This is a genomic window from Streptomyces sp. NPDC090025 (assembly GCF_044748125.1).
Lineage (GTDB): Bacteria > Actinomycetota > Actinomycetes > Streptomycetales > Streptomycetaceae > Streptomyces.
In genome coordinates this window covers 57,672-115,342 of sequence record NZ_JBIVFL010000018.1, presented here as the reverse complement: position 1 = coordinate 115,342, position 57,671 = coordinate 57,672, and the positions used below count along the sequence as shown (strand labels likewise).

The 57,671-nt window shown below is 71.1% G+C and carries 44 protein-coding genes, 3 pseudogenes and 2 riboswitches (1 of these 49 only partly in view); of the genes and pseudogenes, 18 read left to right on the top strand and 29 right to left on the bottom strand.

The features are described from left to right. The first annotated feature begins 565 nt into the window (after positions 1-565). Positions 566-1,732: a methyltransferase gene (locus ACIPXM_RS31275; protein ID WP_401662476.1), complete on the top strand. Its 1,167-nt coding sequence runs from the start codon at positions 566-568 to the stop codon at positions 1,730-1,732. On the opposite strand, the pseudogene ACIPXM_RS31270 reads toward ACIPXM_RS31275, so the two are convergent. Further along, positions 1,713-2,004 (bottom strand): annotated as a pseudogene (locus tag ACIPXM_RS31270) (ABC transporter permease); the annotation flags it as partial. The gene ACIPXM_RS31275 and the pseudogene ACIPXM_RS31270 sit on opposite strands and share 20 nt — an antisense overlap. Before the next feature lie 278 nt (positions 2,005-2,282). On the opposite strand from ACIPXM_RS31270, the pseudogene ACIPXM_RS31265 reads away from it, so the two are divergent. Then, positions 2,283-2,776: pseudogene (locus tag ACIPXM_RS31265) on the top strand (cation transporter); the annotation flags it as partial. A gap of 181 nt (positions 2,777-2,957) precedes the next feature. Next, the gene (locus ACIPXM_RS31260; RefSeq protein ID WP_401662474.1) at positions 2,958-3,806 is read left to right on the top strand and encodes a transporter; all 849 of its coding nucleotides are present in this window, start codon (positions 2,958-2,960) and stop codon (positions 3,804-3,806) included. A gap of 15 nt (positions 3,807-3,821) precedes the next feature. Here ACIPXM_RS31260 and ACIPXM_RS31255 read toward each other — a convergent pair whose 3' ends face one another. The 17 genes and pseudogenes from ACIPXM_RS31255 to ACIPXM_RS31175 form a co-directional block, all read right to left on the bottom strand. Then, positions 3,822-5,117 (bottom strand): DUF317 domain-containing protein, encoded by a 1,296-nt coding sequence (locus ACIPXM_RS31255; RefSeq protein ID WP_401662472.1) that lies wholly within the window; start codon positions 5,115-5,117, stop codon positions 3,822-3,824. Positions 5,118-5,131: 14 nt separating this feature from the next. Further along, entirely contained in the window at positions 5,132-6,274 is a 1,143-nt protein-coding gene (locus ACIPXM_RS31250) for a DnaB-like helicase N-terminal domain-containing protein (RefSeq protein WP_401662470.1), read from the bottom strand. Next, entirely contained in the window at positions 6,274-7,575 is a 1,302-nt protein-coding gene (locus ACIPXM_RS31245; RefSeq protein ID WP_401662468.1) for a DNA cytosine methyltransferase, read from the bottom strand. The genes ACIPXM_RS31250 and ACIPXM_RS31245 overlap by 1 nt, the downstream gene beginning before the upstream one ends. Then, the gene (locus ACIPXM_RS31240; RefSeq protein ID WP_401662556.1) at positions 7,572-8,480 is read right to left on the bottom strand and encodes a hypothetical protein; all 909 of its coding nucleotides are present in this window, start codon (positions 8,478-8,480) and stop codon (positions 7,572-7,574) included. The genes ACIPXM_RS31245 and ACIPXM_RS31240 overlap by 4 nt, the downstream gene beginning before the upstream one ends. Before the next feature lie 268 nt (positions 8,481-8,748). Further along, positions 8,749-9,195 (bottom strand): hypothetical protein, encoded by a 447-nt coding sequence (locus tag ACIPXM_RS31235; RefSeq protein ID WP_401662466.1) that lies wholly within the window; start codon positions 9,193-9,195, stop codon positions 8,749-8,751. Positions 9,196-9,257: 62 nt separating this feature from the next. Continuing rightward, entirely contained in the window at positions 9,258-10,211 is a 954-nt protein-coding gene (locus ACIPXM_RS31230) for an IS481 family transposase (RefSeq protein ID WP_401662464.1), read from the bottom strand. A 23-nt stretch (positions 10,212-10,234) separates the two neighbouring features. Next, positions 10,235-10,564 carry a hypothetical protein gene (locus ACIPXM_RS31225; RefSeq protein ID WP_401662462.1) on the bottom strand — a complete coding sequence of 110 codons (330 nt, stop codon included), beginning with the start codon at positions 10,562-10,564 and terminating at the stop codon, positions 10,235-10,237. 268 nt (positions 10,565-10,832) lie between these two features. Beyond that, positions 10,833-11,306 carry a hypothetical protein gene (locus tag ACIPXM_RS31220; protein ID WP_401662460.1) on the bottom strand — a complete coding sequence of 158 codons (474 nt, stop codon included), beginning with the start codon at positions 11,304-11,306 and terminating at the stop codon, positions 10,833-10,835. A 135-nt stretch (positions 11,307-11,441) separates the two neighbouring features. Further along, positions 11,442-13,195: pseudogene (locus ACIPXM_RS31215) on the bottom strand (type IV secretory system conjugative DNA transfer family protein). A gap of 84 nt (positions 13,196-13,279) precedes the next feature. Then, positions 13,280-13,993 carry a DUF317 domain-containing protein gene (locus ACIPXM_RS31210; RefSeq protein ID WP_401662458.1) on the bottom strand — a complete coding sequence of 238 codons (714 nt, stop codon included), beginning with the start codon at positions 13,991-13,993 and terminating at the stop codon, positions 13,280-13,282. Between the two features lie 31 nt (positions 13,994-14,024). Beyond that, entirely contained in the window at positions 14,025-14,537 is a 513-nt protein-coding gene (locus tag ACIPXM_RS31205; RefSeq protein WP_401662456.1) for a topology modulation protein, read from the bottom strand. 96 nt (positions 14,538-14,633) lie between these two features. Beyond that, positions 14,634-15,686: a hypothetical protein gene (locus ACIPXM_RS31200; RefSeq protein WP_401662454.1), complete on the bottom strand. Its 1,053-nt coding sequence runs from the start codon at positions 15,684-15,686 to the stop codon at positions 14,634-14,636. Further along, positions 15,683-17,401, bottom strand: coding sequence for a carbamoyltransferase (locus ACIPXM_RS31195; protein ID WP_401662452.1), 1,719 nt, complete (start codon positions 17,399-17,401; stop codon positions 15,683-15,685). The genes ACIPXM_RS31200 and ACIPXM_RS31195 overlap by 4 nt, the downstream gene beginning before the upstream one ends. A gap of 8 nt (positions 17,402-17,409) precedes the next feature. Continuing rightward, positions 17,410-18,366: a thymidylate synthase gene (locus tag ACIPXM_RS31190; RefSeq protein ID WP_401662450.1), complete on the bottom strand. Its 957-nt coding sequence runs from the start codon at positions 18,364-18,366 to the stop codon at positions 17,410-17,412. Further along, positions 18,363-20,174 (bottom strand): hypothetical protein, encoded by a 1,812-nt coding sequence (locus ACIPXM_RS31185; RefSeq protein ID WP_401662448.1) that lies wholly within the window; start codon positions 20,172-20,174, stop codon positions 18,363-18,365. Before ACIPXM_RS31185 ends, ACIPXM_RS31190 begins: the two co-directional genes overlap by 4 nt. Further along, positions 20,171-20,839, bottom strand: coding sequence for an HAD family hydrolase (locus ACIPXM_RS31180; RefSeq protein ID WP_401662446.1), 669 nt, complete (start codon positions 20,837-20,839; stop codon positions 20,171-20,173). Before ACIPXM_RS31180 ends, ACIPXM_RS31185 begins: the two co-directional genes overlap by 4 nt. A 22-nt stretch (positions 20,840-20,861) precedes the next feature. Continuing rightward, complete coding sequence (locus tag ACIPXM_RS31175; protein WP_401662444.1) at positions 20,862-21,383, bottom strand: ATP-binding protein; 522 nt, start codon at positions 21,381-21,383, stop codon at positions 20,862-20,864. A 541-nt stretch (positions 21,384-21,924) separates the two neighbouring features. Between ACIPXM_RS31175 and ACIPXM_RS31170 the strand changes: the two genes are divergently transcribed. The 4 genes from ACIPXM_RS31170 to ACIPXM_RS31155 all read left to right on the top strand — a co-directional run bounded on the left by ACIPXM_RS31170 (position 21,925) and on the right by ACIPXM_RS31155 (position 26,976). Further along, the gene (locus ACIPXM_RS31170) at positions 21,925-23,037 is read left to right on the top strand and encodes a hypothetical protein (protein ID WP_363291635.1); all 1,113 of its coding nucleotides are present in this window, start codon (positions 21,925-21,927) and stop codon (positions 23,035-23,037) included. A gap of 16 nt (positions 23,038-23,053) precedes the next feature. Further along, the gene (locus ACIPXM_RS31165; protein WP_401662442.1) at positions 23,054-23,722 is read left to right on the top strand and encodes a YdcF family protein; all 669 of its coding nucleotides are present in this window, start codon (positions 23,054-23,056) and stop codon (positions 23,720-23,722) included. An 18-nt stretch (positions 23,723-23,740) separates the two neighbouring features. After that, positions 23,741-24,454 (top strand): WbqC family protein, encoded by a 714-nt coding sequence (locus tag ACIPXM_RS31160; protein ID WP_401662440.1) that lies wholly within the window; start codon positions 23,741-23,743, stop codon positions 24,452-24,454. A gap of 563 nt (positions 24,455-25,017) precedes the next feature. After that, positions 25,018-26,976, top strand: coding sequence for a hypothetical protein (locus ACIPXM_RS31155; RefSeq protein WP_401662438.1), 1,959 nt, complete (start codon positions 25,018-25,020; stop codon positions 26,974-26,976). A gap of 537 nt (positions 26,977-27,513) precedes the next feature. On the opposite strand, the gene ACIPXM_RS31150 is transcribed toward ACIPXM_RS31155, so the two are convergent. Next, positions 27,514-28,194, bottom strand: a complete 681-nt coding sequence (locus ACIPXM_RS31150; protein ID WP_401662436.1) for a DUF4230 domain-containing protein — start codon at positions 28,192-28,194, stop codon at positions 27,514-27,516. Positions 28,195-28,463: 269 nt separating this feature from the next. Between ACIPXM_RS31150 and ACIPXM_RS31145 the strand changes: the two genes are divergently transcribed. Continuing rightward, positions 28,464-29,096, top strand: a complete 633-nt coding sequence (locus ACIPXM_RS31145) for a VanZ family protein (RefSeq protein ID WP_401662434.1) — start codon at positions 28,464-28,466, stop codon at positions 29,094-29,096. A gap of 101 nt (positions 29,097-29,197) precedes the next feature. On the opposite strand, the gene ACIPXM_RS31140 is transcribed toward ACIPXM_RS31145, so the two are convergent. From ACIPXM_RS31140 to ACIPXM_RS31115, 6 genes are read right to left on the bottom strand one after another with little or no spacing between them, the layout of a single operon-like run. Further along, the gene (locus tag ACIPXM_RS31140; RefSeq protein WP_401662432.1) at positions 29,198-29,686 is read right to left on the bottom strand and encodes a DUF4430 domain-containing protein; all 489 of its coding nucleotides are present in this window, start codon (positions 29,684-29,686) and stop codon (positions 29,198-29,200) included. A gap of 56 nt (positions 29,687-29,742) precedes the next feature. Continuing rightward, positions 29,743-30,561, bottom strand: coding sequence for an ECF transporter S component (locus ACIPXM_RS31135; RefSeq protein ID WP_401662554.1), 819 nt, complete (start codon positions 30,559-30,561; stop codon positions 29,743-29,745). A gap of 29 nt (positions 30,562-30,590) precedes the next feature. Further along, positions 30,591-32,294 carry an ABC transporter ATP-binding protein gene (locus ACIPXM_RS31130; protein WP_401662430.1) on the bottom strand — a complete coding sequence of 568 codons (1,704 nt, stop codon included), beginning with the start codon at positions 32,292-32,294 and terminating at the stop codon, positions 30,591-30,593. Then, positions 32,291-33,553 (bottom strand): energy-coupling factor transporter transmembrane component T, encoded by a 1,263-nt coding sequence (locus tag ACIPXM_RS31125; protein WP_401662428.1) that lies wholly within the window; start codon positions 33,551-33,553, stop codon positions 32,291-32,293. Before ACIPXM_RS31125 ends, ACIPXM_RS31130 begins: the two co-directional genes overlap by 4 nt. Positions 33,554-33,557: 4 nt before the next feature. After that, positions 33,558-34,514: a hypothetical protein gene (locus tag ACIPXM_RS31120; RefSeq protein ID WP_401662425.1), complete on the bottom strand. Its 957-nt coding sequence runs from the start codon at positions 34,512-34,514 to the stop codon at positions 33,558-33,560. Further along, the gene (locus tag ACIPXM_RS31115; protein WP_401662423.1) at positions 34,511-37,312 is read right to left on the bottom strand and encodes a prenyltransferase/squalene oxidase repeat-containing protein; all 2,802 of its coding nucleotides are present in this window, start codon (positions 37,310-37,312) and stop codon (positions 34,511-34,513) included. Before ACIPXM_RS31115 ends, ACIPXM_RS31120 begins: the two co-directional genes overlap by 4 nt. A 189-nt stretch (positions 37,313-37,501) precedes the next feature. Next, a riboswitch (cobalamin riboswitch) is annotated at positions 37,502-37,636 on the bottom strand. Positions 37,637-37,756: 120 nt separating this feature from the next. Then, positions 37,757-37,834: riboswitch (cobalamin riboswitch) on the top strand. Between the two features lie 138 nt (positions 37,835-37,972). Here ACIPXM_RS31115 and ACIPXM_RS31110 point away from each other — a divergent pair. The 7 genes from ACIPXM_RS31110 (at position 37,973) to ACIPXM_RS31080 (ending at position 47,434) form a co-directional block, all read left to right on the top strand. After that, positions 37,973-39,412: a hypothetical protein gene (locus tag ACIPXM_RS31110; RefSeq protein WP_401662421.1), complete on the top strand. Its 1,440-nt coding sequence runs from the start codon at positions 37,973-37,975 to the stop codon at positions 39,410-39,412. A gap of 167 nt (positions 39,413-39,579) precedes the next feature. Then, positions 39,580-40,359 (top strand): precorrin-6A synthase (deacetylating), encoded by a 780-nt coding sequence (gene cobF / locus ACIPXM_RS31105; RefSeq protein WP_401662419.1) that lies wholly within the window; start codon positions 39,580-39,582, stop codon positions 40,357-40,359. Between the two features lie 126 nt (positions 40,360-40,485). Continuing rightward, positions 40,486-41,310 carry a hypothetical protein gene (locus tag ACIPXM_RS31100; protein ID WP_401662417.1) on the top strand — a complete coding sequence of 275 codons (825 nt, stop codon included), beginning with the start codon at positions 40,486-40,488 and terminating at the stop codon, positions 41,308-41,310. A gap of 319 nt (positions 41,311-41,629) precedes the next feature. Next, complete coding sequence (gene malX / locus ACIPXM_RS31095; RefSeq protein WP_401662415.1) at positions 41,630-43,246, top strand: maltose/glucose-specific PTS transporter subunit IIBC; 1,617 nt, start codon at positions 41,630-41,632, stop codon at positions 43,244-43,246. A 3-nt stretch (positions 43,247-43,249) separates the two neighbouring features. Next, entirely contained in the window at positions 43,250-44,515 is a 1,266-nt protein-coding gene (locus tag ACIPXM_RS31090) for a MalY/PatB family protein (RefSeq protein WP_401662413.1), read from the top strand. 139 nt (positions 44,516-44,654) lie between these two features. Next, positions 44,655-45,077: a hypothetical protein gene (locus ACIPXM_RS31085; RefSeq protein ID WP_401662411.1), complete on the top strand. Its 423-nt coding sequence runs from the start codon at positions 44,655-44,657 to the stop codon at positions 45,075-45,077. A gap of 14 nt (positions 45,078-45,091) precedes the next feature. Beyond that, on the top strand, positions 45,092-47,434 hold the full coding sequence (locus ACIPXM_RS31080; RefSeq protein ID WP_401662409.1) for a hypothetical protein: 2,343 nt from the start codon (positions 45,092-45,094) through the stop codon (positions 47,432-47,434). A 54-nt stretch (positions 47,435-47,488) separates the two neighbouring features. On the opposite strand, the gene ACIPXM_RS31075 is transcribed toward ACIPXM_RS31080, so the two are convergent. The 4 genes from ACIPXM_RS31075 to ACIPXM_RS31060 all read right to left on the bottom strand — a co-directional run bounded on the left by ACIPXM_RS31075 (position 47,489) and on the right by ACIPXM_RS31060 (position 53,567). Further along, positions 47,489-48,694: a cytochrome P450 gene (locus ACIPXM_RS31075; RefSeq protein ID WP_401662407.1), complete on the bottom strand. Its 1,206-nt coding sequence runs from the start codon at positions 48,692-48,694 to the stop codon at positions 47,489-47,491. Between the two features lie 153 nt (positions 48,695-48,847). Then, the gene (locus ACIPXM_RS31070) at positions 48,848-49,684 is read right to left on the bottom strand and encodes a DUF4097 family beta strand repeat-containing protein (RefSeq protein WP_401662405.1); all 837 of its coding nucleotides are present in this window, start codon (positions 49,682-49,684) and stop codon (positions 48,848-48,850) included. Positions 49,685-49,756: 72 nt separating this feature from the next. Beyond that, positions 49,757-50,326, bottom strand: a complete 570-nt coding sequence (locus ACIPXM_RS31065) for a hypothetical protein (protein ID WP_401662403.1) — start codon at positions 50,324-50,326, stop codon at positions 49,757-49,759. A 118-nt stretch (positions 50,327-50,444) separates the two neighbouring features. Then, positions 50,445-53,567, bottom strand: a complete 3,123-nt coding sequence (locus ACIPXM_RS31060) for an ABC transporter substrate-binding protein (protein WP_401662401.1) — start codon at positions 53,565-53,567, stop codon at positions 50,445-50,447. Between the two features lie 525 nt (positions 53,568-54,092). Here ACIPXM_RS31060 and ACIPXM_RS31055 point away from each other — a divergent pair. The 3 genes from ACIPXM_RS31055 to ACIPXM_RS31045 all read left to right on the top strand — a co-directional run. Further along, positions 54,093-55,508: a family 2B encapsulin nanocompartment shell protein gene (locus ACIPXM_RS31055; RefSeq protein WP_401662399.1), complete on the top strand. Its 1,416-nt coding sequence runs from the start codon at positions 54,093-54,095 to the stop codon at positions 55,506-55,508. Between the two features lie 89 nt (positions 55,509-55,597). Further along, positions 55,598-56,995 (top strand): family 2 encapsulin nanocompartment cargo protein terpene cyclase, encoded by a 1,398-nt coding sequence (locus ACIPXM_RS31050; protein ID WP_401662396.1) that lies wholly within the window; start codon positions 55,598-55,600, stop codon positions 56,993-56,995. A 17-nt stretch (positions 56,996-57,012) separates the two neighbouring features. Next, positions 57,013-57,671, top strand: the 5' portion of a protein-coding gene (locus ACIPXM_RS31045) for a geranyl diphosphate 2-C-methyltransferase (RefSeq protein WP_401662394.1). 229 nt of this gene lie beyond the right edge of the window; only the first 659 of its 888 coding nucleotides appear in the window; the start codon lies at positions 57,013-57,015; its stop codon lies beyond the right edge, outside the window.

Sequence of the window (57,671 nt, the reverse complement as noted above, 5' to 3'; positions counted from 1 at the left end):
TACGGAAAGCCCGTGAGGTACCCGGAGGGCTCAGGCGTCCATCCCGGAGGCTCTGAAGACGGCTTTGGCCCTCTCTCCATCGACCCTGCTGGACAGACGCCGCAGGGCGACGGTCCCGTACTCCAGTGTTCCGCGTTCCTGTGAGACACGAGCGCCGGCGTCCAGCAGATGCCACAGACACGGATTGTCGACCAGGACACGGGGATCGAGAGGGACGAGCCCGCCGTCGCTGTCCTTGAGCACCAGCCTCTACGCGACCCCGTCGGACCACACGACGGAGATCAGCCGGTCTGTCCGGACCTTCCGGGCCCGGAACAAATCGCGCGTGGCGAGCCACCCGGGGCCGGCGGTCACCCTGGCGGGCAGCAGGATCAGGAACAGCGTCACAGCCAGGACCGCCCACAAGCCGGAGCGCACGGTGCTGAGCGTCCCGTATGCATCGCGTAAGGCAGTGGCCGACACACGTCAGGAGGGCGTGAATGTTCCGTTCCGGAACGCTCGGAGCGCTCAGAAGGCATCGAAGATCGTCCCTCATGAGAATTGAGGTTCGGTGACGGCACAGGTCATGGCGTGGACGTTGGAAGGCCGCCTGGAGGGCATGGCCCACTGGTACTCGGCCAACGGCACTCCACACCCGCAGCACATCGTCAGCGTCGCTGACACCATGAGCGTCGCCGCGGCGCACCGCCTGATGGCCGAGGGCACTGCCCTGCTCTGGACCGGCGACTACCCGTCCGCGCGCCGGCTCCTGGCAGCCGTCGGCCGCCGCGCCGAACGAGCGTCCCAGCCCCGGGCTCAGAGCCCGACCGAGGCATTCCGCATCCACCGCCGCGAACAGGCGCGCCGCGCACGACTGCTGGGCATGCTCCTCATCCCGTACGACGACGACTGGACGATCCCCCTGCGCCGAGCGCCCCGGGTCCAGGAGGCGTGCCTCCACGCGCACGGACCGAGCGCGGGGCCCGGCGTGGGCTCGCTGCGGGAACTGCTCGGGGTGATCGGCGCACACGAGTGGCGCACGAAGGGTGTGGAGATCCCGGCGCTCGGGGGCGACCGCATCCACCCGCACTACGGCGTCTTCTCACCCGTGCGTGGCGAGTACGTCGACCTGGTCGCCGAGGCGGAACTTCCGCCGGGGGCCACGGCCTTCGACATCGGCACCGGCACCGGCGTGCTGTCCGTCGTCCTTGCCCGCCGTGGCCTGCGCCATATCGTCGCGACCGACCACGACGTACGCGCGGTGCACTGCGCCCGGGACAACGTCGCCCGTCTCGGACTGGCGACCAGGATCGCCGTACGGCACGCAGACCTCTTCCCGGCCGGCCGGGCCCACCTGATCGTCTGCAACCCACCCTGGCTCCCGGGCCGCCCCCGCACACCTCTCGACCAGGCGGTCTACGACCCCGACAGCCGGACGCTGCGCCGCTTCCTGACGGGTCTCCCGCACCACCTGGAGCCGGGCGGCGAGGGCTGGCTCATCCTCTCGGACCTGGCCGAACGGCTCGGACTCCGCGGCCGTACGGAACTCACGGACGCGATCGCGGCCGCAGGCCTGCGCGTGCTGTCCCGCACGGTCACGAAGCCCCGCCACCCACGCGCGACGGACCCGTCGGACCCCTTGCACCGAGCCCGCTCGGGCGAGACCACGTCGCTGTGGCGCCTCGGCACGGCTGGGACGCGTGGCGGGAGGATGGCCGGCGTGGTCGTCTCGACTACTTCGGGTCGCGGTTGAACCGCGCCGTCGACCAGCGGTAGCCGAGCGCGATGAGGGCGACGCACCAGGCGATCGCGATCCAGCCGTTGTTGCCGATCTCGGTGCCCAGGAGCAGACCGCGGAGGGTTTCGATGGCGGGAGTGAAGGGCTGGTACTCGGCGATCGGCTGGAACCAGCCGGGCATGGTGTCGGCAGGGATGAAGGCGGCTGGAGATGAGGGGGAGGAGGATCAGCGGCATGGCCATGTTGCTGGCCGCCTCGTGGTTGGGGCTGGCCAGGCCCATGCCGACCCCTGCGACGTGGACCTTGGTCCTCTGCTGTTCGGAGGGGACCTCACCGCCAAGGACAAGACCGCAGCCAACTCCCTCACCTGCGCTCCCTCCATCACCTCCGGCGCCTCACCCGGTGACCCGGCGGGCATCCGGCGACGGTTGCGCTCGCGGCGCTCCAGGCGCGGTCGGCGTGTGGACCCGCGCCTCGGTCACGCCCTGGACGACCTGTGCACCGTGGTCGTGGCCGTGGTGGCCGACCGAACCTGCCCGGACGTTGCTATGAAGGGCTGCTGCTGATGACCGCGGGCATGTCCGTAACCCTGGGCCCGTTGTCGGCCCGGCGCGACGCGCTCAACCGCCGCATACGCCTCCTTGCCGCCGCGACCATCACCTACAACGTCATCGAGGCGATCGTCGCCCTTACTGCAGGCGTGATCGCCTCCTCCACCGCCCTGACGGCTTCAGCCTGTACTCGGTCATCGAGGTCTTCTCCGCCGCCGCGGTTACCTGGCAGTTCTCCGCCCGCGACCACGCCATCCGCGAAGCACGCGAAAAGACGACCCTGCGGATCATCGCCGTCTCCTTCTTCGCCGTCGCCGCCTACGTCGCCGTCGAGTCCGTACGGTCCCTGACCGGCACCAGCGAGGCCGAACACCCCACTGTCGGTGTCGTCCTGGCAGCCCTCTCCCTGACCGTGATGCCGTTCTTCTCCGTCGCCCAGCGCCGCGCGGGCCGCGAACTCGGGTCCGCCTCCGTGGTCACGGACTCCAAGCAGACCCTGCTGTGTACGTAAACTGCTCGGCGGCACGCTCACCACCGACCCCCCCCGCAAGGCGGCTGCAAGACCGAACTGCGCGCCCCCGCCGGGCCCGGAGACTTTTGGAAATAGTTCCATCCCTGGAGGCGTTGTAGCTCGGCGTTCGCTGAGTGGGAGGGGGCTGGACCTGAAACTGTTCGACACGAAGAACGGCGTGGCCGAGGTCACGCCGTGGCTGGCTGAGGCTGAGGCCGATGTGCAGGCGCTCGTTGAGAGTGCGATGGAGCCCATGCTCGGGGTTCGCTTCCTGGCCAGTGAGTACAGCACCGGTCCTGTCCATGGCGGGCGCATCGATTCGCTCGGGGTGGACGAGAACGGTTCGCCGGTGATCGTCGAGTACAAGCGGGCGACCGACCCGGGTGTTCTGTCGCAGGGCCTGTTCTACGTGGCCTGGCTGATGGACCACCGGGAGGAGTTCGAGGCCTTGGTCTGCGAGCGGCTCGGGGCGGCGGCAGCCGCCGGAGTTCTGTGGAGCACACCGCGGTTGATCTGCGTCGCCGGCGGCTTCACGCGCTACGACCTCCATGCGGTACGCGAGCACCGTCGATCCATCGACCTCGTGCGCTACACCATGCTGGGCAAGCACCACATCGCGCTGGAGACGGTCGCGTCGGTCGCCCCCCAGGGCGGCGGGACGCGCCGCCAGCGCCTCCGCGGCGGCCGGGAGGCGTCACCGCGCCGGCGGACCGACGCCATGGCGGAGCTGTCGGCCGTGGTCGACGAGACGCTGCTGGGGCTGGGCGAGGGCGTGACGAAGGTCGAGCGCAAGCAGTATGACGCGTACCAGCGGCTGCGGAACTTCGCCTGCGTCACCGGGCGGCAGGACAAGCTGCTGGTGTACCTCAAGGTCGCGCCGGACACGGTTGAGCTCGTGCCGGGCTTCACCCGGGACGTGACGGGGCTGGGCCATCACGGCACGGGCGACCTGGAGGTCCAGCTGCGTTCGGAGAAGGACGTGGAGCGGGCGCTGGAGCTCTTCCGGCTGTCGTACGCCGCGGCGTAGCGGTCGGCGGCCCGGTTACCGGCTGCGGGCGCCACGGGCAGGCGCGGCTGCGGGGAGCCGGGGGATGGGCGTCGGGAGCGGGCTCGGGGTCGGCCGTGTGGGGGACGGAACGAGGTCGGCGGCGGTACCGGCGAGCTGGGCCAGGAGAGTGTGGGGAACGCCGGCGGAGAGGCGGATGGTCCACGCCGCTCGGTCGAGGTCTTCCCCGCCGTACAGCAGCCATCGGTCCGCCACGACGTGCGGGATGGACTCGAAGATGACGCTCCAGTCCGGTGCCGACCACGTGGTGCGTGCGGGGTGGCTCGCCGGGTGCCAGGCAGCGTTGTGGAGGACGTCGTCCGGGCCGTCGGCGGTTGTGAGGGGCGGGGCGTCGAGGTACTGGAGTATCGCGCGGATGAGGGGCACGAGGGTGCCGGCGGTGAGGGTGGCGTGCCAGAGGCGCTCGCCCACCGGGCCGTCGTACTCGGCGATGGTCCAGGCGACGTCGGTGCGGTGTCGGGCTTCGTGGTCGAACTCGGCCCGCACGGTGAGGGATTCGTGGGAGGCGATGGTCGTCTCGTCGAAGGGGCGGTACTTCTCCCACTGGCGATCCTCGTCGAACAGGGCCGCGAGGAACGCTTCGTGCTCGCCGGGCTCTGCGACCGGCGGCTCGGCCGAGGGCGTGGAGGTCTGCTCGGTGGTGGCCGGAGGCGTACCCGCGAGGAGCTGGCGGAGGGCTTGTTCGAGGTCGGTGAGCGGGGCGGGGCCGGGGCGGACGGCGACGGTGTAGAGACTGTGGAACTCGGCGACGGCCTCCGCTTCCGTGTCGAACGCGGTGTCGGTCTCCTGCCGCAGGTGGTTCTCGCCGTGGAGGTGCACGTGCCGGCGCACGCCGGTGGCGTAGGAGCCGACGGCCACGGTGTTCTGGCCGTCGTCGGCGTGCAGGTGGATGATCAGCCGGCCTGCGGCGATGTCGTCGTGGATGCGCTGGGCCTCGGCGCCGACCTCGCGGATCTCGTCGCGGGTGCACCAGGGCATGGGGTAGTTCGCCCAGGTCCACTCGGTGTCGATCTCCTCCTGGAGGGCGGGGTCGATCTCGGTGGTGAAGCCGTACTGCCGGAGTTGTTCGGCGGCCTTGGCGGTGTAGTAGGGCTCCTCGCGGTCGATGCGGGCCAGGACCATCGTGGTCGGGCCGGTGCTGCGGAAGCCGAGGTCGTGCAGGTGGGAGCGGGCGGCGTCGCTCGTCGGCCCGGACGTGGTGGCGATGACGGCGGGATGGTGGTCCGGGTGCAGGGTGAAGCGGATGTGGGCGTCGGCGGGTGCGTACGGCATCGGGAGTCCTTCGGTTACGGGGTTCGGCCGGCGGCGGCCCGTACGGCGGCGGGGGGCGCGGGCGGGTGCGAGACGGCGGGGGCGCGGCTGGGCGGGCCGGCGCGTGAGGTGGCGGGTGTGTCCGGTTCGGCGAGCGGGCGGGTGGCCTGCTGCCAGCGGCGGCGGACCGTGGTGAGGTCGGCCAGGGCCCTGCGTCCGCCCGTGATCAGCTGGTGGACGGTGTTCGCCGTGTCCTCGGTGTAGGCGGTGATCCGGCCGGCGGTGTGCCGGGCCCGGGCGAGCAGGGCGCGTTCGACGATCTGGATGCCCCAGTGCTCCGGGGGAAGAGCGGCGGTCGACAGCAGGGCGGCCAGATCGGCCGCGGTGACGCCGGTCGCAAGGAGACCGCGGTGCTGCGCCTCCCACATGACGGTGACCGGATCGAGCGGCTCGCCGCGGTGGGCGAGCGCGGACACGCACTGCCACAGCCCCGCGTGCAGCGGCTCGGTGAAGTCCTCCGGTGCGAGCCAGCGCATTTGGCCTACGGGCGTCGGAGTGGACACGGCGCTGGCCAGCAGCATCCGTTCCTGGTCCTCGGCTTCGTCGTCCTGCGGTGACACGAGCGGGGGCGGCAGGGGCGTGCGGGGCAGTGAGCCGGGGTGGGTGGGAACGCTACGGGAGAGGGTGTCGAGGTGGCGGGCGAGCGCGTCGGCCGCGGCGAGGACGTGCACCGGCCGGTCGGGCACGGTGACGTCCTGGGCGGCCTGGGCGAGGGCGTCGGCATGGAGTCGGATGGAGCGCCGTGCGTGCCCGGAGCGCACCATCGCCGCGTACGCGCTGGCGTGCTCGGGGCGGGGGCAGGCGGAGATCAGCAGGTGGAGGTGGGCGGCGGTCAGGGCCGGCGCCTCCTGGCGGGCTTCTTCCAGGACGGCCCGCAGCCAGTCCAGGCCGTCCGGCGGACTTGGGAGCCCCGGCGCCCGCACGGTCCGCATGGCGGCGAAGAGCGCTCCGTGCGCCGGCTGGGAGAAGGCGTCGCCCTCCAACCCGTCCGCCTGGGAGAGGCGTTCGGGCCGCAGGAGCAGGGCGCCGAGGAGCGCCTGCTCGGCGTAGTACACCGGCTCGCGTTCGTCCGGCTCGTACGGCGGTTCCTCGTCGGAGAGGTCGGAAGCGTGGGGCATCAGGCAGCCAGGGTGAAGTCGTCAGCGCAGAGGGTGCGGTCGAGGTGCGGGGCGAGGAGGTGCGCGGCGAGACGCGGGGGGACGGCGTTGCCGATCTGGGAGAACTGCTGACCCTTGTTCCCGGCCCACGGGTAGTCGGCGGGGAAGGTCTGCAGAATGCCGGCCTCGGCGGCGGTGATCCGGATCGGATCCGGCGGCGGACTCTCCTGGTCCTGCGCGACGGCGGTCGGCCGGGTGACCCAGGTGCACTCGTTCGCGCGGTGCCCGAAGAACAGCGTGCCCGCGGGCTCGGTGAGCGACCGAACGGTGGCGTTGGTCTGGTTATTGCTGCGCAGGGCCCATGTCCATTGGGTCGCCTTGCTGGTGAACGTCGGGGCGGGCCCGGAGGCCGGGTTGTCACCGCGCGTGCCGTGCCGGGCGCTCCAGCCCGCCCCGCGGGTCTGGGGCTTGAGGACGAGGCCCTCGACTACCGGCGCAGCCGCCCAGGTTCCGCGCCCGCGGGCGTCGGCCAAAGTCTTACGGGCGCCGGACGGGAAAGGCTCGGGCCCGCCGCCGGGCCCGCCGCCGGGGCCGCCGCCGGCGCAGACCGTCGGCACGGGCCGGTCGGTCGCGCCCCAGCCGAGCGCCTCGGCCATCGACACCCACCTCGCGCGGCCCGGCCCGAACAGCGACTCGGGCTCGGCAACGCGGGCGTGCGTCGGCGCCGGAGGCACGGCCGTTCGTACGCGGGAGGCGAGCAGGATCGCCCGGCGGCGGGTCTGCGGGACGCCGTAGTCGGCCGCGTTGAGGATGCCCGTCCACACGGAGAACCCCCAGCCGCGCAGGATCGCCGCGTACTGGCCCCACAACGGCAGGACGTCGGGGACTTCCTCCATCGCCACCCAGTCCGGTTCACCCACGGTGTTCAGGGCATGGAGGTAGCGCATCGGCTCGGCCGCGAGCAGGGAACGCTCGTCGCGGCAGGCGGTCAGGAGCTTCCTGCGGGTGTCGAGGCCGGCGGCGAGGTCGGCGACCGCCTGGTGGACGAGCGGCTGGTCGACCAGGCCGAGGCGCTTGCCGGCCCTGCTCCACGCCTGGCAGGGCGGGGAGGCGATGAAGCCGCGCGTGCGGCCGGCGAAGACCCGGCACGGATACATCGCTACGTCCGTGCGGATGGTCAGCAGCCCGGCCGCCGCTCTCGTCTTGCAGGCCCATTCGTCCCACTCCAGTCCCACGTCCCGGATGCCGACGCGGTGCAGGGGGACACTCCAGCCGCCCGGGCCCGCGAAAAGGTCGACTACGAGGTCGCGGCCCGTGATCACGCCGTCAGTCCGAACGTGTGCTGCACCGCCTCGACTTCGCTCCGGCAGGCCCAGGGAGAGCAGCCGTTGACGACGCCGTCCTCCAGCTCGGCTGCGGCGTCCTCGCCGAGCGCGGCGCGCTCGGCGGCGGTGACGTGGTCGATGGGGGCCTGGTCGAGGGGGACGCGCGAGCGGTGGAGGAAGGCTTCGCCGAGCAGTGCGTTCCCCGTGGCGTTGGCGCGAGCGTTCCCCTTGCGGAGGGCCGCATCGAATTCCACGACGTCCTCCCATTCGGCAGGGGAGGTGTCACGTATGTGCCGCCACTTGGCATTCCCGTGGAAAGGACATCCAAGGCAACTGGACTTCGGGGTGTCGGCAAGACCGAGGGATGTTAGATAGTCGACACAATCGGAGCGTGACCAGTTCATCTCGATCAAGGGATGAACGTTCCGCATGTACTGGACGTCGGCATCCTTGGCGCGATGGAATTCGTCGGTGGATATGCCGATCCACTGCTCGACGAAAACGCCTTTCGGGACCCGGGTTGGATAAGGAAACCCGAGGAGGTTCCGAACCTGCTTCTTGATCGGTTTCACCTTATATTCACCGGTGCACTGGCGTCGCGTCATCCCAGTTCGGCCGTCCTTGTTGAGGATGTAGAGCGGCATGGACGCAAAGCGGTGATCAGGGCTCAGGGCATCATCGCGGATGTTTCCTGAGGAAACCCGGAGGACGGGCATGCCCGCCGGTATCGCAATTTCACGTTCAAGTCGGTCGAGATGGTCGTAGACGGATTTGGGCTCCCATCCTGTGTCGGCGAATATCGCGTAGTCGACTTTCGGGAGAATTCCTTCCGCAGAGAGGGCGAGAAGAGCGCTGGACTGAACTCCAGCACCGAGGGAGAGTGCGCGGAACTGAGGGGCGATGTGCGTGGAGATGAGAATTCCTTGGACGGGGGGTGGAGGCGTTTCTGGGTGCAGGCGAGCGGAGAGGCCGGGGCGGCGGAAGCAGTCAGACGAGGCTGCGGGAGGCCGCCGCATGGGGGCGTCGCCCTCGGTACCAGAGGCACGTGACGCGGGAGACCCCCCTGGGCCGGGCGGCTGACTGGGAGGGTTGCCCGTACGCAGGTGGCAGGGAGGGCTGGGGCGGAGATGCGGTTGGTCCCGGAGGCGAGGAACTGCTCTGCGAAGGTCCTCACCGTGCTCTCCGTGCCGGAGCGGAGAGCACGGCGGGTGCTGCCGTGGCGGCCGGCTGGTGGTCGTCCTGACGGAGTTCCGGCCGGCTCAGGGTGGCCGCCAGAACGAGTCGGCCCATCGAGGTGGACGCGACGCGTATTTCGTCGGCCCAGGAGGCGGACGGCTCCGCCGTGATCAGGCCCTGCTGGTCGAGGTAGCGGAGCACGCTCGCACGCACGGCGTCCTTGTTCATACCCACCCACGTGTGGCCGTCCTCGTCGACCAAGACCGCGCCCGCGGTGACGAGCCTGAGGACTTCGAGCCGCTCCGTTGTGAGGCTGACGTTGGCACCGACCTCCGGTATCGAGTAGGAGTTGCGGTAGCGGTGCATCTCGGCGGCGACGCGCTCGGCGCAGCCGATGAGGTCGGTGGCGGCGGTGGCGAGCAGGTCCCGGGCAGCCTGCACGCTGGTCAGCCTCGTCTCAAGAGAGCTGGCCGAGGTGGCATCGAAACCGTCGACCGCACGGGCTAGCTGTATTGGCCCGCAGGGTTGTTGACACGGCTGATGGGTGGGTGTCCGTTGAGTGCGGTGTGGCTGCGGTGGTGGTTGTAGGTGTGGAGGAAGTCTGCCAGTGCGGCTGTTCGCTCCTGGTTTGAGGTGTAGGGCCGCAGGTAGGCCCATTCCTCGAGGAGGGTGCGGTTGAAGCGTTCGACTTTGCCGTTTGTCTGCGGCCGGTAGGGCCTGGTGAGCTTGCCCGTGGCGCCGAGGTCGGCAAGGACGTTCTTCCAGGCCAGGCCCTTGCGGTAGGCCCAGGCGTTGTCGGTCAGGACCCGTTCGATCCGGTCGATGCCGCAGGCGTGGAAGAACACCGCCGCGCGGGCCAGGAAGCCGGCGCAGGTGGCGACCTTCTCATCCGGGTGGATCTCGCTGTAGGCGAGGCGGGAGTGGTCGTCGACGGCGGAGTGGACGTAGTCGAAGCCCATGCCGCGGACCGGGCGGCCGGCCTGGCGGCCGTTGGTTCTGTGGCCGCCGCCGTCGGGAATCCGGCCGAGTTTCTTCACATCCACGTGAATGAGTTCGCCTGGGCGGTCGCGTTCGTAGCGGCGGATCACGGTCCCGGTCGGGCGGTCGAGCCAGGCCAGGCGGTTGAGCCGGTGGCGGGTCAGTATCCGGTGCACGGTCGAGGCGGGCAGGCCCACGATCGGGCCGATCCGGGCAGGGCCGAGCTTGCGGGCCTGCCGCAGGCCGCAGACATCGTCTTCCACGGCCGCCGGGGTCCGGTGCGGCGTCGTGTGGGGCCGACTCGACCGGTCGCGCAGCCCCTCCTCGCCCTCCGTCCGCCACCTGCGGATCCACTTGTGAGCCGTGGCCCGGGAGATGCCCATCTCGGCGGCCACATGCGCGACCGGACGGCCCGAGCAGACACGTTCGACCAGCAGCCGCCTACCAAAGACGGTCAGCCGGGCATTACGGTGGGCCACGAAGACCTCCGTGAGGTGAGTTCCTAGACAGCTCCCACCACACCGGAGGTCTTCGCCATGTTCAAGACCAGACCAGTGTCAACAACGCTCGTGATCAATACAGCTAGCGCTTCGGCCGCCGCGGTCGTTACGACCTCCAGCTGGGCCATCCTGGAGCCGACCACGGGGTCGTTGCGATCAATGAGAGACATCGGCAGTTCCTGGTGTGCCGTGCCTACGGCCGCCGCATCTTGGAAGAGCGACTTGACGGTCACGAGCTGCCGGCCGATCCGTTCGCTCGCCGTCGGCGCGCTGAGGGTGCGGTCGTCGAGCACGTCGAAGTACCGTGCGTACCGGGCCGCGAGCGTCAGCATCTGCAAGCAGACTCTGAAGTGGGGTGCGATGGGCTGCTGTTCGGACGTCAGCGGGGTCTCCTGGGCTTCTCATCGGGGGTGCGGCGGCTTCAACGGAGGAAGGGGCCGGACGCGGTAGAGAGCGGTGTGCGCGCCGGAGGGCCAGGGCGTGGGCCGCGCCCCGGGCGTCGGACACGGCGGCGGTGTAGTGGGGCAGGACTCGGTCGGTGATCCGCCAGGTAGCGCGGCGAAACCAGAAACAGGTCCTGCTCGTCGAATTCCATGGCCTTCACCTCGCCCGTCCTGTGGGAACGGCTGCTCGCGAGGCCGGCGCCCGCCCGGTTGCCGGGGCGGCCGGACGGGGCTGGGCGAGGTCGCGGACGATCGCGCCGGCGCCATAGGTGCAGCAGGTGGCGGCGAGATCGAGGTCGGCCATGGCTTCGGCCAGACAATCCGCGATGTCGTTCTGGGCGTCGGCCTGGCGGGCCTGGCGGATGGCGTCCTCGTCGACCGCCGGACCGGGGTGGCTCATGCCGTCGAGGGGGTTGAGGGCTATGGCTTGGGCTAGGTGAGTCGAGGCGAGGCTCGCGGTGCTGACGGCACCGGCGAGGGTGTCCAAGGTGCTGCGACTGCCCGCCACGGCCGTATAGCTACTCGTGCTGAGGAGGGACAGCGCTGAGACGAGCTGCCTGGTGAGCTGCTGGGATTCGAGCAGGAGGGGCGTGGCCTTCGTGAGGAAGGCCGGGCCGGGCGCCGTGTCCAAGGCGGCGACGCGATGGCCCAGTTCGTCGAAGCTACCGGCGAGGTTCCTAAACGGGGTGGCGATGTCCGCGGCGGGTGAAGTGATGGGAGCTTCCTTCCAGGTGAGAGGGTCTCGTCAGCGTCGGGGCCGCCGAGGTCAGGCGGCAGAGCCGTAGTCGGTCTGCCGAGGTGTGCTCTTGGCGAGAGCCCGGTCGGTGATGGCCTTCGAGGCGCGGGCGGAGGCGGCGGCGAGTTCGTCGGCGCCGGGCTCGGCGTACCAGGGGCGCAAGGTCAACATCGCGACGCGCATGCCGGTGGCCAGGCACAGTGCGGAGCCCTTGGGCAGGGCACGGATGGCGTCGGCGGGCAGGATCCGCTCCTGACGCATGCTGATCGAGGTGGACGTGCCGGAGTCGGAGACCGAGGTGCTGGTGGTCTCGACGTCGTGATCGCCGATCATCCGGCTCAGCTTGTCGGCGAAGTCGGGGTCGTCGATGCCGGAGCCGATGACCTTCACGGTGGCCGCGGACCACATCGCGTCCATGCCCGCGTCGCCCCAGACCTTCTGGCCCTGGCGGTAGGACTGCAGGATGGTGATCGGGATGATCCCGCGGGAGCCGAGGTGGGAGTACAGGTCGGGCAGGTCAGAGATCTTGCAGACGTTGGCGGCCTCGTCGAGGATCGCGAGCATCGGCGGGTCGAGCCTGCCGCCGGCGCGCTCGGCCTGGGCGGTCGCCGCACGCATCACGGAGTCCGCGCAGGCCGCGATCAGGGCCGAGGCACCGCCTCCGCCGTCTTTCGACAGCAGGAACAGGGAGTCGCAGGAGGTCACGAAGTCGGCCGGCCGGAACTCGGGCACGTCCTTCTGCGGGGTCACCCAGGCGGCGATTTCCGAGTTCAGCAGGGCGGAGGCGTACTGGCGGGCGGTCTCGTAGATACCGTCCCTCGTTTCCGGCGGTCCCTCGACGGTGCCCTTCAACTGGGAGGCGACGGAGGTGAATCCGTGGGCGCGCAGGATGTCGAGCGGGCGCCGGTCGGAGGGGAAGGCGAGCCACCGCATGACGTCGGTGATCGGCCGCTCGTCGAGCGCCGCCGCCAGGAACAGCTGGCTGAGGATGTTGCTGCCGGCCTTGGACCAGAAGTCGCCTTGCTGGTTCGCATCGACGGAGGCAGCGAGGAAGTGCCCGGCTAGCCGGTTGGCGCCGTCGAGGTCCGCGCGTCGGCGAGAGGGTTCCACCACATCTCGCGGGCGGCATGGGCGATCTGCTGCGGGTCCATCGACCACACCCGTCCAACTCGGCCGCGGGCGTCCAAGGCTGTCGTGTACGCGTCGCCCGCGGCCTTGTTGGACGTCAGCAGCACCGGTCCGGGCGCGGCGAGGATGGAGGGGATCGCGAGCGAGGTGGTCTTGCCGGACCGAGGTGCCATGATGGCGACGGCGACGTCCTCGAAGCCCATGCGCACCTCCTGCTTGGTGCCCTGGAGGTTGCCGAGGAGGATGCCGGTGTCGCGCGGCTCGATATGCCGGGCAGTCTTCAGGCTCGGGCGCAGCGAGCGGGCTTTGGCCTCGATCGCCTTGGCGAGCAGCGGCTCGATGTCGTGGGCGCTCGCCATGCCCTTGACCTTCTTCTTCCGGCTGCCTGCCCGGCTCTTGTACCGACCCCAGATGCCTGCGGCGCCGGCGGCGATCAGGAGCGTCAGCAGGACGGGCACGATGCGGGTGACGACCAGCAGGGTCGTTTCTCCGGCGCGGGGCCACAGCTGTTCGGGGTGGAGGAGAGCGTCGGCCGGCCGGTAGGGGAGCCACGGGCCAGTCCCGGTCGCCCATGCGGCGAGGTTCCCGGACAGCCAGGCGAAGGAGGCGAGAGGGAAGCCGATCGCGAGGGCGCCGCCGCCGATCTTCAGGGCCATGTCGTAGCCGTCGGGGCTGGTGGAGGGGGAGTTGGGCAAGGGAGGGTTCCTTGGGGACGCCGGGGTCGGCGGGCGGTGTGAGGGTCAGCGGGTACGGCGGGGCGCAGGCCGGGGCGGCGGGGGCGGGGGAGTGCCGGTACGGCGGGCGGCGAGGCGTTCGACGCGGTCGGGGAGCGCGGAGGCGACGCTCACGGCTGTGGCCTGCTGCCAGTGGAGGTTGATGCCTTGCCGGCTGAGGCCGCGGGTCTGCTCGTGGGTGCGCCGCAGCGGTTCGCGATCGGCGAGCGCCTGTGTGAAGGCCGTCACGATGCCGGCGGGGGTGCGGCTGTCGAAGCGCGCCTGCCACAGCACGTGGTCCTCGTCGAATGCGGCGGTGATGAACCAGCCGTTCGAGCCGGAGTAGGTGATCCGCTCGCCCTTGACGATGCCGTCCGGGGAGCGGAACTCGCCCGACGGTGCCGTCTCCCATCCCTGCCGTCGCAGCGGCCGGATGGGATCTGCGGCGGCCCGCTCGTTGTGAGCGGGATCGGTGAGGGTGTCGGTGACCGCGGCGATCAGCTCGACGGGGGTTCGGCCGCCGAAGGACGCGGACCAGCTGTTGGAAGGGCTGCCGCCGTTGTGGCTGATCCGCCACCACTGGTCGCTGGGAGCCGGTTCGAGCCGCAGGAGCGTCTTCTGGTCCGGGCTGGAGAGGATGACCCGGGGCAGCAGCGGCTCGTGTCCGTGGGCCAGCCGAGAGGCGTGCCCGTACAGCTCCGCCTGGCGCGTCGGGTCCAGGAAGGGGTTGATGCCGCTCATGCCGCGCCCTCCTGTCGAGGGCGCGGGAGACTCAGCGGTGCTCGGCGGCGACCCTTCGCAGCCAGCGGCGCGTCTGCCGTCGGCTGGACAGCAGCACCACCTCGGCACGACCTGAGGCGAATTGCTCGATCTTGGCCATGACCCGCGGGCGCATCCTGCGACGGTACGTCGCCACGTACTTGACCACGCCCCAGTGGATGCGGTTGTGCACCCCGTTGCCCTTGTGCCCGGCCCCGTGCCGGATCTGCCGGGAGAAGATCCCGTACAGAGCGGCCACGGTCGAGACGTCCATCATGACCACGGTGTCGCAGGCTTCGAGTCGGGTCTGCAGGGTCGAGTTGTAGTTCCCGTCGATCACCCACCTCGGCTGCGCGACCAGCTCCCGCTGCAGGTCGGCGAACTTCTCCATGGGCAGCTCGTTCCACTCGTCGTCGTAGAACGCGGCGTCCAGGTGCGTCACCGGGGCGTCGAGAATCCTGCCCAGCTCCCGCGCCAGGTACGACTTGCCGCTGCCTCCGCAGCCGACGATGGCGACCTTCTTCATGATGCTCCAGCGTAGAGGTGCTCGGATGCCGGGTCGGACCGGACACCTGGGCACGTTCGGATGATCCAGACGCGGTGGCGTGGCTGCTTAGCTGCATCAGGCCGCTCCGCGTTCGATCGCGAGGGGGCCGAGGGCCGTGTCCAGGACGGCTTCCAGCACGTCGACCTGTCGGCTCAGCCGGAACAGGTCCAGGCGGTCCAGACAGGCCGCGATCAAGTCCGCGTGCCGCTGGGTGCCGGCGATCTGCTGGAGATGGGTCAGCCGCTCGATCACCTTGCTGCCGGAGCTGACGATCAGCTCCTCGGGCACGAAGTGGTCGGCATGCACGATGTCGGCAGGGACGAGCGGGAGGCAGCCGGCGAGCACGGCCTCGAAGATCCGCTGCGTCATCTGCCCGACGGCGGCGTAGGTCTCGGGCAGCATGAGGATGGTCGCCAGCGACCTGCCGTAGATGCCACGGACCGCCTCGAAGGGGAGCCTGCCGAGGAACCGGACGTGCGGCCAGCGGCCGGTCTTGGTCCACTTGCCTCCGACCAGGTGGTCGAAGCACGCCGCGGCCGGTGCGAAGAAGCGGTCGAAGTGCTCGTCGCGGGCGTACTGGTTGCCGACGTACCCGAGGACGAGGTCACGAGGCCTCTTGGCGAGCGCGACCGGATCGGCCTCGGCGAGCGGACGGTCGTCGACGGGGAAGAGCAGGCGCTTCGCCCCGGGCGTCGGTTCGAGGGCGGCCTCGCAGATGGTGACATGGGGGACGCGCCGCCACACGCTTTCGCCCCGGAGCTTGCGGTCCTTGTCCCAGATCACCGTTGGCGTCTTCCTGCGCACGGTGTATCGGGTGACCAGTTCGGCCTGGCGATGCAGGTCGCACGTATGGCCTTCGGCGCCGCACGGTGTGGTGTTGCGTCCGTCGATCGCCCAGCGCCACTCCAGGAACAGGGCGTCGATGTCCGGGCTGCCGCTGTGGAAGGTATAGGCATCGCCCAGGTCGTCGCCGGCCTCGATCAGGTCGCGGTTGGCTTGGAGGAACACGATCTCGTGGCCGCGGTCGAGGAGGGCGTCGATCAAGGGGCGGCGGTGGCTGCGGCCCCCGTCCGGTGTGTCGGTGATCCCGTTGCCGAGGAAGCCCCAGAAGCTGTATCCGATCCTCACTTGGTGATCCACCGCCCTTCCAGCAGCAGGGCGTCCAACCCCGAGTTGGCCAGGCACTCGAGCGCCATCTCCGGTGTCCCGCAGATCGGCTTGCCCTTGACGTTGAGCGAGGTGTTGATCAGCACCGGAACCCCCGTGCGCTTGGCGAAGGCGCTGAGGACCTCGTGCATGAACGGGTTCTGCGAGCGAGTGACGGTCTGGAGACGGGAGGTGCCGTTGGCGTGCACGATGGCCGGCACCAATTCCCGCGCCTTGTCGGTCACGCCGGAGGCCATCGACATGTACGGAGCCTCCTGGCCGAGGGTGAAGAACTCCGAAGCGCGCTCGGCGAGCACCATCGGGGCGAAGGGACGGAACGGCTCCCGGAACTTCACGGAGTCGTTCAGCCGCTTGATGACGCCCGGCTCCCGAGGAGAGGCGAGGATCGAGCGGTTGCCGAGGGCACGGGGGCCGGCCTCGACGCGGCCCTGGAAGAGCCCGACGATCAGACCATTGGCGAGCCGCTCCGCGAGGAACTCGACGGCCTCGGCACCCAGCGCCTTCTCATGAAGGCCTGGCCACGGCGCGAGGTCGAGAGACGTGCCCTGGAAGGAAGGGCCGAGGTAGCAGGCCCTGGTGACGCCGGACACGGGCTGTGGGGCGCGGCTGTCGTGATGTACGGCGATGGCGGCGCCGATCGCGGTGCCGGCATCGCCAGGGGCGGGCGGCACGAAGACCTCGTCGAACACGCCGGCCTCGATGATGCGGCCGATGCTCACGCAGTTCGTGGCGACGCCGCCTCCGACGCACAGACGTCGGGAGCCGGTGACGGTCCGCGCTCGGCGAGCGAGATGCAGCATCACCTGCTCCGTGCGCTCCTGGAGGGCTGCGGCCAGGTCCCGGTGCACGTCGCTCAGCGGCTCGCTCGGGTGGCGTTCGGGGCACGTCTCGTCGATGAACAGGCGAGTCGTCCTCGGATAGCCCGAAGTCAGCACCCGCGGGGGAAAGTAGAGCGGGTCGACGACGAAGCCCGTGGGGGTGATGCGGACAGCGCGGGCGAAGAGTTTCCGGAATCGCCCGGGGTCACCGAGCGCGGCGAGCGCCATCACGGTGCCCTCCTCGTCACCACGACGCCATCCGAGGTGCTCGGTCACCGCGCCGTACACGTACCCGAGAGAAGCGGGATCGTGGATCGCCTCCAAGGTACGAGTACGGGGACGGAGCGCGTCGTGCCCCTGGGCGATGGTCGTTGTCTGCCTCTCGCCGAGGCTGTCGACGACGAGGACAGCCGACTCACTCCACCCCGAGGCGGCGAAGGCCGCCAGCTGATGGGCCCTGTGATGCAGGACGGGGGAGACGCCTGCGGCGGGGAACCGCCGGCCGATGTCGCGGACACGGAGCTGGGTGCGCATCGATACCTTGGCGAAGCCACGGGCTCTCGGCACCGCCCGGTCACGTGTGGTCGGTGACAGCGCCAGACGCAGTGCGGCCGGGGATTCGAGCAGGTAGCGGGCGGGCTGAAAGTTGTAGGCCACGGCGTCGACGTCGGTGGCGGCCAGCCCGGCCTCGCCGAGCAGCCACTCGACGGCGTGGCGCGGGTAGTCCTTGGTGTGCTTCCTCTGAGACAGCCGCTCCTCCTCGACGAAGCCGACGAGCTGCCCGTCGACGAGGAGCGCGGCGGCGGAGTCATGCGTGTACGAGCACAGACCGAGGATGACCGAGGGCGTCCGGTCCATGGCCGCTGTCACTGTGCACCAGCTGAGGCATGCACAGATGAGCTCGTGGAGCGACGGTTCAGCTCGTCGTACCAGGCGACCATGGCCTGGCCGATGGGCCCGTCGATCTTGCCGGCCAGGGCCGTCGCGTGCTCCCGTCGGCCGCCCTTCCAGAGCTGGTAGCTGCGCAGGGTCTCGGACATGCCGTCCCAGCTGGCGTGCCCGGTCAAGTCCCCCGTCTTGACCTGATGGAGGAGGGCGTCGAATCCCTCCCACGGGGTGGTGAGGTCCGGCATGTCGACACTCGCGACGATCGAGTTCAACTCATCCGCCTGGACGAGGTGGTTCTCGTAGATGTGCAGGGAGCCGACGTGGTGGTGGAAGTCGCCCAGCTCGGCGCCGATCCAGCCGGCCACCAGCTCGTGCAGGACCGTGTAGAAGAACAGGTCGTACGGCATGCCGATCCACACGTCCTGGCCGCGCATCGTCGTCGACATGTGCAGGCGACCGTGACGCAGGTAGAAGCGGAAGCCGAGTGTGCAGGGCACGTCCTTGTGGCCGGCGGCGTCCCGGGCCGGGTCGTAGAGCTGGATCAGCGCTCGGCGGGAGTCCGGGTCCTTCTTGAGGATCTCCACGACGCGGGCCAGCTGGTCCACCGTGCCCGCCCAGTTCCGCATCCGCGGGCCGTAGGCGCCGCGCAGTACTCCGTCGTCGGCGTACTGCCGGAGCTTCGCGTTGTAGTCGAAGATCCAGGGCTCGTCCGAGCCGGAGAGGATCCAGACGGTCTCGGCCACCGCGAACGCGGGGTTCAGGATCCTGCTCGGTGGCGCGTGCAGCAGGCGGGCCCGCGGACGGGTGAGCCGCATGTGGACGTCGAGGACCTCACGAGTCGCCATGCCGCGCGGGCTGACGCTCTCGCCGGACTTGGCCAGGGTGACGGCACCGACGAAGAGCTCGGCGATGCTGCCGGCGGTCAGGGAAGTCATCGGGCGGAGACTCCTTCGTTTCGGAGGTGTTCGAGCGGGTTGCCAGACGCGCGGCTGACGATGAGTTGCGCGACCAGGGCGGCGCTGTCGCCGCTCCAGCGGCACACCGCGTCCGTCGAGGCGGGTTCGGCAGCCGTGTGTGCCTTGGGGAGTGTGGAGAGCGCGTCGGCGACGTCCGCGGGGGTGGTGCAGCGTCGCGCGAGGCCATGAGCAGCAAGCCCGAGCGTGCGTTCTTCGGCGGTGCCGAACTCCAGGACCGGCACGCCCAAGAGGGCGGCCTCGATGCCACAGGTCGAATAGGCGCTCGCCACGACGTCGGCGCCGGCGAGACAACCCCGTGCCCCTACCTGCGGATCGGCGACTGCAACGAGCGGCCTTCCGTCCCGCTGCATGAGCGAGGCGAAGACCTCCGGGCTCTGCGCCGGGTGCGGGGCGATGACCAGGCCCCATTCGCCCTGGGCCTTCCACATCCCGTCCAGGAGGAGGTCGGCGTGGGCCTTGAGCCGGTCGGGACCGAAGGGCTGGCAGGCCCAGACCATGATCCGGTCGGGGCTCCGCCCGGATCCGGGGCCCAGCAGCTTCTCGAGGTACTGCCTCTGGTCGTCCCGCCCGAGGCCGGCGAGGACGTCGAAGCGGGGCTGCCCCAGCACGTGGACCTCGGCGTCCGGGTGCCGCGCCCACGACTTGGCGAGCGGGGCGTCTCGATCGCCCATGACGATGATGTCCCGGCTGTGCAGCGCGGGCCACGCAACTGACTCCGCAGTCCAGGCCCCGTGCTGCACATGGACCGTGTTCACAGCGTGGAGATCTGCCAGGTGGACGGCGAGGGCGCCGACGGGGCTGGTGTCGTTGCTGACGAGCAGCGTGTGCGGGCGAGACGCGTCCAGGACACCGCTCAGCCACGTCTCCAGACGGACCATCGAGCGCCAGGACGGCTGGGTGCATCCTCCGCTCGTCTCCAACAAGACGGCCAGGAGACGAACCAGACGCGAGAGCCGGACGACGTGTTCCTCCACCTGGACGACGTGCTCGTCGTCCCACACTTGCAGGCGCTCCATGGCTCCGGACAGAGCGAAGAGGCCAGCGGGAGGCGTAATGAGCCTGATGCCCTCGGCGGCTGGAGTGTCGCAGCGTTGCGCCGGGTCCGTGGCGAGGTCGACGAGGAGACTCGTCCGACCACCACCTGCCAGGTCTTCGAGCACCGGCAGCAGAGTGGCCGCATGGCGGGACGACCACGAGAGTGCGACAACGCCGGTGCGCGGCAGCGCCGACGGAGGAGGGCTCGGCACCCGGGCGTCGACGCGCACCGGTGTCAGGCTGCTCAACTGCGCCGTACGGAAGGGGTTGTACAACGCGGTTGTCCCGAGCAGATACGCGATGCCGGACCACGTGACGGTGTAGGCGCGGTACTCCCGGGAACTGCTCTCGCGAAGCCCGACGAGTCCCTCGTGCGGGGCGATCTTCAGCGGGCCGGGCGCCCTCCTGAACGGCTGCCAGGCGCTGAGGGCCATCAGCTTGCGTACGACTTGAGCCACCAGGCGGCGAACCGGTACGTGCTGCACATACAGCCACCCAGCCCCGCCCGGCGTCGTCTTGAGATAGGCCCCGTACCACTGGAGCGCGTCCATGACATGCTCGACGAGCTCTTCGTGCTCCTGTGCGTCCAAAGGCAGAGCTTCGAGCTCGCTGGTCGTGATCCGGGTGGATGCCAGAGTCGCGAGCGCGCCCTCACCGACCAGTGCCCACGCGGGCTGCCCGCCGATGTCGGCTCGCGCCAGACCCTGGACGTCTCGAGGGGGCCTGGTCACAACAGGCTCCCTTCGAGGAAGGGGCCGGGGGCGAGGAGCCTCAGCAGGTCCTTCGGGGACTCGGCGACCACGGGGGAGGGAGAACCCGGGCAGCCGTATCCCCAGCCGGCGTGGACGTACGGGACTCCGGCGCGGCGCGCGGCTTCCTGGTCGACCGCCATGTCGCCCACGTACACGGCGTCGGCGGGATCGACACCCAGGTCGGCCAGGGCGAGGAGGACCGGGTCGGGCGCGGGCTTGCCACGTCCACCACCGTTCGGCGTGCGCACCGTGGAGAACGGGCAGCCGAGGTTCGTCAGGAGCGGGGCGGCCCGCTCCAAGGGCTTGGACGTGACGACGCCGAGGCGCCAGCCGAAGGCGACGAAGACGTGCAGGATCTCCACGGTGCCGTCGAACTCGCGAGCGAGGTGGGACGCGGCGATCGCCGCCTCGTCGTACGTACGGTGAAACCGCTCGGACTCGGTGAATCCGAGCCGCTTCATGATGTCGGCGAACGGTCGGCCGAGGTGGCGCTCGTACTCTTCGAACGGTACGTCGAGACCGTGCTCGTTCAGGACTTGCTGCCATGCGCGCTCCATGACCGGACGGGTGTCGAGGAGTACGCCGTCGAGGTCGAGGAGCAGCGCCTTCGGAGGTAAAGGCGAGGGCGGGAGCAGGGTGGACATGAGGTATCTCCGGTGAAGGGGTTCAGGGGGTGAGGGAGGTCCCGGGGCGTTTCACGAAGGCGATCACCCGCTTGCCGCTTCCGTCCTGCTTGGGACATGCGGTCCAGGCATCGGCCACGGCGGACACCAGGAGCAGGCCACGTCCACCAGTCGCGTAGGGCGAGGCGATCCGCGGGACGGGCGGCTCCGGGGAGTTGTCCTCCACCTCGATCCCCACGACGCCGGCCTGGAGGGCGAGCGTCAGAGTGATCTCGTCCCGGTGCCGGCGATGCTTGGATTCCTCAACGCCGTCGTGGTGCGCGAGATGACAGCCGTGGCGCTCGGCGTTCGTCGCGAGCTCGCTGACGATGAGCACGACGTCGTCCAGCAGGTCCTCCGCACCCCAGGCGGTCAGAACGTCGCGGGTGAAGCGGCGTGCTGTACCCGGGGCCGTCTCGTCGGCGGCGAACGTCAGGCTCTTCTGGTGCTGCGGGGCGTCAAGGATGCTGCCCAGACCGTCGATGCGGCGGCTGTCCAGCAGGAGGAGTTCCCGGTCGAGGTTCACGACGTGGTGCTCCCCGGGGCCGGAGTCGAGGCCGCTTCGTCTGCTACCGGCGGCCGGCCCCCTCGTACGAGCAGAATCTCCGTGCCGGCTTCATGCAGCCGCTGCCGACGGTCAGCCGCTATGGCCCTGGGGCCCAAGTGGGACGGGGCGGGGAAGACGACGCCGTACGGGCGAGTGGCCGCGACGGCGTCGAGCATGCCCATGAAAGCGCCCGACGTCGCCGCGCACCGCTCCATATACACACCGCCCAGCGTCAGTTCGTGGCGGCGGCAATAGTCGGTGATGGTTTTGGAGAGAGCCTGCTGCCGGCTCGCGGACGCCCCGACGAGCCGCAGAAATCCGAAGACGATAGGGCCCGTGACGTTCCGCTGTTCCGTAAGGGGCTCCATGGTCATGACCACCCATCGGATCGGGGAAGAGGGACACTTCGAGCCTGGTCGCCGCCTTGCGATCGGGGAATCCACGTCTGTCCCACTTCTGTCCCACAACCGCCCCCGGCGCGGTCGCCGCGTGCTTCGATGGCATCGGAAAGGAGTGGCACGTGGCGACCGTTCACGAATGGACCGGCCTTGAGGCGCTTGCCCTGCGCAAGGCCCTTCGGCTGAGCGTGCGCCGCTACTCCGAGCACCTGGGCATCGCGGTCAACACCATCAGCAACTGGGAGAAGTACCGGGACAAGCGGCGGCCCAACACCGAGAGCCAGGCCATCCTCGACACCGCGCTGGCCCGGTCCGATGCCGCGACCCATCTGAGATTCGAGACGGAGCTCGCGAAGCTCTCCCCAGGAGCAGGGGAAGGGGACGCTGGCGAAACGGCGCGCGTCACCATCCCCCGGCCTCGGGCCTGGGAGTACGAATCCTGGACGGACGACCTCGAACGCGCGGTCGTCGCACTGTCCCACCAGAACTTCGCGTTCGCCGACGACCTTCTACGGCGGTGGTCGTCGAGCTACCGGCCCTCGGAGCTGGACGAGCGAGGCACCTACCTCCTCGCTCGCTCCGTCGCCCTTCAAGGCGATCTCAAGCGGGACCAAGGGGCAGTCATAGGCCCGCTCTCCGCCCAACGGTGTTACGCCAATGCCCGCTCGCTCTATACCGAGTTGGCGATTCCGCGACGTGTGGCGCAGCTCGACCTCTCCCTGGCGGTCGTCACCGAGATGTCCGGTGCGCTGGACACTGCGGCTCGGCGGTACGAGGACCTTGCGATCGACGAGCGGCTATCCCCGCGAGACCGCGCCCGTGCACGCCTGTGGGTGGGCACCGCCCTTAGCAAGGACGGCAACCACGACTACGCGGTCCAGGTGATGGAGGAAGCCATTCGCGAGTTCGAGGGCCTGGCCGAGCAGGACGACTGGTCCGTCGCGCAGCAGAAGCTCGCCCTGGCCCACCGCGGAACCGGCAATCTCGACGCGGCCCTGCGCCTCATCGACGTGGCTCGCAGTACAGGCATCACCGATGCGCCCATGCAGCGGGTACGGCTGGACACCGCGTACGGGCACATCCTCCTGTCCGACCGAGCGACCCTGGATGATGGGTTACGCGTCCTTGACGACGCTGCCAAGCGGGCGGCCCAATACGGGCTGACCCACCAGCTCCGCAGCATCACGGACATCCGGAGGACGGCCGATGGGCCAGCCAGCCCTTCACCACGTTGACCAGGGAGACGAGCGAGTGACCGACAACCAGCCGGCCATCAACGATGAGCAGATCCGCAATGCCAAGCTGGTCTGGGACTACCACCAAATGGGTCACGACCTGCGCCCCGTCGACGTCGCTATCGGCCTCGGCAGCCACGATCTCGGCGTCGCAGCCTTCTCGGCGGAGCTGTATCGTGCCGGGCTGTTCCCCACCCTGGTGTTCACCGGCGGCAACAGCCCCACCACCGCGAAGGTCTTCCCCCGCGGCGAGGCCGTCCACTTCCGCGAGCACGCTCTCACTCTCGGCGTGCCTAACAGCGCGATCCTGGTGGAGCCGAACGCCGGCAACACGGGTCAGAACATCGAGCTGTCCCGAGAGCTCCTCGCCTCCGCCGGCCTCACCCCGAGGTCGGTGCTCCTCGTCTCCAAGCCGTACATGGAGCGGCGCTCCTTCGCCACCGCCCGCAAGCTGTGGCCCGAGGTCGAAGTGCTGTGCGCCTCTGAACCGATGGAGTTCGACGACTACCTGAAGAGCATCGGCGACGAGAAGCTCGTCATCGACATGCTCGTCGGTGACCTCCAGCGCATCATCGAGTATCCGAAGCAGGGCTTCGCGATCGAGCAGGACGTCCCGGAGAACGTGCATGCCGCATACGAAGACCTCATCCGCGCCGGTTTCACCAGCAGGCTCATCGGCGCGTGAAGCAGCTCCGGGGGATGGGTGGCGATCCACCAGCCCAACCTCTTCCCCCGGCTGAGCACCCTCGCGAAGCTCTTTGCGGCGGACTGCTGGATTGTCCTCGACGACGTCCAGTTCGCCCGCCGCGACTTCCAGCACCGCGCCCGCCTTGGGGACATGTCCAGTCCGTCCCGGCTCCATTGGCTCTCGATTCCCACCCACCTGCCCGACGGCCGGTCCACCCTCATCAAGGACGCGGTGGTGGTCGACCCGCAGCTGGCTCGTCGACGCACGACCCACATGCTGACGCAGCACTACTCGCGGAGTCCCGATTGGCCGATACTCCGAGACGGGGTGGACTCTGTACTTCAATGTTTTGACACCGCGAGGATGGCCGCAGTCGCCGAGGAGTCCACGAAGGTCTTGCTCCGGCTGCTGGGGTGGAGGGGGCAAATCCTGCGCAGTAGTCGCCTGCCGGCTCGGGCGGAGCGCTCACAACGGCTCGCAGACCTCACCGCTGTTGCCGGTGCGCGCGGCTACCTGTGTGGAACCGGTGGGATGAGCTACTTGGTCACGGCGCCGTTCGAAGCCCTTGGACTGAGCGTTGTGCCTTTCGTACCCCCTAAAAACGGCTTCTGGAGGGACGCGCGCGAAGCTAGCTCCGTGGGACCCCTCATGACTGCAGGGATCGCAGCAGTGGCCGGCGAACTACGAGCCATCGCGTCCTGCCATCGGTCGCCTGTGGGCTCGGCGTGAGACGTGCTGCTTCTGGCCTGTGCTCTTGATGTTCGCCGGGAGGTGGAGGGCGCCGAAGATCGGGTGTGACGTCGCCTTCTGAAGGCTGCCATTGCCGACCTGGCTCCGTTGGCTGATGCAGGACGCCACGGTTCCTTCCTGCCTGTGGAGTTGTGCTGCCAGGGGTCCTTGAGGTGGCGACCCCTCTCTGTGCTGAAGCGTGCCGCGTTAGGGCGGCGAAGCAAGTGGCTCGAGCTTGGGGACCAGCCCTGGGGACCAGTGTGCGGGGCACGTATTTTTGGAGAGGAACCGGCAGGTCGGGGCTCGGCTGTCCTTCCGGCGCCGATATCACGGGGCCGTGATCAAGGAATTCCGGCCGGTGCTGAGCTGACGCCAGGGAGGGTTCCTGGGGCCGCGAATTGGCATCGGATCCGTCTGGTGTCGGCGGGTGTTCCAGCGCCGCGACTCTCGCCGACAGGCAAGTGCACTTGTGCACCGGTTGACTGGGGGGTTGGAGATTCCTCGTCTGGCGGCGTGTGTCACTGCCCGGCTCTAAGCTCGCGAGGCATGAGAAGGGGGAGTTCGTGCGCGACCGCATGCTGACAGCCGATGTACCGCTCGGGCCGTTCGAGGGCACCAAGATCACCGTCTATTCGGCGAAGGGCAAGAACGCCAGATTGCATGTCCGGAGGGAATGCGGCCAGCTCCGTACGACCAACGTGACGACGACCGAGGTCCCGTTGAGCGCGGACGTGGTGGACAGGTTCTGCTCGGGTTGCGCGGACTGGGGCCCGAGAGTCCGGCCGACATCCGGGCTGGGCATCTTCATGGAAGCGCTCGGCGGAGCGGGACTGCTTCACCAGCTGCAGGCCTACAGAGAGCCGGACGAGGACGTGTACTGGACCCAGGACGAGGTGCAGGCCGCAGCCGAGCTACTGCGCTCGAGGCGGGATGCTGCGGACGAGGATGACGAGGACGACGACGGGCGGTGGGAAGCGCGTAGGGAGGCCGAGGAGCTGCAGGAGCGGGTCTTGTCCCGCTGGCGTCGTGCCGCGGGGAGCCTGCACCGAGCGCAGGCCGTCATCGGCCACTTCCCTTGGCTGACGGATTGGGCGCGGCCGAAGCTGTTGGCGAAGGAGGGCTACTTTGAGAGTCTCCGGGCGCAGGCGGCCTTCTTCGTGGAGCCGGCCGGTCTCGTCGTAGCCGCTGCGGCAGCGGAACTGGGAACGCCCTCGCTGCCCGCCGACAATCCAGCCTTCGCGGTGCTCGGCAACCGCCGTCAGATTTCCACCGGTCTGAGCCGGCTATGGCGCAGGTGGCAGTACGCGGCCGAAGGCGGCTGGGAGGGACCGGCCTCCCGGGCGTTCAGGCGCTATGACCTGGTGGAGGGCATCAGGTCCAACAAGAAGGGGCACGCGGAAGCTCTGGAAGGAGTCGGCCGCCTCATCCAGTCGTGGGAGGACGAGGCCCGCGCCGCGGCCGCGGCGACGGATTCGACGCCGACGGTGTGGGTCACGGCACGCTTGCCGGAGGACACAGAGGAACCTTCGCGCGGGGATACACGTGATGTCCTGGACGGCCTGGATCGGTGGACCCTCGGGGTGGTGGTGACCTGGACCGTGACCGCCGACTGGAGCCGACGTACCTTGACGCTCAAGGTCCCCACCCTCGTCGCCGACAGACTGCTCGCATCCTCGAGCGTCCTCTCCTGCGAGCGCGGGGCCGAAGCCGCGCCGGCGGAGGCCGTCTCCGAGGCGCATCCCGGCTCGGTGCGGCCCGGGGTCTTCGACGACACCGCTGTTTTCGACCGTCAGCCCGTTACCCTTGCTCACTTGCGGGCGCTGCGTAGCTACTCGTACGCCGCCGACCAGCTCTACATCGTCTTTTCGACGAGCGGAGGAGCGGAAGTCCTGCCCCTCCAGGCCATCGAGAAGCGCGTCGAGCAGGGCTGGCTGGGCGTCATCGTCGCCGGCGCGTCGGATCTTCCCGAAAACCTGCTCAGTCCGTGGATCAAGGAAGTCGCCCCTACGCCGGATGCCGACGAGGGCCCTCACCTGGGCCACGACAGCGCAGGGCAGGATGACAGCTTCGGAGCAGACCTGGGTCTTGCGGCCGGGGCTCAGGCGGCTGTCCGGTGGGCGCACGGGGAGCGTGCGAAGGAGCACAATCTGCGGCTGCTCGTCATGGCACGGGGCGTTCCCGATTTGCGGAGCCTCGACGCCGGCCGCTCCGGCGTGCTGTCGGTCGCAGTCTGGGAGGGCTTGCTCACGCCCGGTCCCTTGGACCTGACGCCGTTCCGAGCGCCCAGCACGGACCGCTGGCGCCGCGGCAGCGGCCTACCTCTGGGAGTTTTGGGACCGGTGCAGATCTACGCCACGAACGCGGACCCGCATTCGAAGGCAAGGGACATTCACCCTTCTGCCGGCACACACGGGACCGAGGTCTCGCGCAGAGCGACGACCTCCTCACTGTCTCCGACCTGCTGGCCCGTGACGACTGGGACTGGTGCAGCAAGTGCGGCGGCTACTCTGCGCGCCGGCTGACCGACACCCAGCTCTCTTACTACCGCGCTGCCCACAAACTCCACGACATCGCCGGCCAACTCGACGACGAGCGCACCTAGCGCGCTCCTGTCGAACCGGAAGCCCTGCTCAAGCAGCTCGAGGAGCTCGCGGACTGGGAGCCCGGCGGCCACGAGAACGTCAACTGGGATGGACGGTGGCGTTGGCGTGAGGTCGTCAGCGGCCTTCGCCGCCGGGCCGACAGGAAGCGGCTCCACGCCGCTCCCTGACTCGCCGCGCCCGCCCAGCCGTCCGAGACGGCTGGGCGGGCCGAGGGCCAGGTGGCCTACTTGGGGACCAGTTGGGGACCAGCGCCCATGTTGACGGGCGCACAGTACGTACGGATGTGCACGCTGTGTGCCCCCAGATTGGGGTATATGTCATGACTTTTTCTCCGACCCCTCGATCTGGGGGTCAAGGGGTCGCAGGTTCAAATCCTGTCGTCCCGACTCGAAAGAGTCGCAGATCAGGGGCCGTTTCAGAGCAATCTGAAACGGCCCCTGACCGTTTTCACCTGGATCACCCGTAGGTGACCGTCACCCGCTCGAAGCCCAGCGCCAGGAGCAGGCCCTGGAGCATGGCGGTCGTGTTGCGCTCCGCCCGGGAGACGAGGTCCGACTCGCGAGCCGCGTCGCCGATGTGCCGGGCGGCGAGGACGTTGACGGCGTGCTCGTTCGCCGGGTTGTCGGAGAACAGGTCGCCGAGCCGGTCCAGCAGACCGCGTTGCTTGGAGACCGCGTACGACCGCTCGGGGGCGAGCGAGGCGGAGGAGAGCCGGGCGTGCGGCAGCCGCAGGGTGGCGGTGGTCCGTTTCGCGTCGACGGTCACCGCGTCCTTCCCCAGCCCGCCGAACTCCACGTAGGCGCTGACATCGCCGGTCGCCACGTACAGCGTCCGGGTGCCGCGGATGGCGTCGGGCAGGAAGCGGGCGTCCTGCTCCAGGTCGACCACGACCTGGTAGGTCCCGGCCGCCCCCTCGTGACGGTTCATGTCCTGGACGGACTTGAGGACCGCGGGGCCGGAGCGGTCCTTGGCCTCGGTGCCGAACACGTCCAGCCCCGGCAGCCGCAGCACCTGCCCCACCAGCATCAGTACGACGGCGAGCGCGAGCAGGACGACCGCGGCGACCGGCAGGCGACGCCGGGGCGATCCCTCCGGCCGCTTCCAGCGGTACGAACGTCTGGCGGTGTCATCTTCCATGGGGTCCTCGTGCCCGGCAGGCCGCGCGTCACTCCCAAGTCGCCGTGCGATGCGGTGGGTTGGGGGATCTGAGCAGTCGTGGGGCGGCTGTGCCGGGGACGTGCGACGGGCGCTCGGGCGGGTCCGCGAGCGGCCGGACCGACGGGCCGGCGGGATACGGGCCTACATGATGGCGACGGATGCGGGTACGCGGAGCCCGTCGGCAGGGCCGACCGCAGACACCCGACCGGGAAGGGGGCCCCATGAAGGGCTGGACCGCAGGGAGACCGGTGCGAAGACCGGACGTCGACACGGTGCGCGGGAGCGCCCGGGACACGGCACGCGCGGCCCGGGGCGGGCACGCGCCCGGTGAGCGCGGCCTCGCCGGGCCCACCGCGCGTCGCGGGGCCCGCACCGGCCCCGGCAAGGCGGTCCGGGCCCTGGTCGCGCTGGTCGCCATGGTCGGCATGGTCGCGTTCGCCGTGGTGCTGGCGAAACTCACGCTCGGGGAGTCGGCCGCCTCCGTCTCACTCGTCCATGACAATCTCACACCGGGCCGGTCCATCGAGGCGTACCTGCGGCAGCCGGAATTCGTCGAGACCGTCAAGCAGCTCGGCGGCAACGTGCTCCTGGGGGTGCCCTTCGGCGTGCTCCTTCCGCTGCTGTCCCCCCGTACCCGGGGCTTCCTGCGGGTGGCACTGGCCACCGTCTGCACCATGCTGCTCGTCGAGCTGGTGCAAGGGGCGCTCATCACCGGACGCGCCTTCGACATCGACGACGTGCTGCTCAACACCACGGGCGCGCTCCTCGCCTACGTCCTCGTCGGCCGCAGGCTCGGCCGGGCGGTCCACCCGCGAAGGCGCCGACGGTGGTGGCGACGCCCGGTCCGGGGCGTCGCCCCGGACACCTCCGCCCGCCCCTGATCACCCGGTGGGCGGACCATGTCGTGGGGCCGCTCGCCCGGGTCGGCGAACCACGGTCGCCGACCCGGGCGGAGCCGGAGGGGACGGTGGTGCGGGCTCCGTCAGAAGGAGGTCCAGACGAAGGACACCTGGTCGCCGTTCTCGATCTCGAACTGGCAGCCGCCGACCGGGGTCGGGACGCCGTTCACCTCGATGCTCCAGTAGGCCGAGCCGCCGCCGTTGACCTTCTTGATGGTGTCCACCGAGAAGTCGTCGAAGGACGCGTACCAGGTGCCGTCCCAGGTGAAGCCGTTGCGCTTGGCCGCGTGGTCGAGGGCCGCGGTCGGGGTGGGGACCTTGGAGGTGTGGGCCGCGCCGTTGGTGCCGTCGCACTTGTGGGTGCCGCCGGTGGCCGTGGTGACGTCGTGGCCCCAGGTGAAGATCTTCTTCTGGAAGAGCAGGCCGTCGGGGCCCTGCACGGTGACGGTGACTCTCACCGGCGCGTTGGTGAAGCCGGTGGCGTCGGCCTGCGCGGTGACCGGGGCCGTGACGAGCAGGGCGCCGAGCGCGGCGGTGGTGACGGTGGCGCGGCGGAGCAGGGTGCGGGACATGCGGGTCCTTCCGATGGGTGGTGGGTGAGGGTGGTACGTGGTGCCGGTGGTGCGGTTCAGCCGTCGCGGCGGGTGAAGCGGACCGGGGCCTGGAAACGGGCCTTGCGGGCGGCGCGACGGAAGACGGTGAGGACGGCGGGTCCGGCCAGCAGGATGGCGACGAGGTTGGTGACGGCCCGGCCGGTGTCCCAGCCGAGCGAGGTCGCCAGGTCGAAGGCGAGATAGCGCTGGAACTGCTCGGTGAACGGCAGCCCCGGCAGATAGGCGATCGAGCTGTTCGGGTCCAGCGAGAACGGCCAGAACGACAGGTTCAGGAGAAAGCCGAAGAGATAGCCGGACACCGAGCCGTAGCCCGCGAGCAGCAGCACCTCGCGGCGGCCGGTGGCCCTCGGCAGGAAGCCCGCGAGCATCCCGACGAACGCGCAGCCGAACATCTGGTACGGCATCCAGGGGCCGACCCCGCCGGTGATCAGGGCCGACGCGAACAGCGACGTACAGCCCAGGGTGAAGCCGAAGCCCGGCCCGTACACCCGCCCGGCGAGCACGAGCAGGAAGAACACCGACTCGATCCCGGCGGTGCCCGCGCCCAGCGGGCGGATCGCCGCGTTCACCGCGGAGAGCACCCCGAGCATGGCCAGGGCCTTGGAGTTGATGCCGCCCTCGGAGATCTCCGAGACGACCACACAGAGGACGATCGCGAGCAGCACGCCGAAGATCAGCGGCGGCGCGTAGTTCGACCCGAAGGTGCCCGGCGCGACGACGAACGGCCAGAAGAAGGCGACCAGACCGAGGAACGCCGCCATCGCGATCACCACGGCCGCGCGCGGCCCGATCCGGATCGCGGCGGCCCGCTCGGGCAGCAGACGGGAGGCCATGGACGCCGTCCCGGCTCCGGTCGTGCGGCTCATGCCGCCCCCTCGGGGCTTGCGGTGAGGGCGGCCGTCGCCTGGGCCACCGTGAGGTACGGCAGCGGCGCCAGGATCTTGGCCGTCTGCGGCGCGAACACCGGGGACGCCACGATGACGTCGGAGGTCGGGCCGTCCGCGACGATGTCGCCCTCCGCCATCACGACCACCCGGTCGGCGGCCCGCGCCACGAACTCCACGTCATGGGTGGCGATCACCACCGACCGCCCCTCGGCGGCGAGTTCACCGACGATCCGTTCCAACTGCTCCTTGGCCCGGTAGTCCAGGCCCCGGGTCGGCTCGTCGAGGAACATCACCCAGGGCGCGGCGGCCAGCTGGATGGCGAGCACCAGGGCCAGCTTCTGACCCTCCGACAGATCCCGGGGATGGGAGTCGTCGGCGATGCCGGGCGCGAGGCGGTCGAGCAGCGCGCGGGCGGACGTCCCGGTCGCGGCGGTGTCCGACTCACCGTCCGCCTGGTCGAGTTCCTGCTTCACCGTCTCCAGATAGAGCAGATCGGTGGGCGTCTGCGGCACCAGGCCGACCAGCTTGCGGGCCTGCGCCGACGGCAGATCGCGCGGGTCACGGGAATCACCGTCACGGGGCTCGGCCTTGGCCGGGGTCGTGGCCGGTGCCGCCTGGTCCGCCGGGTCCGGGCGGTGGACCCGGACCGAGCCCGCCGACCTGGGACCCGAACCCTGTAGCGCCCACAGCAGGGACGACTTCCCCGAACCGTTGCGGCCCATCAGGGCGGTGATCTCCCCTCCGTACAGCTGGAGTTCGACCTCACGGACGGCCGGGACACCCCGGTACGCCACCGTCACCCCGCGCGCGGTGAGCAGTTCGGGCCGTACGGCGGGCGGCGCGGGCCTGGCCGGGGCCGGAGTCGTGCCGGACAGCCGGGTGCGCAGCGGCGCCGCCGCGCGGCGGGCGTCGCGGATGGACAGCGGGAGCGGCGACCAGCCGGCCGCCCGGCCGAGTTCGACGATCGGCGGGGCGATCGAGGTGGTACGGAACACCTCGGCGGGCGTCCCGGACACCACCCGGCCGTCCCCGGGCAGGTGCAGCACCCGGTCGGCGTACTGCACCACCCGCTCAAGCCGGTGCTCGGCGAGCACCACCGTCACCCCGAGGTCGTGCACCAGCCGGGTCACCGCCGCCAGGACCTCCTCGGCGGCGGTCGGGTCGAGCGCCGAGGTCGGCTCGTCCAGGACGAGGACCCGGGGGTGGGCGGTCAGCACCGAGCCGATGGCGACCCGCTGCTGCTGCCCGCCGGACAGCTCGTGCAGCGCCCGGTGCCGCAGATCGGCCAGCCCGAGCAGATCGAGGGTCTCCTCGACCCGCTTGCGCATGGTGGCCGGGGGTACCGCCAACTGTTCCATCGCGTAGGCGAGTTCCTCCTCGACGGTGTCGGTGACGAAACCGTCGAGCGGATCCTGCCCCACCACGCCCACCACATCGGCGAGTTCCCGCGGCGGATGCGCCGCGGTGTCCCGGCCGTCGACGACCACCCGGCCGTACAGGGTGCCGCCGGTGAAGTGCGGCACCAGGCCGTTGACCGCGCCCAGGAGCGTGGACTTGCCCACGCCGGTGTGACCGACGACGAGGCACAGTTCGCCCTCCTCGACGGTGAAGTCGACGTCCCGCAGCACGGGCTCGGCCGAGTCCTCGTACCGGACGCTGACCTGCTCGAAGGTGATCACGGGGCTTCCTCGGTGCGGAGTTCGGTGGTGCGGGGTGCGGGGATCGTCGCCGCCTTCGCCGCCTTCGCCGCGTTCGCCGTCTTCGGCGGGGCGGTGCGCGGCGCGCGGTTCGGCGGACGCTCCGGCGGCGGCGACAGGAACGCGGCGGCACCGGCGAGCAGGATCGCCGCGGCCGGGACCAGCGGCAGCGTCGGCCAGCTCAACGGATAGAGGGACGGGTTGAGTTCGGCCGCGTCGAAGCCCGCGTTCGCGAACAGCAGCACCGCCGAGAGGACCCCGCAGCCGGCGACCGCCCACTCCGGGAACCGCCACGGGTCCGGCCGGTACAGCGTCCGGGTGACCCGCCGCCCGCCGAGCCGCAGCCCCGCCACGCACAGCAGCGCGCCGACGCCCATCGCCGGGAGGCCGAGCGCCTTCGGCGCGGTCGCGTCCAGGAGCCCGTACGCGCCCGTGCACAGGCCGCACATGCCGAGCAGCATCAGCGCGCCGGTCGCGCGGCGCGAGGCACGGGTGGCCGTACCGGCCCGGCCGTAGCCGCGCGAGTCCATCGCTGCGGCGAGCCGCAGCGAACGCTCCAGGGCGTCCTCAAGAACCGGCACCACGATGCCGCGCAGCGCGCGCAGCCCCTTGGACCGCCCGGCCCGCAGCCTGCGAGCCCGGTTCACCCGCTGCACGCTCTGCACCAGTTGAGGTGCGACGCTGATCGACACCGTGACGGCGACGCCGAGTTCGTACAGCGCACCGGGCAACACCCGAAGCGCCCGCTTGGGGTTGGCGAGGGTGTTCGCGGCGCCGATGCAGCACAGCATGCAGGCGAGCCGCAGGCCGTCGGTGGCCGCAGAGAGCAGGGCCTCCAGGGAGACGGGGCCGCCGATCTGGATGCCCGCGTACCAGTCGGGCGTCGGTATCCGCGGCAGCGAGAACAGGAAGTGGTCGTGCGGGGTGATACCGGTCGCGAACACCGCCCGGAACACCACCCGGATCGCCACCACCGTCAGCGCCAGATACAGGTAGTACTTGAAGCCCCGGGCCCACGGGGCCTCGGTGCGCCGCAGCGAGATGACGTAACCGAGGACCGCGAGGACGAGGAAGAGCAGCAGCGGGTTGTTGGTCCGGCTGACCGCGGTGGCAAGGGCGAGCGCCCAGATCCACCAGGCCACCGGATGGAGCGTGCGCGGCAGCCGCCGGCCGCCCGGGTCCACCGGCAGGGCGGACCCGGGCGGCCCGGCGGCGGCCGCCGTGGTGTCGGTGTGCGGCACCCGGCTACTCCGAGGCGCGGCGCTTCGCCGCGTACCAGGCGGCGCCGCCGATGAGCAGGACCAGCGCGCCGGTCGCGACGGCGGGCAGGTAGGAACCCACGTCGTGGGCGGCGTCGGCGGCCGGGGCCGCGTCGACCACCCGGGGTCCTGCCGTCCCGGCCGCCGCGGCGGCCGACGAGCCGGTCGCGGTCGGGGTGGCGGTCGCGGTGGCCGACGGCGTCGGGCTGGTGATCGTCGCGGTGGGCGTGGGCGTGGGCGTGGGCGTCGCCGACGCGGTCGGCGTCGGGGTCGGCGCCGGTGTGGTCGGGTCGGCGGGCGGCGGGTTCTCGGGCGCCGGGCCGGTGTCGGTGCCCGGGGGCAGCGGCGCGGCGGTCCTGGTGTCCCGGGGCGCGGGCTTCGCGCCGCCGGTGGGCCGGGAGTTGTGGGCGCGCAGCTGGTCGGGGGTGACCCGGGGCCGCCCCTGGGTGCCCTCGATGTTCGTCGCGCCGAAGATCCACAGGTCGACGCTGCCGGGCTTCGGCTTGTAGAGCATGGCGCCGAGCTGGCTGTACTCCCAGGTGTTCCGGCCCGGGTCGGCGTGCCAGTACGACCAGTACGCGGTCGCGGGCGGCGTCAGGACGCAGTCGTCCTGCTGGGGCGTCGGGTACTGCCGGCCGCCCTGGTGGCCGCTGTAGCCGATCCGGCAGATGAACGCCGGTCCGTCGTGGCCGGTGCCGGTGGTCCGCCAGCCGCCCTGGTTGAGCAGCTCGTACCCGGTCGTCGGCGTGGTGCCGCAGGACCGGTAGACCGGCCCGCCCCAGGAGCTGAAGTCGACCGCGAGGACGACCCCCGAGGTGGTGGTGCACCGCCCCATCGGCTGCGGCGCCGCACCGGCCGGGGCCGCGGTGGCGGCAAGGGCCGCCACCGTGAGCCCGAGGGCGGCTGCCGTACGGGCGAGGGCGCCCGCGATCCGGCCGCTCATCGGGCCGTCCCGCCCGCGCGCCGGCGGCGGGACCCGCGGACGACCGCCCAGCCACCGCCCACCAGGACCGCGGCCGCCGCGGCCAGCGCGCCCACCTGGGTACCGGTGGCGGCCAGACCGCCACCGCCACCGCTGCCGCCCGAGCCGGAGCCCGAGCCGGGACCGCCGTCCGCGCCGCCGTCCTCGCCGGGCGTGACGATCACCGGGGCGGACGCGGACGGGCTCGCCGTACCGCTGGGCGTCGGCCTCGGCGCCGTACCGCTGAGGTCACGGTCGAGATGGGCGAAGGACACGCCGTCGGTGCCGCCGAGGGCCTGCGTGGAGGCCCGGACGTCCGAGCCCTGGGTGTCGCCCTTGGCGGTGTCGAAGCCGCCGTCGGTGTTCTGCCGCTCCCGCAGGAACGCCCGCGCCTTCGCGATCTGCTTCTGGTACTTCGGGGCGTCGAGGGCCAGGCCCTGGATGGCGAGCGCGGTGGAGTTCACCGAGTTGCCGGAGGCGCCGGGGAAGCCGCCGTCCGCGTACTGCCGGCCGGCCAGCCAGCGCAGCGCCTTGTCGACGGCGGCCTGCGAAGCGGTGTCCGGCAGCAGGTCCACGGCCATCGCGGCCATCGCGGTGGAGTCCACCTCGTCGCCGCTCGGCACCACCAGCATGCTGCCCCAGGCACCCGAGGAGCGCTGCAGGCTCTTCAGGTACGCGACGGGTCCGGCGGCCGCGGTGGACTCGCCCGCGCGCAGCTGGGCGATCACCCCGAGCGACTGGTCGAAGACGGAACTGGCGTTGGTGTACGCGCCGCTCGCGGCGCACGGGCGGCCGGTGTCCGGGGTCTTCGCGGCGCAGGTCTCGGCGGCGAGCGCACCGATCAGGTCCTGCCCGCCGAAGGCGCGCGGGTCACGGCCGACGGCCTGAGCGGCCAGCGCGGTCTTGCCGATCGCGCCGCCCACCGGGTGCGCGGTGCCCACCCCGGTGTAGTCGTTGACGGTCCGCCCGACGCCGTCCTTGCCCCGCTCGTCGAGGAAGTCGACGACACCGCGCAGCGTCGCGTCGTCGGTGCCGGTCGCGGCCAGCGCGTACGCCAGGTCGATGGTCAGGCCGAAGTCGGCCCGGCCGGTGGGGTCGGCGGCGTAGTAGTGGCCCTGGAGGAGCCGGCTCGGGCCGGTCAGGTACGCGGTGGCCTTGGCCAGGTCGGGGGCGGGACCGGCGGGCATGACCGGGGCGGGCCAGGTCGGCCGCGGCGTGGTCGGCTTCGTCGGCTTCGGCGTGCCGGTCGTCGGGGTGGGCGTCGGGGTCGGGAACGTCGGCGGGGTCTGCTTCTCGGCCGTGAGGCGCAGCAGATCGGTCCTGGCACCGGCGATCACCGCGGGACCGGTCGACATGATCCGCGCGACCGGGTCCTCCTCCTCGAACGCGAAGCCGCCGCCCGCGAGTTGCTGCTTCGACAGCCAGGAGACGGCGGCGTCGGCCTGGGCCGTGTCACCGAGCGCGCGCAGCGCCTGCGCGGCCAGACCGGTCGCGTACGGGCTGCTCGACATGGAGTAGTACACGGCGGGCAGGCCGCCGGTCGCCATGTCCGACTGGGCCTTGCGCAGGTAGTCGCGCCCGTCCTTGACGGCCTGCGGGTGGCCGCCGGCGCGCAGCAGCGCCATCACGGCCAGTCCGGTGGCCCCGGCCTCGCTCTCGCAGGACTGGCCCGGCGCGATGAGCATGCTGGTGAAGCCACCGTCGTCGCACTGGAACTCGGTGAGCCGGGTCACCGCCTCGGCGGGCACCTTGACCCCGGCGCCGGTGAGCGCGATGACGGCGAGCGCCTGGCCCTCGTTCTTGCCCGCGGCGCGGCCGCTGACCGGGAAGTCGCCCGGCGCGGAGCAGTTCGGGTTCTCCTCGGTCCTGCCGGTGACGCAGACGTTCTTGACGAGGTCGTCGAGGAGGTTGCGGCCGCCGAACGATCGCGGGTCGCCACCGGTCGCCTCGGCGACCAGCGCGAGCCGGGCCGCGGCCGTCGAGTTCGGCCCCTTGCCCGCGTCGGCGGGGTAGGCGTACGCGTCGGTGTGCTCGGGGCGGGCGAGGACGCCCGCGACCTTGGCGGCGGCGGCGCTCTTCGGGTCCTGGGCGGCCAGCGCGAGGGCGTCCTCGACCGTCGCCTGGTAGCTCAGCTCGGCGTCGATCTCGTCGACGACCCGCTCGCCGTCCTTCAGCCGTCCGGTGAGCCAGCGGGTCGCCGCGGGCAGGTCGACCTGCCCGGCCGGCACCTGCGGGACCGGCGGCACCGACGGGTCGGGCGCGGGCGTCACCGCACCGGCCCTGACGTCGTCGGGGGAGAAGCTCGGGCCGCCCTTGGTGCCGCCGATGTCGGTCGCGCCGAACACCCAGGCGTCCACGTCGCCGGGCTTCAACATGCGGGACATCGCACCGTAGTTGCTGTACTTCCACTTCTTCTGGCCCGGCGCGGCCGTCCAGTACGACCAGTAGGCACTGGCCGGCGGAGTGACCTGGCACGCCTCGGCGGCCCGGGTCGGGTACTGGGTGCCGCCCGCGAAGCCGCCGGTGCCGATCCGGCAGATGAAGGCGGGGCCGTCGTGCACGGTACCGGTGGTGGTGAAGCCGCCCGTCCACAGCAGCTCGTAGCCGGTGGTGGGGGTCGCGTCGCAGCCCCGCTCGACCTTGCCGCCGAACGGACCGAAGTCGACGGCGACAATCGCCCCGGTGGTGGCCGTGCACCGCCCGATCGGATCGGCCTGCGCGGCCGGGGCCGTGGTGAGGAAGCTCACGCCGGTGCCGACGGCCAGGAGTGCGGCCGTCAACCCGGCGACGAGACGCCCGGGCGCTCTCGTCCGTCGCCCTCGCTGCGTCGCCTGTCCGCTGTGCACGGCCCCTCGTCTCTGCCGTACGGGAGGGAACGCGGCGACGCGTCCCGGGAGCGGCGACGCCGGGGGAGACGCCGTGGGACGGGGACGGCCACGCCGTAGTCCGCGACGGCGATCTGTGCTCGATGGATCACTTTCCCGAGCCCCAGGTGCTCCGGCTCGCCCGGCGGTGCCGGGCCTACGGTTGCGGGTCAGCTCCGGTTTCGGACCGGATTCCCCTGGGACTGAGTGCTTATCAGCGGGAATGGAACACGGATTCGCCCCGGGCGTCAAGACCACCCCCTCACCTGCGGGTTCACGGTGCCCGGTGACCCGGTCCCGTCGGTGGCCGTTCGGTGGCGGTCCGTGCCGCGCTGGGGTAGCGTCCCGAATCGCCAGAGGGGGGAACCCGGTGAGATCCCGGGGCTGACGCGCAGCGGTGTGGCACGGACCAGTGGTCCGTGGCGAGCCCGAATGCCCTGACGGCACGGAAGCAACAGAGAGCCGTACCACGCGAATTCGGATGGCGGCCCCTGGCCCGGCCGTCCCGTCGCCGCAGTGGCGCCTGGTCCGCGATCCGGCCGGAGGTCGGCGTCCGCCGACTTCAGGAGCAGGTCCATGTCCCTTCCCCGCACGGCCCGTCCGGCCCGCCCGTCCCGTACGGCCCGCCGTCTCGCGCTCGTGGCGCCCGCCGCGTTCGGCGCGTTCGCGCTCTCCGTCCTGCCCGCCTTCGCGACCTCCACCCCCGCCCAGATCGCCACGTCGAAGACCAACGGCGTCGCCTACCTGAAGACCCTCCAGGCGGCGGACGGTTCCTACGCCGGATCGGGCCTCTCCAACGAGTGGGCGTTCAGTGCCTTCGCCGCCGCCGGTACCGCCGTCGTCGACGTCGCCCCCGGCGGCGACACCACGAAGAACGCCCGCACCGTCTACCGCAACCTGCTGTCGACGGCGGCCTGGCCGTCCGCCTCGCCGGTCGTCACCGACTACGAGCGCGGCGCCCTCAACGCGTACGCCGCAGGCATCGACCCGGCCCGCGTCTCCGCCTCGCGCAACCTGGTCGCGAACATCTACGGCTACTGGCAGACCGCCGAGCCGGGCTACTTCGGCCCCTCCGGCAACTTCAACGGCACCGTCTTCGCGGCCCTCGCCCTCGGCGGCGCCAAGACCCAGGCGGGCGGCAACCGGGTGCCGCAGGCGCTCACCGACGCGATGGTCGGCAAGCTCCGCGCCAACCAGCACAACGACGGCGGCTGGACCTACCAGAAGGTCGAGGGCAACCCCACCGGCCTCGCCTCCGCCAGCGACATCGACATGACCGGCGCCGCGATGGCCGCCCTGTGCGTCTCGGGCGTCCCGAACACCGACACCGACGTCGTGCAGGCCAAGGACTTCCTGAAGGGCAAGGTGGCGGACCTCACCGGCGCCTTCAACTCGCTGTACGGCGTCAACACCAGCTCCAACGGCTGGGGCATCGCCGGACTCAACGCCTGCGGATTCGACCCGCAGTCCACCGAGTTCACCACCGTCAGCGGCAAGACCCCGGTGGACTTCCTGCTCGCCAACCAGTACAAGCCGGCCGGTGGCTTCAAGTACAAGCCGACCGACACCAGCCCGTCCGCCTACTCCTCCATCGACGCGCTGCGCGCCGTCGCGGGCGGCGGCTTCACCACCGCCCCGCCCGTCCCCGTCACCCCCGGCGCCACCCGCTGGGTCGCCCAGTCCGGCTTCACCGCCGGCACCGCCACCAAGCTCGCCCTGACGGTCGACGACGGCGCGGGCAACCTCAAGGTCTGCTCCGTCTCCTTCACCCCCACCGGCACCACGACCACCCTCGGCGCGGTCCTCGACGCGGCGATCGGTGCGGGCGCGCCCGCGGGCTGCGTCACCGCGGTGACGCCGTCCTCCGGCACGGGCGCGGTCACGAACCTGAACGGCAAGGCCAACAGCGGGTCGGACACCTGGAAGGTGAGCGTCGACGGTTCGGCGTTCGCGGGTGCGGCGCGCGAGAAGGTCATCGGCGTGGGCGACACGATCGCGCTGCGCTGGGGCGCGTGACGGCATGACGATGTGACGTCGTGGCGCCGCCGACGGTGTGACGCCGCGAACGGCATGACGCCGTGACGGGTCGGCGGGGCGGGCGCGCTGAGTGGGCGCCCGGCCCGCCGGGCCGGCCCGGCCCGGCCCCGGGACCGCGGCGGCCCCGGACCACGAGGAGAGAGACCATGACCCCCGCACCGCGCAGCATCCTCGTCATCGGCATCGGTGCGGGGGATCCCGACCAGCTGACCCTGGCGGCCGTGAAGGCGATCCGCCGTACGGACGTCTTCTTCGTCCTCGGCAAGGGCCCCGAGAAGAGCTCCCTCACCGACCTGCGGCACGCGCTCCTCGCCGAGCACCACGCCGACCGCCCGTACCGGGTGGTCGAGGCCGAGGATCCGTGGCGCGACCGGAGCCCGGCCGCCCGCGCCGGGTACACCGAGGCCGTCGACGACTGGCGGGCCCGGCGCGCCGAGATCTACGCCCGCATGATCGCCACCGAGCTGGCCCCGGGGGAGACCGGCGCGTTCCTGGTGTGGGGCGACCCCGCCCTCTACGACAGCACGCTCGCCATCCTGGAGAGCGTCGAGCGGCGCGGCGAGACCGCCTTCGCCGTGGAGGTGTTCCCGGGCATCAGCAGCGTCTCGCTGCTCGCCGCCCGCCACCGGGTGTCGCTCACCCGGATCGGCCGCCCGCTGCACATCACGCCCGCCCGCAGACTCCCGGAGGTCGGCCAGGCCGACGACGGCGACATCGTGGTCATGCTCGACGCCCACGAGTCGTTCGACCAGGTCAACGGCGACGACGTCTGGATCTACTGGGGCGCCTATCTCGGCACGCCCGACGAACTCCTCGTCGCGGGCCTGCTCCGGGACGTCGCGGCACGCATCAAGGCGCTGCGGGCGGAGGCCAGGGCCCGGCACGGCTGGATCATGGACACCTATCTGCTGCGGATCGTCGACTGAGCGTTTCCCCGTCACCCGTGGTCCCGGGGTTCCGCCGTCCCGCTGTCCCGCCCATGGTCGGTCGTCCCGCCCACGGTCGGTCGTCCCGGGCGGGCGCCCTCCGGCCCGCGCCCCGAGACTGGCCGCATGAGCGAGAAGCGCGAGACGGGTCATAAGGAGGGGAAGAAAGAGGAGGAGAAGGAGGAGAAGAGCGAGCGGGCCGAGGACCGGAAGGGCGGGCCCGGGCATCAGGTGCTGATCGCCGTCGTCTTCGCCGTGCCCGTCCTCAAGCTGGCCTGGACGCTCGGCGGCGGCGGGGCCGCCGGGGACGCGCTGCTCGCCATGGAGCCGGGTAACTGGCCCGACGTGCTCATCGGCATGCTGATGAACGACGTGCTGCTCGCCGTCGTCCTCGCGATCGTGGCCACCCGTGCCTCGTACGCCTATTTCGGCGCGCGCGGCGGCGCCGCGGGCAGCAGGAACCTCTCGCTCGCGCACGTCGCGGCGACGGCCGCCGTCGTGCCGGTCGCCTTCGGCGTCATCCTGGGCGCCTTCCACGGCTGGTGGTGGGGACTCCTGGTGTGCCTGGTCGCGTACGCCCTCCGGCTCGGCGTGATCGCCGAGTACCGCACCGGCCGCCGCTCCCGCAGCGACGGCAGACGCACCCACACCCTGCCCACCGGCCCCGGCCAGCGCACCGCCGACGCCGCCTGGCTGCTCTCGCTCGCGCTCACCGTCCTGGTGCTGCCGGTCCTCGCGGTCGCGGGCGCGCTCGACGGGCAGTCCTGGACCAGCGTCGTGGCCTGCGACGTGAACACCGGCGACGGCACCTCCCGGGCCAAGCTCGTCGAGCTGGGGCGGAAGGGCACCGGGGTGGTCGGCTGGGACATCGCGGCCGGTGAGGTCGTCGACGGCGTCGACTGCGGAGCGGTGGAGGACAAGACGGTACGGGAACCCTGGTGGCGCGGCTGACCGGCAGCGCCCGGCAGGTGCCGCCCCGCAGGTGCCGCCCGGCAGGTGACCCCGGCCGGGACCGGCCGGCCGGGGAGAAGGGCCCGCCGCGCGGGAGTCCTTCGGCTCGGATCGGGCACCGGAACTGGTGACGTTCGCACCCCGCCGCCGGACCTTCGGCGTGGTCTCGCGGCCCCGGCGTAAGCGCATCCTAAAAGTCCGCGACAGCGACGTCGCGGGCCGCGCCCCGCCCCGGCCACCTCATGCGTACCGCTCGCGCGTACCGGAGGAGACGGACGGGACCCGCCCGGCCACAGCGAGCAGGATCAGGATTCCGCGCATGAAGAAGGAAGCACGTGCTCCTGGAGTGACGAAGGCCAAAGCCGCCCTGTGGGAGTTCCTGCAGGGGCTCGGCAAGACGTTCATGCTGCCCGTGGCGCTGCTCGCGTTCTGCGGGATCATGCTGGGCGTCGGCTCCTCGCTCTCCAGCGACGCGGTCGCGAACAACCTCCCCTTCCTGAAGTGGGAGCCGCTGCACCTGGTCTTCACCTGGATGGCGACGACCGGCACGGTCGCCTTCAAGTTCCTGCCGGTCCTCTTCGCGATGGCCATCCCGCTCGGCCTGGCCCGCGAGGACAAGGGCGTCGCCGCGTTCTCCGGCTTCGTCGGCTTCGCGTCGATGAACCTCGCCGTGAACTTCTTCCTCACCGCCAAGGGCGTCGACCTCGACAACGCGGACGCCGTCGCCCACTACGGCATCGCCGACGTCATCGGCGTCAAGTCCATCGACACCGGACTGCTCGGCGCCGTCGCCGTCGGTGTGATCGTCGCCGTGCTGCACAAGCGCTACCGCACCAAGCAGATGCCGGACGCCCTCGCCTTCTTCGGCGGGCTGCGCTTCGTGCCCATCGTCTCGGCCCTCACCATGAGCGCGATCGGCCTCCTCATCCCGCTCGCCTGGCCCACCTTCAACAGCTGGATCAGCTCGGTCGGCGGCGCGATCGGCCACGCCGGGGTCTTCGGACCGTTCTTCTTCGGCATGGGCGAGGTCCTGCTCCGCCCGATCGGCCTGCACCACATCCTGGTCGCGATGTTCCGCTTCACCGACGTCGGCGGCAGCGGCATGGTCTGCGGCGACAACGTCTCCGGCGCGCTCAACCTCTTCTACGCCCAGCTGAACTGTTCCACCGCCCCGACCGGCGACGTCACCACCGCCACCCACTTCCTCTCCCAGGGCAAGATGGCCGCCTACCTCGGCGGTCTGCCGGGCGCCGCGCTCGCCATGTACCACTGCGCCAAGCGGAAGATGCGCCCCGAGATCAAGGCGCTGCTCATCTCCGGCGTGGTGGCCTGCGTGGTCGGCGGCGTGACCGAGCCGCTGGAGTTCCTCTTCCTCTTCATCGCCCCCTGGCTCTACCTGATCCACGCGGTCCTGGTCGGCCTCGGCTTCCTCACCGCCGCCGTGCTCGGCGTATTCATCGGCAACACCGACGGCAACGTCATCGACTGGCTGGTCTTCGGCGTCCTCCAGGGCACCACCACCAAGTGGTACCTGGTCCCGGTGATCGCGGCGGTCTGGTTCGCGGTCTACTACTTCCTCTTCCGCTGGGCCATCGTGAAGTTCGACCTCAAGACGCCCGGCCGCGAGGACGAGGACCCGGGCGAGGCGGCGGCGGTCCCGGACGACCGCCCGAAGGGCGAGCTGGTCGCGGGCAAGTACGACCCGGTCGCCATCCTCGACGCCATCGGCGGCCCCGCGAACATCACCTCCCTCGACAACTGCATCACCCGGCTGCGGATGACCGTCGAGGACTCCGGACTCGTCGACGAGCCCCGGCTGAAGAAGCTGGGCGCGGTGGGCGTGGTCACCCTCGACGCGCACAACGTCCAGGTGATCATCGGCCCGCAGGTGCAGTCCGTGAAGGACGCCATCGCCAAGCTCACCCCGGCGGGCTGACCGATGGCCCCGCGCGAGCTCCACCCTCCGCACGACGCCGACACCGGTGACGACGCCGACACCCGTTGCGACGCCGACACGCCGTACGCCTGCGACACGCCGTACGCCTGCGACTCCCCGTACGACTTCGACACCCCGGTCGACCGGCACGGCACCTGGTGCACCCAGTGGGACTACGTCGAGGACCGCTTCGGCGTCCCCGGTCTGCTCCCCTTCACCATCTCCGACATGGACTTCGAGACCGCCCCCGAGGTGCTGGCCGCGCTCCGCGGCCGGCTCGGCCACGGCGTCCTCGGCTACTCGCGCTGGCGGCACCCGGACTTCCTGGACGCCGTCACCGGCTGGTACCGGCAGCGGTACGACACCGAGGTCGGCCCGGAGACCGTCGCGTACGCGCCGTCCGTGCTCTACCAGGCCGGGGTCCTGCTCGACCTGTGGTCACGGCCCGGCGACGGGGTGGTCACCCACACCCCCGCGTACGACGCCTTCCCCCGCCTCGTCGCCGCGCACGGCCGGGAACTGCGCGGCTGCCCGCTGGGCGACTGGGACACCTTCGAGCGGCTGATCGCGCTGCCCGACACGTCGGTGCTGCTGCTCTGCTCGCCGCACAACCCGACGGGCCATGTGTGGACCCCGGCGGAGCTGGACCGGATGGCCGAGCTGTGCGCGCGGCACGGGGTCGCCGTCATCAGCGACGAGATCCACTCCGACCTGGCCCACCCGCCGCACGTCCACCACCCCTGGGCCCGGCACGCCCGGACCCCGGGCCGCTGGGCGATCGTCACCTCGGCGTCGAAGTCCTTCAACATCCCGGCACTGACCGGGAGTTACGGCATCATCGGCGACCCGGAGGCGCACGCCGCCTATCTGACCCGGCTCAAGGACGCCGACGGACTCTCCTCGCCGGCCGTCCTCATGCTGACCGGTACCATCGCCGCCTACGAGGAGGGCGGGCCATGGCTCGACGCGCTGCGCGGATACGTGGCCGACAACCTGCGCATGGTCGCCGACCGCCTCAACTCCGCCTTCCCCCAGCTCGGTTGGCAGCCACCGGAGGCGGGCTACCTCGCCTGGATCGACCTCCGCCCGCTCGGTGTCGACGACGACGCCCTCCAGCGGGAGCTGATCCACCACGAGAAGGTCGCCATCATGCCCGGCACGACCTACCAGGCCCCCGGCTTCGTCCGCCTCAACGTCGGCTGCCCCCGGGCGAAGGCGGCGGCGGGCGTCGACGCGCTGGTACGAGCCCTGCGAACGCTGCTGGCCTGATCCGTACGGGCCGAGCCCGGCGCGCCCGGCTCTGGCGCGGCGGGGCGGGCGTCCGTACGGTGAGCCCTTGGTGCCCGAGGGGCGTGCCGGGGCACGCGAGGCGCCGCAGACAGCTACGACAGGGAAGCGGGGGAGACGCATGTCGTTCGAGGAGGAATGGCGGCAGTCGCGCGCGGAAGCGGCCGGGAAGCCGGCCGTGGCGATGCGGCTGAATCAGACCGGGGGCGGTGGCGCGACGCCGGATCTGGCGGTGAAGCGGGACGAGTTGGGGCCGATCGGCGCGGACGCGAACGTGCTCTACGAAGGTGTGCGGCGGGACACGGAGATCCCGCGCGTCTCCAACTACGAGGCGGCCGCCGCGCTCACCGGCGCCCAGTTCACCAGCGGCGCCCAGCTGCTGAAGGTGCACGAGCGGTGGTACGCGCAGGTGGCGATCCTGCGGGACGCGTGCGCGCAGATCTCGAACCACCTGGACTACTCGGTCGCGGCGCACGCCAAGGACGACGCGGAGATCCGCGGCGACCTGACCGCCGTGTCCAAGATCAACGAGCTGCTGAAGTAGCCGGGGGCCGGACGATGCTGACGTACGCGAATGTGATGAGCGCCCCGGTCGACAAGCTCAAGACGGCGGTGGACGACTGGTCGACGATGGCCGGGAAACTGGCGCAGCTGGCGAAGGACGCCCGGGAAGGGATGCAGAGCAAGGCCGACAAGGCCGACTGGACCGGGGTGAACGCGGAGGTCAGCCAGGCGTTCATCCGCAAGGTCGCCAAGGAGTTCGACGACGCGGCCCAGGAGGCCAAGGGCATCCACCTGCTGCTCCTCGACGGCCACAACGCGTTCAAGAAGGCCAAGGACGCGCTCCAGGGGATCCTCGACGGGGCGGAGAAGGCGAACATCGTCGTCGACGCGCAGGGCGCGGTGACGGTCCGTCACTCGGTCACCCAGGACCCCACGATGCGCAACGATCCGGACGTCGACGACCTGCACAAGAAGGAACTGGCCGCCGCGGCCGCGTGGGAGGAGCGCATCCGAGCGATCGTCGACGAGTGCGACGACGCCGACGAGTCGCTGCGCCTTGCCCTCGCGGCGAACGTCGGCGAAGCCCTCGACTTCACCGCCCCCAGGTTCACCAGCCTGGACGCCGAGGAGGCCCAGCGGGCCTACGATCTCGCCACCAAGGGCGACAAGCTCACGCACACCGAACTCCAGCAGCTCAACGAGCTGCTGGCGGACAATCAGAAGTCCACCGTGTTCACCACGGCGTTCTACGAGAAGCTCGGGCCCAAGGGCACCCTCGACTTCTTCGCCCACATGTCGACCGACACGTACACCACCACCGGGATCAAGGACGAGCGCCTCAAGGACGTCCAGGACCTCCAGCGTAATCTCGGCCTCACCCTCGCCACGGCGACCGACCCCGACAACCTCCCGCCCGGCAGCCCGCTCGCCACCTGGTCGGCGGAGTTCCGGAAGCTCGGCGCCGAACGACTCCCGCTGTTCCCCGGGGACACCAAGGGCGTGTACGGCTACCAGGCGCTCGCCGGCATCCTGCGGTACGGCGACTACGACCCCCGCTTCCTGAACCCGATCGCCGAGCACGTGGTCCAGCTCCACGAGAAGAACCCGCAGATGTTCGCCGAGAACAAGCGGGACGCCTGGGAGAAGAACCTCTTCAACCCGTCCGGCGTCAGCGGCGCCGGGTACGACCCGGTGGTCGGCATCCTGGAGGCCCTCGGCCACAGCCCCGAGGCCGCGAAGCACTTCTTCACGGACAAGCCGACGGTCTACAAGCAGGACGGCACGGTCGACCCGGGGGCGCAGCTCGACTTCGGGGAGACCAAGGACAAGAACGGCAAGACGGTGCCGATCGGGTACCTCAGCTACTTTGCCCGCGAGGACGCCTACGAGGGGTTCCGGGATGTCGGACTCAACGACCCGGCCCGGGGCAAGGGCACCGACGAGTACCTGCCGGACGCGTTCGGCCACGCCCTGGAGGCGGCGACCCTCGGCCGTGCCTGGGACGATCCCCAGCCGGTCGCCGTACGCGACGACCTGACCGCGCAGGTCGCGGTCCAGGTGATCGACGCCTATGGCAACGCGGCGCTGCTCAAGAGCCAGGAGCCGCTGGCGGACAGCATCGGGCGGATCGGCGCCGGTTACATCGACGACCTGAACTGGGCCCTCAAGGAAAAAGACCCGAACAGCGTCTTCGCCCCGAAGACGGACTACCCCGCCCACGCCCAGATCGATCTCCTCGCCGCCCGGAAGTTCCTGACAGCAGCGGGACAGCACCCGTCGGCCTACGCGGACATCACCCTCGCCGAGCAGGTCAACATCACCTCGATGCTCTCCGCCGAAGCGCGCCCGGACAACACCTTCGACCTCGGCCGTGCCAAGATCCTCGTCGGCACCGGTGCGGAGGTCCAGGGACTGCTCGACGAGTCGCGCGGCCGACAGATCGAGGCAGAGGGCATGCAGAAGTACGAGGAGTACGAGAAGGAGCAGGAGAAGCGCGCCCGCTGGGTGGAGTTCGGCACGACGGCCGTCATCGCGGGCGGCATCGCTTTCCTGCCGACCGCCGCCGTGGGAACGGCGGCGGTCGCCGTCCCGGTCGCCATCGACACGGGCCACGGTGTGATCGATCAGCTGGTGGGCCAGTTCCTCGGAAACTCGCACGAGAAGTCGCTGGACGCGAAGAAGGCGGAGATCGAGCAGGCGATCCAGGAGGAACGGATAGCCATGTACTTCCAGGGAGAGGCGACCGCCAAGAGTCCCTACAAGGGATTCCTCCAGCAGATGGGAATCTACAACCCCCAGGATCCGAACGCGGTGGCGCTGAGCGAGTCGATGAGGATCGGCTACACGGGCGCCTACCCCATCACCCACCAGCAGGGCGCCACCCCGCAGACCGGCTGACCGCACCGCCGGGCCCCGGGCGGGACGATCCTCACGGTCGCCCCGCCCGGGGGCTCACCGCGCGTCCCACGCCACCGGCAGCCGGTGCACCCCGTAGATGTTCATGCCGGTACGCGGCGGCACCTCCTCCGGCGGTACGGCCAGCCGCAGCGTCGGGAGGCGGCGGAACAGCGCCGGGATCGCCACCGTCATCTCCACCCGGGCGAGTTGCTGGCCCAGGCACTGGTGGATGCCGTGGCCGAAGCCGAGGTGGCCGGTGGCCGCGCGGTGGACGTCGAGGACGTCAGGGTCGGTGAAGCGCGCCGGGTCGCGGTTGGCGGCCTCCAGGGACAGGGTCACCGTCTCGCCCGCCCTGATCAGCTGTCCCTCCCACATGACGTCCTCCAGCGCGGACTTCACGGTCGTCGGGGCGACCGTCAGATAGCGCATCAGCTCCTCGACCGCCTGCGGCGCGAGCTCCGGGTCGGCCCGCAGGGCCGCCGCCTGGTCCGGGTGGGAGAGGAGCGCGAAGGTGCCGTGGGCGATCATGTTGGCCGTGGTGTCCAGACCGGCGGCCAGCAGGAAGCCGCCGATGCCCACCAGCTCCTCGTCCGTGAGGTCCGCGTCCCGCGCCAGGTCGCCCAGCAGGTCGTTCGACGTCAACACCCGCTTGGCCGCGACGAGTTCCGCCATGTACTCCTGGAGCCCCAGCATCGCCTCGTACTGCTCCTCGGGCCGCGCGTCCGTCGTCATGACGGTCTCGGCATGGCCCTGGAACCTCTCCCGGTCGGCGTACGGGACGCCCAGCAGCTCGCAGATCATCAGGGCCGGGATCGGGCGGGCGTACTTCTCGACCAGGTCGGCACCGGGGCCGTGGTGTTCGAGCGCGTCCAGATGCTCCTCGGTGATCTCCACGACCCGCTCGGTGAGCAGGCGCATCCGGCGGACCGTGAACCGGCCCATGAGGAGCCGCCGGAAGCGGGTGTGCTCGGGGGCGTCCATGCCGGTCATGTCGCCGACCGGGGCGGGCGGCAGCGGCCCCTCGGGGCCGCCGGGGAAGGGATAGTGCAGCAACTCGTAACGGGAGCTGAACCGTTGGTCCGCGAGGATCGCGCGGACCGCGGGGTAGCCGGTGGCCAGCCAGCCGACATGACCGTCGGGATAGGCCATCCGGGTCAGCGGCGCCCGCTCCCGCAGCCCGGCGAGACCGGTGGGCGGATCGAAGGGGCAGCCGGCGGCGCGCTCGGTGGGGAGGGTCACGGGTGCGGTCTGGTCGCTCATGCGGGAGCTCCGTAAGAGGAAGGACGGCAGGACGAAGGGGCTGGACACACGAACTCCAGTGACGTGTGACATTGCACATGGGGGACCGGGGCCGGGCGTCCTCGGTGACACCCGGCCCTCAGGGGCGGACAGCGGGGGCGGCGGTGCCCGGGGTCAGGCGCGGCGGATCACGATGTCGCCCGCGCTCGTGCGCGCGTGGATCTCGACGGTCTCGTCGCCCTCGGCGGGTCCTTCCGCCGGGCCGAGCGAGTTGCGCACCGCGCCCACCTTGGAGTGGACGTCCAGCCAGGCCGCGGTGCCCTCACGGATGCCGATCTCGATCCCGCCGAGCGAGGTCTGGAGGGTGGCCGAGCCGCGGACCAGCTCGCCGATCGTGATGCTGCCGTGGGAACTGCGGACGTCGACGCCCGCCTCGGCCACGCCGACCGTGACCCGCCCCATGGAGGTGTTCACCTTCAGGCCGCCCGCCGCCGCGCCGATCACGGTCTCGCCGATGCCGTTCTTCACGGCCGCCGTGCCGGTGATCTCGCCGATGTCGATCCGGCCCGAGCCGTTGAGGTCGGCGTCGCCCGCGATCCGGGCGACGCGGATGTCCCCGTGGCTGGCGCGGAGGTCGACCGTGCCGGTGTCGGCGAGCTGGATGGTGCCCACGGAGGTCTTGACCCGGCACTCGCCGAGCCTGCCCTGGGCGATGAAGTCACCCATCGGCGCGTTGCCCTGAAGGTGCGAGCCGGCCGGCAGGTCGACGCTCACGTCGATGGACCCGGTCCGGCCGAACACGGACCGCCTCCGCGGCCCCTTGACGGTCAGCACGCCGTTCGCGTACGAGACCTTCGTCTCCTTGACCGCCTTGATGTCGTTGCCCTCGGAGCCGGTGCTGGGCAGCACCTCGACCACCGTGTCGGAGCGCGTGGTCGCGTTGAGCCGCACGTTGCCGAAGTCGAACTCGAGGACCACGGTGATGGGTTCGGGCGTGGGGAAAGAAGGCATGGCTGTGCCGTCCTCGTGACTGGGAGGGGAAGTGCGAGGTGTGGGTGGTGTGCGCGGTGTGCCGGGCGGGTGCTAACGGACCCAGCCCTGGAAGCTGTTGCCCTTCGACGGGCGCTGCCCGCGCGGCGCGGCGGCGGCCGGTCCGGCGGGCCGGGCGGCCGGGCCCGGCTCCAGGGCGGTGGCCACCGCCCGTACCAGCCAGGCGTTGACCGACAGGCCCTCCTGTCCGGCCGCGTCCTCGACACGGGCCTTGAGGTGAGCCGGAAGGCGGAAGTTGATCCGGGCGGTCGCGGCGTCCTCGCCCTCGGGGGCGAGCGGTGTCGCGAGGGGCGCCGACGGCGCCATCGACGCCGCCGATGGCGCCACTTCGGTGTCACCGGCGCCGGAGGACTCGGGCGGCGCGGGCGCCGTCACCACGAACTCGGGGTCGAGCCCCCGCAGCCGCACGTCCACCGAGCCCGGCGCGAGCTCCCGGGTGATCTCGTCCGAGGCCGCCGAGAGCGCGTTCAGCAAGGTCAGCCGGGTGGCCGACTCCAGCGGCGCGGTCAGCCGCTCCGCCAGGGCCCGGGCTTCGTCGCCCCCGGCCTCGGCGGCGACCGCGAGCTCGCGGCGGAGGTGGTCGACATAGGGGGTCAGGTCCATGAGAACCATCATGGCGCCAAAGTGGCGCCACGGCAAGCCCCTGTGGCGCCATGTGGTGCCACGATGGCGTCGGGTGGTGCCGCCTGACACCACCACGGCGCCACGTGGTGCCTTCCGGCTAGCTCGCGCCACCCGCCTCAAGACCGAGCGCCTGGAAGTCGACCATGCCGTACGCCCGGCTGACGTACACATTGGTCAGCCGCGGGTCGCGGTAGTTCAGCGACTTCCTCGCGCTGACCGGCAGGTAGTACGCGCCGTCCGTCAGGCGGTGGTTGATCTGCCGGTAGAGGTCGGCCGCCTTGGTGGGGTCGGTGGTCGCCGATGCCTCGTCGAAGAGGCTGTTGAGGGTGGCGTCGTTGACCTGGGCGAGGTTGGTGTTGCCGGTCTGGGTGATCAGACGGCCGTCGGACAGGGGCTGCAGGAAGCTGCCGCCCTCCGGGAAGTCGCCCGCCCAGCCCGACATGATCAGGCCGTAGTTCTTGCTCTTCACCGCGCTGGGCGAGCCCGTCGTCGCGTAGAAGGTGGAGATGGCCTGGCGCTCGATCTCGACCTTGATGCCGACCCGCTTCAGGGCGTTCTGCAGGGCCGCCGCGGCCTGCTCGTCCTGCACCCGGCCCTCACGGACCAGCATGGTGGTGCTGAACCCGTCGGAACGGCCGCAGGCCCGCAGTTCGTCGCGGGCCTTGGCGCTCCGGTCGCTGCCCTTGGTCAGCTCGAACGGGTCGTAGTCGTCGCTGCCCGGGATCGTCGGCGGCAGCATGCTGCCGTACGGAACCCCTGCCGTGGGGCCGCCGCGCGCGGTCTGCAGGGCGCCGGTGTCGGCCGCGTAGAGGACGGCCTTGCGGCAGTGCTCGTTGTCGAACGGCGCCGTCTTGGAGACCAGCGCCACCGTCGACAGATAGCCGGTGAGCGCCGCGTCCGTCTGCGCCTTCTTCGCGGGCTCCGCCAACAGCGCCGGCACGGAGGCGGCCGGAAGCCCGCCCTGCTGGGCGTCGAGGTGCACGGTGCCGTCCAGCAGCGCCCTCGCCCGGACCTCGGGGACGGCGTTGACGTCGATGGACAGTTCGACGCGGTCCGGCAGCGCCTTGCGCACCGGATCGGTGGCCTGGTCCCAGTTCTCGTTGCGGACGAGCACGAGGGACTTGCCCGCCGTGAGCGAGGAGAACTTGTACGGGCCGGAGGCCACCGGATGCTCGCCGTAACGGGCGCCGTTGTCGCGGGACTTGGGGACCGGTGAGGTGGCGCCGGTGGCGAGCAGGTGCGGGAACAGGGCGTTCGGCTTGGCGAGCTTGAAGACGAGGGTGCTGTCGTTCGGCGTCTCGACGGTCCGCAGGCCGCCGCTCGACGTGTCCTTGTAGGGCCCCTTGTAGCCCTGTCCTTGGTCGAGCAGCTCGACGAAGTACACCGGGCCGCCCACCAGCACGTCCTGCGCGAAGACCCGCTCGACGGCGTACTTCACGTCCCGTGAGGTGATCGGCGTGCCGTCCTCGAACTTCAGGCCCGGGCGCAGCCGGACCGTGTACGTCCGGCCGTCCGCCGACACCTCAGGCCGCGCCGAGGCCAGGTCGGGGACCAGCTCGGTGCCCTGCTTGCCCGGCTTGGTGTCGTAGGTGAGGAGCGTACGGGCGTACAGCCGCTGGAAGTTCCACACCCAGCCGTAGTAACTGCGCCCCGCGTCCCAGGAGTCGGCGTCGGCCGAGCTGGCCAGCTTGAGGGTGCCGCCCTTCCTGGTGGAGGCGTTCACCACGTTGCCGACGGCGGCGTCGAAGCCGGTCTTCAGACCCTTGCCGTCCTTGCCGCCGCCCGAAGTGCCACCGTCGGACGCGTGGTCGTCACCCTTGTCCTTGGCGCCGTACTGGTTGAGCAGCACCGCGGTCGTGACGCCGCCGCCCGCCACCAGGACGACCGCGGCGGCGATGGCCGCGATCCGGCGGCTGCGCGCGACCCGCGCCCGCGGTCCGCCGGAGGCCGGCGTCGACGTGGTGGTTCCGCTGATCGAGGCGGTCCCCACCGGCGGCGTCCAGGGCGACTCCGGCACCTGCACGCGTATCGGCGGCGGCGAGGACGGCATCGGGGGCGGCGGTGTCCGCGGCATCTCCGGTACGGGCGTGGGAGCGGGCGACGGTGCCGGTACGGGCGCGGGCTCCGGTGCCGACAGGGGTGCGGGCCCGCCCGCCGGCGGGGTCGCCGCGACCGGTCCGGCCGCCCCCGCACCGGCGCCCAGGGTCGGCCCCTGGCCCTGCGGCCGGCCCTCGGCGGGTTCCGGCGGCGCCGGGCGCTTCACCAGGGCGTCGCGCGGGTCGAGCGGCGCGGCCGGGGTCGCGGGGGAGGGGGCCGCCGTCCCGGTGCCGGTGCTGTCCCGCAGTGCCCGGGCCACCCCGGCGGGCAGCCAGTCGGTCTGCTGGGGGACCCCGGCACCGTACGTCTGGCCGCCCGACTCGCCGAGCAGCCGACCGAGCTCGAACAGCAACTCCGCGACCGTCGGGCGCTGTTCGGGCTCCTTGGCCAGGCAGCGCGCGACGAAGCCGGTGTCGTCGGGGAGCCCGGCCAGCGCGGGTTCCTCGTACACGGCGCGGAAGTTCACCGAGTGTGCCGCGCCGATGCCGAACGGCAGCGTGCCGGTGCCCGCGTACGCGAGGACCGCGCCGAGCGAGAACACATCGCTCGGCGCCCCGACCTGACGCCCGGTCACCTGCTCGGGCGACATGAAGCCGGGGGTGCCGATCACCATGCCGGTCTGGGTGAGGACGCTCGCCTCGGTGGCGAGCGAGATGCCGAAGTCGATGACCCGGGGGCCGTCCACGGCGAGCAGCACGTTCGACGGCTTGAGGTCGCGGTGCACCAGGCCCGCCGCGTGGATCGCCTCCAGCGCCTCGACGAGCCCCGCCGCCAGGTGCAGCAGGGACTTGCGGGGCCAGGCCCCGTGGTCCTGCACGGCCGCGTCGAGGGCCTTGCCCGGGACGTACGCGGTGGCGAGCCACGGTGGAGTGCCGTGCGGGTCCGCGTCGACCACGGCCGCGGTGAAGAAGCCGGTGACCCGGCGGGCGGACTCCACCTCACGGGCGAACCGCCGCCGGAAATCGGGGTCTTCGGCGAGTTCGGCCCGCACCACCTTGACGGCGACCATCCGGCCGCTGGTGGACCGGCCGAGGTACACCCGGCCCATGCCGCCCGCGCCGAGGCGGGCGAGCAGCCGGTAGCGCCCCATCTGCCGCGGGTCTGCCGCGCCCAGCTCTTCCAACGTTCCCCCCGTCGGCAAGGCCCCGTCCCCGGGGCCGTCCGGGGACGATTACATCAGACCCCGCCGTCCGGCCGCCGCTCTCCCCGGCCGCCGGATCCGGACGGCCGTTCGGGCTGTGCTCCCCTGGCCGGGTCCAGGACGGCCGGGGGCGGGTATGCGTGGCCGAAACGCCGTGGGCCGGGGGTGAGCGGCCCGTACCCGGACGCCACGGGTGCGAATTCCCGCTGCCCGCCTTTCGGGCCCGTGGCCATGACTGTCGTCAACGGTGTTTGCGAACACCTGAGTTGGCGAAGGGTGTGCGAACGGGGCCGAGCGGCGCGACGGTCGCGTCGCGGTGGCTCGAAACTCGTCGTCGGCCCGGATAAACCCCGAACGAATCAAGATCACTGCTTCGAGGTAACCCCACCGTTCTGACCGGGCGTGGCTGGTGTCCCGCCCGTTACTGTTCCCCGGGATCTGGGGGATCTGGATGGATTCCCAGAGATTGTGTCGGTTTTTCCTCTTTTTCCAAGGAGAGCTCGTCCCATGACCGTTGAGACCGGCCCGGAGACGGACCTTGAGCCACCGCGGCCGCAGTCCAGCCTGAGCACCGCGGCAGCCCGGAACCTCGCCACCACCACCAAGTCCGCCCCGCAGATGCAGGAGATCACCTCCCGGTGGCTCCTGAAGACGCTCCCCTGGGTGGAGACGAAGGGCGGCGCCTACCGGGTGAACCGCCGGCTGACGTACACCGTCGGCGACGGCGTCATCGAGTTCGTCCAGGACGGCGCCGCCGTCCGGGTCATCCCCCGTGAGCTCGGCGAACTCGCGCTGCTGCGCGGCTTCGAGGACGAGGAGGTGCTGCGCGCGCTGGCCGACCGGTGCGTCCAGCGCGACTTCCGCGCGGGTGAGGTCATCGTCGAGCGCGGCACCGCCGCCGACGAGATCCACCTCATCGCGCACGGCCGCATCAACCAGACCTCGGTCGGCAAGTACGGCGACGAGGTCGACGTCGCCGTCCTCGCCGACGGCGACCGGTTCGGCGAGAACGCCCTGCTGGACGCCGACGCCCGCTGGGACTACACGGCCACCGCCGAGACCCCCGGCACCCTGCTCACCCTGTCCCGCGCCGACTTCGCGTCCGTGCAGGCCCAGGCCGCCAGCCTGGAAGCGCACATCCAGGCGTTCAGCGCGCTGCCCCAGCAGCGCCAGAACAAGCACGGCGAGGCCGAGATCGCCATGTCGGCCGGTCACGTCGGCGAGGCCGCGCTGCCCGGCGCGTTCGTCGACTACGAGCTCAAGCCGCGCGAGTACGAGCTCTCCGTCGCCCAGACCGTCCTCAAGGTCCACACCCGGGTCGCCGACCTCTACAACGGCCCGATGAACCAGACCGAGGAACAGCTCAGGCTCACCATCGAGGCGCTCCGCGAGCGCCAGGAGTACGAGCTGATCAACAACCGCGAGTTCGGTCTGCTCCACAACGCGGACTTCAAGCAGCGCATCCAGACCCACTCCGGGCCGCCCACCCCGGACGACCTCGACGAGCTCATCAGCCGCCGCCGGGGCACCAAGGTGCTGCTCGCCCACCCGCGCACGATCGCCGCGATCGGCCGCGAGTTCAACGCCCGCGGGCTCTACCCGGACCACGTCGACCTCGGCGGCCAGTCCGTCCCGGCCTGGCGCGGGGTGCCGATCCTGCCCTGCAGCAAGATCCCGATCAGCAACGAGCAGACCAGCTCGATCCTCGCCATGCGTACCGGCGAGGACAACCAGGGCGTCATCGGCCTGCGCCAGACCGGTCTGCCGGAGGAGTACGAGCCCGGCCTGTCGGTGCGCTTCATGGGCATCAACGAGCAGGCGATCATCTCCTACCTGGTGACCACCTACTACTCCGCCGCGATCCTCGTGCCGGACGCGCTCGGAGTCCTGGAGAACGTGCAGATCTCCCGCAGGCACGACTGACCGACCCCCGGCGAGGATTCCTCCGCGGGCCGCGCCGGGCCGGGCTCACCGGGCCGGGACGGCCCCACCATCCCAGCAAGGAGCCACGGATGCCCGATCCCGGGCTTTCCTCTCTGCCCGTGAGTCCGCCCGCTCCGGCCGCCAGGCCGGTGCTGCCCGGCCCGCCCTCGCTGCCGTTCGGATCGACGGCCGGGGCCGCCGTTCCGGCGTCGGCCGACGCGCCCGAACCGGTCGAGGTGCCGGTACCGGTACCGGTCGGCTCCGTGACCGAGCCCGCGACCCTCTCCGTACCCGAGCAGGCACTCGTACCCGAGCAGGCGGTCGTGTCCGAAGCCCTGACTCCTCTGGAGCGCATCCTGAGCGGGCCCAGCGGGTTCGGCACGACGGCGCTTTCACTGGCCCGGCGGCCCGAGCCGGAGGCGGCGGCCCTCGCCGTGACCGGGTCCGCACCGCCCGCCGAACCCCTCGCCGACCCGCCGACCGAGCCGGCGGCCACCACCGCCGTGGTCGGCAACCCCATCCCCGGCCTGTACTACCACCCGATCCCGGAGCCCGATCCGCTGCGGGTCGAGGAGGTCAGCAGGCGCATCAAGGACTGGGCGGTCGACGAGGTCCAGATGTTCCCGCCGGAGTGGGCGGACGAGTTCGACGGCTTCTCCGTCGGGCGCTACATGGTCGCCTGCCACCCCGACGCGCCGAGCATCGAGCACCTGATGGTCGCGACCCGCCTGATGGTCGCCGAGAACGCCGTCGACGACATCTACTGCGAGGACCACGGCGGTTCGCCGGTCGGCCTCGGCAGTCGGCTGCTGCTCGCCCACACCGCTCTGGACCCGGTGCACACCACGCCCGAGTACCAGGCGCCGTGGGAGGAGTCGCTGGCGTCGGACGCGCCCCGGCGCGCGTACCACTCGGCGATGAAGTACTTCACGCAGCTCGCCACGGCGTCCCAGGCGGACCGCTTCCGGCACGACATGGCGCGGCTGCACCTGGGCTACCTGGCCGAGGCCGCCTGGGCCGAGACCGACCATGTGCCCGAGGTGTGGGAGTACCTGGCGATGCGCCAGTTCAACAACTTCCGCCCCTGCCCCACCCTGACCGACTCCGTCGGCGGCTACGAACTGCCGATGGACCTGCACGCCCAGCCGGCCATGCAGCGGGTCATCGCGCTCGCCGGGAACGCGACCACGATCGTGAACGACCTGTACTCCTACACCAAGGAGCTGGACAGTCCCGGCACGCACCTCAATCTGCCGGTGGTGATCGCGGAGCGGGAGAACCTCTCCGCCAAGGAGGGCTACCTGAAGGCCGTCGAGGTCCACAACGACCTCATGCGCGCCTTCGAGGCCGAGGCCGCCGCTCTCGCCGCCACCTGTCCTGTCCCCACCGTGCTGCGCTTCCTCAAGGGCGTCGCGGTGTGGGTGGACGGCAACCACTACTGGCACCAGACCAACACCTTCCGCTACAGCCTCCCCGACTTCTGGTAAGAAACGGACTTTCATCTGTGACCAGCACCGAGTTCACCACCGCCGAAGGCACCACCTCCGCGTTCGTCCCCTCGCCCGCGACCCCCTACCAGGGGGACATCGCGCGCTACTGGAACAACGAGGCCAGGCCCGTGAACCTCCGTCTCGGCGACGTCGATGGGCTCTACCACCACCACTACGGCATCGGCGACGTCGACCACGCCGCCCTCGGCGACCCCGAGGACAGCGCGTACGAGAAGAAGCTGATCGCCGAGCTGCACCGCCTCGAGTCCGCCCAGGCCGAGGTGCTGCTCGACCACCTCGGACCGATCGGCCGCGACGACACCCTGATGGACGCGGGCTGCGGCCGCGGCGGTTCGATGGTGATGGCCAACCAGCGCTTCGGCTGCAAGGTGGAGGGTGTCACCCTCTCCGCCAAGCAGGCCGACTTCGGCAACCGCCGGGCGCAGGAGCTGGGCATCGAGGACCGGGTGCACGCCCGGGTCTGCAACATGCTCGCCACCCCCTTCGAGACCGGTCAGATGGCCGGCTCGTGGAACAACGAGTCCAGCATGTACGTGGACCTCGAGGACCTGATGGCCGAGCACTCCCGGGTGCTCTCGGTCGGCGGCCGGTACGTCACCATCACCGGCTGCTGGAACCCCAAGTACGGCCAGCCGTCGAAGTGGGTCTCGCA

What these genes read in the sequence shown, in the direction of transcription:
- ACIPXM_RS31250 (WP_401662470.1), bottom strand. Translation starts at nt 6,274, where the DNA reads ATGCCCCACGCTTCCGACCTCTCCGACGAGGAACCGCCGTACGAGCCG.
- ACIPXM_RS31255 (WP_401662472.1), bottom strand. Translation starts at nt 5,117, where the DNA reads ATGCCGTACGCACCCGCCGACGCCCACATCCGCTTCACCCTGCACCCG.
- ACIPXM_RS31090 (WP_401662413.1), top strand. Translation starts at nt 43,250, where the DNA reads ATGGCCCCGCGCGAGCTCCACCCTCCGCACGACGCCGACACCGGTGAC.
- malX (WP_401662415.1), top strand. Translation starts at nt 41,630, where the DNA reads ATGAAGAAGGAAGCACGTGCTCCTGGAGTGACGAAGGCCAAAGCCGCC.
- cobF (WP_401662419.1), top strand. Translation starts at nt 39,580, where the DNA reads ATGACCCCCGCACCGCGCAGCATCCTCGTCATCGGCATCGGTGCGGGG.
- ACIPXM_RS31135 (WP_401662554.1), bottom strand. Translation starts at nt 30,561, where the DNA reads ATGGCCTCCCGTCTGCTGCCCGAGCGGGCCGCCGCGATCCGGATCGGG.
- ACIPXM_RS31195 (WP_401662452.1), bottom strand. Translation starts at nt 17,401, where the DNA reads ATGGACCGGACGCCCTCGGTCATCCTCGGTCTGTGCTCGTACACGCAT.
- ACIPXM_RS31100 (WP_401662417.1), top strand. Translation starts at nt 40,486, where the DNA reads ATGAGCGAGAAGCGCGAGACGGGTCATAAGGAGGGGAAGAAAGAGGAG.
- ACIPXM_RS31225 (WP_401662462.1), bottom strand. Translation starts at nt 10,564, where the DNA reads ATGCTGACGCTCGCGGCCCGGTACGCACGGTACTTCGACGTGCTCGAC.
- ACIPXM_RS31190 (WP_401662450.1), bottom strand. Translation starts at nt 18,366, where the DNA reads ATGACTTCCCTGACCGCCGGCAGCATCGCCGAGCTCTTCGTCGGTGCC.
- ACIPXM_RS31140 (WP_401662432.1), bottom strand. Translation starts at nt 29,686, where the DNA reads ATGTCCCGCACCCTGCTCCGCCGCGCCACCGTCACCACCGCCGCGCTC.
- ACIPXM_RS31150 (WP_401662436.1), bottom strand. Translation starts at nt 28,194, where the DNA reads ATGGAAGATGACACCGCCAGACGTTCGTACCGCTGGAAGCGGCCGGAG.
- ACIPXM_RS31080 (WP_401662409.1), top strand. Translation starts at nt 45,092, where the DNA reads ATGCTGACGTACGCGAATGTGATGAGCGCCCCGGTCGACAAGCTCAAG.
- ACIPXM_RS31205 (WP_401662456.1), bottom strand. Translation starts at nt 14,537, where the DNA reads ATGAAGAAGGTCGCCATCGTCGGCTGCGGAGGCAGCGGCAAGTCGTAC.
- ACIPXM_RS31085 (WP_401662411.1), top strand. Translation starts at nt 44,655, where the DNA reads ATGTCGTTCGAGGAGGAATGGCGGCAGTCGCGCGCGGAAGCGGCCGGG.
- ACIPXM_RS31050 (WP_401662396.1), top strand. Translation starts at nt 55,598, where the DNA reads ATGCCCGATCCCGGGCTTTCCTCTCTGCCCGTGAGTCCGCCCGCTCCG.
- ACIPXM_RS31180 (WP_401662446.1), bottom strand. Translation starts at nt 20,839, where the DNA reads ATGTCCACCCTGCTCCCGCCCTCGCCTTTACCTCCGAAGGCGCTGCTC.
- ACIPXM_RS31210 (WP_401662458.1), bottom strand. Translation starts at nt 13,993, where the DNA reads ATGAGCGGCATCAACCCCTTCCTGGACCCGACGCGCCAGGCGGAGCTG.
- ACIPXM_RS31120 (WP_401662425.1), bottom strand. Translation starts at nt 34,514, where the DNA reads ATGAGCGGCCGGATCGCGGGCGCCCTCGCCCGTACGGCAGCCGCCCTC.
- ACIPXM_RS31110 (WP_401662421.1), top strand. Translation starts at nt 37,973, where the DNA reads ATGTCCCTTCCCCGCACGGCCCGTCCGGCCCGCCCGTCCCGTACGGCC.
- ACIPXM_RS31070 (WP_401662405.1), bottom strand. Translation starts at nt 49,684, where the DNA reads ATGCCTTCTTTCCCCACGCCCGAACCCATCACCGTGGTCCTCGAGTTC.
- ACIPXM_RS31075 (WP_401662407.1), bottom strand. Translation starts at nt 48,694, where the DNA reads ATGAGCGACCAGACCGCACCCGTGACCCTCCCCACCGAGCGCGCCGCC.
- ACIPXM_RS31275 (WP_401662476.1), top strand. Translation starts at nt 566, where the DNA reads ATGGCGTGGACGTTGGAAGGCCGCCTGGAGGGCATGGCCCACTGGTAC.
- ACIPXM_RS31055 (WP_401662399.1), top strand. Translation starts at nt 54,093, where the DNA reads ATGACCGTTGAGACCGGCCCGGAGACGGACCTTGAGCCACCGCGGCCG.
- ACIPXM_RS31065 (WP_401662403.1), bottom strand. Translation starts at nt 50,326, where the DNA reads ATGGACCTGACCCCCTATGTCGACCACCTCCGCCGCGAGCTCGCGGTC.